At 37.2% G+C, this 40,926-nt stretch carries 40 protein-coding genes, 8 tRNA genes and 1 rRNA gene; 41 read left to right on the plus strand and 8 right to left on the minus strand.

What is annotated here, in order from left to right; genetic code table 11:
* Positions 1 to 52: 52 nt before the first annotated feature.
* The 7 genes from tnpA to ABE34_RS07705 all read left to right on the plus strand — a co-directional run bounded on the left by tnpA (position 53) and on the right by ABE34_RS07705 (position 5,229).
* Positions 53 to 529, plus strand: coding sequence for an IS200/IS605 family transposase (gene tnpA, locus ABE34_RS07675; protein WP_197141399.1), 477 nt, complete (start codon positions 53 to 55; stop codon positions 527 to 529).
* A 235-nt stretch (positions 530 to 764) separates the two neighbouring features.
* Positions 765 to 971: a hypothetical protein gene (locus ABE34_RS07680; RefSeq protein WP_197141501.1), complete on the plus strand. Its 207-nt coding sequence runs from the start codon at positions 765 to 767 to the stop codon at positions 969 to 971.
* Between the two features lie 225 nt (positions 972 to 1,196).
* Positions 1,197 to 1,616 (plus strand): transcriptional regulator MntR, encoded by a 420-nt coding sequence (gene mntR / locus ABE34_RS07685; protein WP_079562516.1) that lies wholly within the window; start codon positions 1,197 to 1,199, stop codon positions 1,614 to 1,616.
* 114 nt (positions 1,617 to 1,730) lie between these two features.
* On the plus strand, positions 1,731 to 2,588 hold the full coding sequence (locus ABE34_RS07690; RefSeq protein WP_197141503.1) for a CvfB family protein: 858 nt from the start codon (positions 1,731 to 1,733) through the stop codon (positions 2,586 to 2,588).
* Positions 2,589 to 2,763: 175 nt separating this feature from the next.
* Complete coding sequence (locus ABE34_RS07695; protein WP_197141505.1) at positions 2,764 to 3,678, plus strand: DUF1002 domain-containing protein; 915 nt, start codon at positions 2,764 to 2,766, stop codon at positions 3,676 to 3,678.
* Between the two features lie 185 nt (positions 3,679 to 3,863).
* On the plus strand, positions 3,864 to 4,145 hold the full coding sequence (locus ABE34_RS07700; RefSeq protein ID WP_197141507.1) for a GNAT family N-acetyltransferase: 282 nt from the start codon (positions 3,864 to 3,866) through the stop codon (positions 4,143 to 4,145).
* Positions 4,146 to 4,920: 775 nt separating this feature from the next.
* The gene (locus tag ABE34_RS07705; protein ID WP_197141509.1) at positions 4,921 to 5,229 is read left to right on the plus strand and encodes a hypothetical protein; all 309 of its coding nucleotides are present in this window, start codon (positions 4,921 to 4,923) and stop codon (positions 5,227 to 5,229) included.
* Between the two features lie 13 nt (positions 5,230 to 5,242).
* Here ABE34_RS07705 and ABE34_RS07710 read toward each other — a convergent pair whose 3' ends face one another.
* From ABE34_RS07710 to ABE34_RS07720, 3 genes are all read right to left on the minus strand, one after another.
* Positions 5,243 to 6,388: an MFS transporter gene (locus ABE34_RS07710; RefSeq protein WP_197141511.1), complete on the minus strand. Its 1,146-nt coding sequence runs from the start codon at positions 6,386 to 6,388 to the stop codon at positions 5,243 to 5,245.
* Positions 6,389 to 6,510: 122 nt separating this feature from the next.
* Positions 6,511 to 8,031 (minus strand): succinate CoA transferase, encoded by a 1,521-nt coding sequence (locus ABE34_RS07715; protein ID WP_197141513.1) that lies wholly within the window; start codon positions 8,029 to 8,031, stop codon positions 6,511 to 6,513.
* Positions 8,032 to 8,402: 371 nt separating this feature from the next.
* Complete coding sequence (locus ABE34_RS07720; protein ID WP_049663393.1) at positions 8,403 to 9,053, minus strand: LytTR family DNA-binding domain-containing protein; 651 nt, start codon at positions 9,051 to 9,053, stop codon at positions 8,403 to 8,405.
* Between the two features lie 497 nt (positions 9,054 to 9,550).
* Between ABE34_RS07720 and ABE34_RS07725 the strand changes: the two genes are divergently transcribed.
* From ABE34_RS07725 to ABE34_RS07740, 4 genes are all read left to right on the plus strand, one after another.
* Positions 9,551 to 10,345, plus strand: coding sequence for a helix-turn-helix transcriptional regulator (locus tag ABE34_RS07725; RefSeq protein WP_079562523.1), 795 nt, complete (start codon positions 9,551 to 9,553; stop codon positions 10,343 to 10,345).
* A gap of 141 nt (positions 10,346 to 10,486) precedes the next feature.
* On the plus strand, positions 10,487 to 11,248 hold the full coding sequence (gene yidC, locus ABE34_RS07730) for a membrane protein insertase YidC (RefSeq protein ID WP_197141515.1): 762 nt from the start codon (positions 10,487 to 10,489) through the stop codon (positions 11,246 to 11,248).
* 53 nt (positions 11,249 to 11,301) lie between these two features.
* Positions 11,302 to 11,550, plus strand: coding sequence for a hypothetical protein (locus ABE34_RS07735; RefSeq protein ID WP_197141517.1), 249 nt, complete (start codon positions 11,302 to 11,304; stop codon positions 11,548 to 11,550).
* A gap of 448 nt (positions 11,551 to 11,998) precedes the next feature.
* On the plus strand, positions 11,999 to 12,775 hold the full coding sequence (locus ABE34_RS07740) for a D-alanyl-D-alanine carboxypeptidase family protein (protein ID WP_197141519.1): 777 nt from the start codon (positions 11,999 to 12,001) through the stop codon (positions 12,773 to 12,775).
* A 55-nt stretch (positions 12,776 to 12,830) separates the two neighbouring features.
* Here the strand turns inward: ABE34_RS07740 and cls are convergent, their stop codons facing one another.
* The 3 genes from cls to ABE34_RS07755 form a co-directional block, all read right to left on the minus strand.
* Positions 12,831 to 14,288: a cardiolipin synthase gene (cls, locus tag ABE34_RS07745; protein WP_197141521.1), complete on the minus strand. Its 1,458-nt coding sequence runs from the start codon at positions 14,286 to 14,288 to the stop codon at positions 12,831 to 12,833.
* Positions 14,289 to 14,574: 286 nt separating this feature from the next.
* Positions 14,575 to 15,366 (minus strand): YwqG family protein, encoded by a 792-nt coding sequence (locus tag ABE34_RS07750; RefSeq protein WP_197141524.1) that lies wholly within the window; start codon positions 15,364 to 15,366, stop codon positions 14,575 to 14,577.
* Between the two features lie 89 nt (positions 15,367 to 15,455).
* Positions 15,456 to 16,616: an MFS transporter gene (locus tag ABE34_RS07755; RefSeq protein ID WP_197141525.1), complete on the minus strand. Its 1,161-nt coding sequence runs from the start codon at positions 16,614 to 16,616 to the stop codon at positions 15,456 to 15,458.
* A 611-nt stretch (positions 16,617 to 17,227) separates the two neighbouring features.
* Here ABE34_RS07755 and ABE34_RS07760 point away from each other — a divergent pair.
* Positions 17,228 to 17,365, plus strand: a complete 138-nt coding sequence (locus tag ABE34_RS07760; protein ID WP_004232019.1) for an Lmo0850 family protein — start codon at positions 17,228 to 17,230, stop codon at positions 17,363 to 17,365.
* A 62-nt stretch (positions 17,366 to 17,427) separates the two neighbouring features.
* On the opposite strand, the gene ABE34_RS07765 is transcribed toward ABE34_RS07760, so the two are convergent.
* Positions 17,428 to 18,615 carry an FtsW/RodA/SpoVE family cell cycle protein gene (locus ABE34_RS07765; RefSeq protein ID WP_197141527.1) on the minus strand — a complete coding sequence of 396 codons (1,188 nt, stop codon included), beginning with the start codon at positions 18,613 to 18,615 and terminating at the stop codon, positions 17,428 to 17,430.
* Between the two features lie 368 nt (positions 18,616 to 18,983).
* On the opposite strand from ABE34_RS07765, the gene ABE34_RS07770 reads away from it, so the two are divergent.
* The 8 genes from ABE34_RS07770 to ABE34_RS25410 all read left to right on the plus strand — a co-directional run bounded on the left by ABE34_RS07770 (position 18,984) and on the right by ABE34_RS25410 (position 27,852).
* Entirely contained in the window at positions 18,984 to 19,739 is a 756-nt protein-coding gene (locus ABE34_RS07770) for a hypothetical protein (protein WP_197141555.1), read from the plus strand.
* Between the two features lie 364 nt (positions 19,740 to 20,103).
* Positions 20,104 to 21,183, plus strand: coding sequence for a D-alanine--D-alanine ligase (locus ABE34_RS07775; RefSeq protein WP_197141529.1), 1,080 nt, complete (start codon positions 20,104 to 20,106; stop codon positions 21,181 to 21,183).
* Positions 21,184 to 21,194: 11 nt separating this feature from the next.
* Positions 21,195 to 22,562, plus strand: a complete 1,368-nt coding sequence (locus ABE34_RS07780) for a UDP-N-acetylmuramoyl-tripeptide--D-alanyl-D-alanine ligase (RefSeq protein WP_197141531.1) — start codon at positions 21,195 to 21,197, stop codon at positions 22,560 to 22,562.
* An 87-nt stretch (positions 22,563 to 22,649) separates the two neighbouring features.
* Positions 22,650 to 23,342: an alpha/beta hydrolase gene (locus ABE34_RS07785; protein WP_197141533.1), complete on the plus strand. Its 693-nt coding sequence runs from the start codon at positions 22,650 to 22,652 to the stop codon at positions 23,340 to 23,342.
* 351 nt (positions 23,343 to 23,693) lie between these two features.
* Complete coding sequence (locus tag ABE34_RS07790; protein ID WP_197141535.1) at positions 23,694 to 25,217, plus strand: DEAD/DEAH box helicase; 1,524 nt, start codon at positions 23,694 to 23,696, stop codon at positions 25,215 to 25,217.
* A 189-nt stretch (positions 25,218 to 25,406) separates the two neighbouring features.
* On the plus strand, positions 25,407 to 25,886 hold the full coding sequence (locus ABE34_RS07795; RefSeq protein WP_197141537.1) for a PH domain-containing protein: 480 nt from the start codon (positions 25,407 to 25,409) through the stop codon (positions 25,884 to 25,886).
* Entirely contained in the window at positions 25,879 to 27,360 is a 1,482-nt protein-coding gene (locus ABE34_RS07800) for a PH domain-containing protein (RefSeq protein ID WP_197141557.1), read from the plus strand. Before ABE34_RS07795 ends, ABE34_RS07800 begins: the two co-directional genes overlap by 8 nt.
* Positions 27,361 to 27,729: 369 nt before the next feature.
* Complete coding sequence (locus ABE34_RS25410) at positions 27,730 to 27,852, plus strand: hypothetical protein (protein ID WP_276569485.1); 123 nt, start codon at positions 27,730 to 27,732, stop codon at positions 27,850 to 27,852.
* A 123-nt stretch (positions 27,853 to 27,975) separates the two neighbouring features.
* Here the strand turns inward: ABE34_RS25410 and ABE34_RS07805 are convergent, their stop codons facing one another.
* Positions 27,976 to 28,596, minus strand: coding sequence for a rhomboid family intramembrane serine protease (locus tag ABE34_RS07805; protein ID WP_197141539.1), 621 nt, complete (start codon positions 28,594 to 28,596; stop codon positions 27,976 to 27,978).
* Positions 28,597 to 28,660: 64 nt separating this feature from the next.
* Between ABE34_RS07805 and acpS the strand changes: the two genes are divergently transcribed.
* The 21 genes from acpS to ABE34_RS07910 form a co-directional block, all read left to right on the plus strand.
* A complete protein-coding gene (acpS, locus tag ABE34_RS07810) occupies positions 28,661 to 29,014 on the plus strand; it encodes a holo-ACP synthase (protein ID WP_079562539.1) in 354 nt (117 codons plus the stop codon).
* A gap of 692 nt (positions 29,015 to 29,706) precedes the next feature.
* Complete coding sequence (locus ABE34_RS07815; protein WP_079562540.1) at positions 29,707 to 30,813, plus strand: LolA family protein; 1,107 nt, start codon at positions 29,707 to 29,709, stop codon at positions 30,811 to 30,813.
* Positions 30,814 to 31,032: 219 nt separating this feature from the next.
* Positions 31,033 to 32,154 (plus strand): alanine racemase, encoded by a 1,122-nt coding sequence (alr, locus tag ABE34_RS07820; protein ID WP_197141541.1) that lies wholly within the window; start codon positions 31,033 to 31,035, stop codon positions 32,152 to 32,154.
* A gap of 320 nt (positions 32,155 to 32,474) precedes the next feature.
* Positions 32,475 to 32,738: a hypothetical protein gene (locus tag ABE34_RS07825; RefSeq protein ID WP_049663444.1), complete on the plus strand. Its 264-nt coding sequence runs from the start codon at positions 32,475 to 32,477 to the stop codon at positions 32,736 to 32,738.
* Between the two features lie 4 nt (positions 32,739 to 32,742).
* Positions 32,743 to 33,093, plus strand: coding sequence for a type II toxin-antitoxin system PemK/MazF family toxin (locus tag ABE34_RS07830; RefSeq protein ID WP_049663446.1), 351 nt, complete (start codon positions 32,743 to 32,745; stop codon positions 33,091 to 33,093).
* Positions 33,094 to 33,486: 393 nt separating this feature from the next.
* Positions 33,487 to 33,888, plus strand: coding sequence for an anti-sigma regulatory factor (locus tag ABE34_RS07835; RefSeq protein WP_197141543.1), 402 nt, complete (start codon positions 33,487 to 33,489; stop codon positions 33,886 to 33,888).
* 12 nt (positions 33,889 to 33,900) lie between these two features.
* A complete protein-coding gene (locus ABE34_RS07840) occupies positions 33,901 to 34,896 on the plus strand; it encodes a PP2C family protein-serine/threonine phosphatase (protein WP_197141545.1) in 996 nt (331 codons plus the stop codon).
* A gap of 71 nt (positions 34,897 to 34,967) precedes the next feature.
* Positions 34,968 to 35,303 carry an STAS domain-containing protein gene (locus ABE34_RS07845; RefSeq protein ID WP_197141547.1) on the plus strand — a complete coding sequence of 112 codons (336 nt, stop codon included), beginning with the start codon at positions 34,968 to 34,970 and terminating at the stop codon, positions 35,301 to 35,303.
* The gene (gene rsbW / locus ABE34_RS07850; RefSeq protein ID WP_197141549.1) at positions 35,300 to 35,770 is read left to right on the plus strand and encodes an anti-sigma B factor RsbW; all 471 of its coding nucleotides are present in this window, start codon (positions 35,300 to 35,302) and stop codon (positions 35,768 to 35,770) included. The genes ABE34_RS07845 and rsbW overlap by 4 nt, the downstream gene beginning before the upstream one ends.
* Positions 35,748 to 36,533 (plus strand): RNA polymerase sigma factor SigB, encoded by a 786-nt coding sequence (gene sigB, locus ABE34_RS07855; RefSeq protein WP_197141551.1) that lies wholly within the window; start codon positions 35,748 to 35,750, stop codon positions 36,531 to 36,533. Before rsbW ends, sigB begins: the two co-directional genes overlap by 23 nt.
* Positions 36,534 to 36,725: 192 nt before the next feature.
* Entirely contained in the window at positions 36,726 to 38,900 is a 2,175-nt protein-coding gene (locus tag ABE34_RS07860) for a Tex family protein (RefSeq protein ID WP_346655536.1), read from the plus strand.
* A 214-nt stretch (positions 38,901 to 39,114) separates the two neighbouring features.
* A complete protein-coding gene (locus ABE34_RS07865) occupies positions 39,115 to 39,576 on the plus strand; it encodes a SprT family protein (protein ID WP_197141553.1) in 462 nt (153 codons plus the stop codon).
* A 90-nt stretch (positions 39,577 to 39,666) separates the two neighbouring features.
* Positions 39,667 to 39,743: transfer RNA gene (locus ABE34_RS07870), tRNA-Asn, on the plus strand.
* A gap of 1 nt (position 39,744) precedes the next feature.
* Positions 39,745 to 39,816 (plus strand) — tRNA-Glu (locus ABE34_RS07875).
* A gap of 36 nt (positions 39,817 to 39,852) precedes the next feature.
* Positions 39,853 to 39,928: transfer RNA gene (locus ABE34_RS07880), tRNA-Asp, on the plus strand.
* A 5-nt stretch (positions 39,929 to 39,933) separates the two neighbouring features.
* Positions 39,934 to 40,008 (plus strand) — tRNA-Gln (locus ABE34_RS07885).
* A gap of 15 nt (positions 40,009 to 40,023) precedes the next feature.
* A tRNA-Lys gene (locus tag ABE34_RS07890) sits at positions 40,024 to 40,096 on the plus strand.
* A 65-nt stretch (positions 40,097 to 40,161) separates the two neighbouring features.
* Positions 40,162 to 40,247, plus strand: a tRNA-Leu gene (locus tag ABE34_RS07895).
* Between the two features lie 20 nt (positions 40,248 to 40,267).
* A tRNA-Arg gene (locus tag ABE34_RS07900) sits at positions 40,268 to 40,344 on the plus strand.
* A gap of 24 nt (positions 40,345 to 40,368) precedes the next feature.
* Positions 40,369 to 40,442 (plus strand) — tRNA-Gly (locus ABE34_RS07905).
* A gap of 201 nt (positions 40,443 to 40,643) precedes the next feature.
* Positions 40,644 to 40,926, plus strand: a 16S ribosomal RNA gene (locus tag ABE34_RS07910); the annotation flags it as partial.

The following is a 40,926-nucleotide window of genomic DNA, read 5'->3' on the forward strand; positions in this document are numbered from 1 at the left end:
CGTACAATGAATTCAGGTCTGGTCAACCGACTTCGTACGAAAGGGGATCCAAATGGATAATAAAAGTTTAGCACACACAACATGGAATTGTAAGTATCACATCGTCTTTGCGCCAAAATATAGAAGGCAGATAATTTATGGGCAAATCAAAGTAGATGTAGGTAGAATTCTTCGCCAGTTATGTGAAAGAAAAGGCGTAGAAATTATTGAAGCAACAGCATGTCCTGATCATATTCATATGTTGGTAAGTATTCCACCAAAATTAAGTGTTTCATCGTTTGTGGGTTATTTGAAAGGGAAAAGTAGTTTAATGATATTTGATCGACATGCGAACCTGAAATACAAATATGGAAACAGGAAGTTTTGGTGTCGTGGATATTATGTAGATACAGTAGGAAGAAACAGAAAAATCATTCAGGAATATATAAAAAATCAATTACAAGAGGATATTCTTGAGGATCAAATGACCATGAAAGAATTCATTGATCCATTTACAGGAGAAGAAATAAAAGCAAAAAAGCGAAGATAATAAAACCACTTTAGTGGTAGCGTGAAAACGGAGTGCGGTTGGCGGACCTTTCAGTATGTCTTTAGACGTGGGTCAGTACCCCAGCGTTTCACGCGTAGAGCAAACCACCAGTTAGACTGGTGGTTCTGATTGGAAAACAAATGGTCAATGAAATTAAGGAGTCTTAAAGTGTGTCTTTTTTGCAAAGCGAGGGGTCGATTTCCGTTCCGACTGGGCGCTTTCCTGGGGGCGTCCGATGAGCCGCTTGGGGCAACAGGATGTTAGTCACGAAGGCGTTATCACAGGACGTGATGCTTTTAGCCTTCGTTCCTTTAGCGGAGGAAGCTTTGCTCTGCGCGAAAGCGAAGCGTCAGCGACAAATGTTTTAACTGTGCGAAAGCGAAGCGTCAGCAACAAATGTTTTAACTGTGCGAAAGCGAAGCGTCAGCAACAAAGCGAGTAGCCTGGAACGGAAATCACCCCTTGCTTTGGGTAAAGCATACTTTATTTAAAACGATACCTTAATTTCATCGGTACAAATTTCTAACTAAAGAGGAGCCAACATATGAAGTTGGTTCTTTTTATGTTATGCATGTATTGTTTTTCAGGCATATGTATTTTCAGTTAACTTTTAAGGCAAGCTTGTAGTAAACTAGAGAGTAAGAAAAGGAAAGAGAGGGAATAGGATATGCCAACACCTAGTATGGAGGACCATATCGAACAAATATATTTATTAATTACTAATAAAGGGTATGCTCGTGTGTCTGACATTGCTGAAGCATTATCTGTTCTTCCTTCTTCTGTTACAAAAATGGTTCAAAAATTAGATAAAGATGGTTATTTAGTTTATGAAAAATACCGTGGCCTTACATTGACGCCTAAAGGAGAAAAGCTTGGAAAACGTCTTGTACAGCGCCATGAGCTTCTAGAGCAATTTTTGCGAATCATTGGTGTAGATGAAGAGCGAATATACAATGATGTAGAAGGAATCGAACATCATTTAAGTTGGAATTCAATCGATCGAATTGCTGATCTTGTGCAGGTAATGGAAGAAAATCCGGACATCGCGAAAAAACTAGAAGCATCTAAAACACATCATAACTTTTAATTTCTATCAGCGAATGTTTTTTGTAGCGAAAGCAAAGCGGCAGCTACAGATGTTAAAGCCTTTGGCGGATAAGTTTTTTTGCGAAAATGATGGTAAGAAGGAAAGGAAGACAATATGAACGAATTAAAATCAGGTGAAGTTGTTACATTAACTGTGTTAGAGCAACAAGCATCGAAATGGATCTTAACAAATGGAGTTGACGAACTGCCCTTAAATGCTTCAGAGGTAACAGAGCCACTTACAGTAGGTGACCGCCTTGAAGTATTTTTATTTGCGGATCGTCGTGGTGATTTAGCAGCTACAACAGCTATCCCATCTTTCGTACAAGGGGAATATGGCTGGGCTCGCGTTTTAAAAGTAGTCGAGCATGAAGGGGCTTTTGTAGATATCGGTACTTCACGCGAGGTGCTAGTGCAAGCTGAAGATTTACCTGCAATAAAAGAACTTTGGCCAGCACCAGGCGACCATTTATTTATGACATTGCGCACTGATCGCAATGGTGATTTATTTGGGCGTTTGGCAACTGAAGAAAAAATTTCGGAATTATTTGAAGGTGCATTTGAAGACATGCACAATAAAAACATTAAGGCACGCCCATATCGTTTATTACCAGTTGGCTCGTTTTTATTAGGTGTAGACATTCCGTACCGTATTTTTGTTCATGAATCAGAGCGTAATGAAGAACCTCGTCTGGGACAAGATGTTGTTGTTCGTATTATTGATGTAAAAGATGAGGGTTCGATGAATGGTTCACTTTTACCACGTAAACATGAGCGTATTTCAGGTGATGCGCAAAGAATTTTAAATTACCTACAAGAGGTAGGAGGAAGAATGCCATTTGGCGATAAATCCTCACCAGAGGAAGTTCAAGATATGTTTAACATGAGTAAAGGTGCATTTAAACGAGCGTTAGGTACACTTATGAAAGCTGGTAAAGTGAAACAGCAGGATGGTTGGACAGAGGAAATTTAGTGTAGAAGACATTCTTCTAACTAAGAATATGAACGATTACTAAATGAAATTAAAGAAAATGACGAGAGCCCTTTGAAACCTTCTCGTCTTTTTTTCGTACTAATAATTGTTTAGTAATTGATTGGCATGCATTTTACAGGCCAAATGAGTTTTTGGACGAAAGGGGTCACACAATTTGAAAAAGACATGGATAAAAATACTAACAGCGACAATGTTAGTATTTGGCGTGATGGCACCCGCAACAGGTTTTGCGGCTGATAATACGCCACCTAAAGCGATTGATGAAAAATTAGGAGTACCGATTGTCGTATATGGTGCAAACTTATCTGAGGCTGAAAAAGAGTCTGTTAAAAAGTCATTAAAAGTGAACGAAGAGCCTGAAGTTGAAGAAATAACAGTATCAGGTCAAGACTTAGCTAAATATATTAAAGATAGTAATTCAAGTTCTCGCATGTATTCTTCTGCCAAAATCACGCGTAAAAATGCAGGAGAAGGATTAGTTATTGAAATTGTTACACCATCAAACATTACACAGGTTACATCTGAAATGTATGCAAATGCCATGCTAACTGCAGGTATTGAAGATGCAACAGTACAGGTGGCTGCACCTAAAGCAGTAACAGGTCATTCAGCGCTTGTCGGAATATACAAAGCTTACGAAGTAACAACAGGTGAAAAGCTTGATACTGAGCGTACAGATGTTGCAAATGACGAGTTATCAGTAGCAACTACTCTAACGCAATCCGCAGGAGTGGAAGATGCCAAGGTTGCAGAGTTACTAACAGAAATCAAAAAAGAAATTGCAGAATCAAAGCCAACGACCAAAGAAGAAGTTGAAAAGATTGTGCAAGAGCAATTAAACAAGCTTGAAATTAATTTAAGTGATAAGGACCGTCAATTGCTAGTTGATTTGATGAACAAGATTAGTAAACTAGATATTGATTTTGGTAAATGGTCTGAACAATTAGATGATATTAGCAGTACGATTAAAGAAAAATTCGGATCACTAATGGAAGATAAAGGATTCTGGGAAAGTGTGAAAAATTTCTTTGCTAATTTAAAGGATACAATCGCATCTTGGTTTAATTAATCCAGACGCAATTACGCCAAGGCAAAATTGATAGAAAAGAATCTGCAACACTTTCTCCTGATTGCTAGAGAAAGTGAGCGGATTCTTTTATTTTTCTATAAGGTTTATATTTTTTTTAAGTCCACCCGCCAGCTTTGTAAAAATATAAAAAGCTATGGTACTATGATAAAAAGGAGTGGTGAGAAATGGAATTTCAATTACAACAGCTAGCGGATAAAAAGCAAGCTTTTGTTTATGAGCAAGAAGGGGAAAGATTAGCGGAAATTACATGGCAGCAAAAGGGTCAAGTAATGGTCATGGATCACACATATGTATCAGATAAGCTCCGTGGCCAAGGGGTGGCCAAAAAATTGTTGGATCATGCCGCAGCCTATGCACGTGAACAAGGCTATAAAATGAAAGCGGTTTGTTCTTATGTAGTTGCAGCATTTGAAAAATCTGATGCTTACAATGATGTAAAACAATAAAGTGAAACTTTAATCAGTGGGGATTTTTTTCATCCCCACTGATTATTAGACTTCACCAATCGGGCGTTTACGGGCAGTTTTAATCCAACCTTACTTCTTTAATTTTGCTAAAATTTTATGGTGAAAACTACTGCCCGTTAACGCGGGATAAAAAATAAGGCAATCTGCTTATTAATAAGCGGATTGCCTTTTAACTTCTTTCAGTAAATGTTTTTGTAAAACATTTACTGAAAGAAGTTAAATCCTCCGGAGGATGTCACAGAATCGGAAAGGAGTTCTTTGTGCTTACACTAAGCCAAAGCCGATTCTGGACGCAATTATGCCAAGGCATAATTGATTTTTTATAGACCATTCATGTAGCTCCTTACAGTAAAATACTATAAATTAGTATTGTTAAGAATCCTGCTCCACCTACTAATGAAGCCATGTCTATCCAATCATATACTGAATCTAAATCTTTCATGATAATCACTCTCCTGTTATTAGTATAAATTCATTAATTCCCTTTACTTGTCCTTCGTAATCATAAAAAGTTACAAAAATATCGTAATTATGAAAAATAAATGTTTACCATAAAATTTTGTAGAAGAATAATTAACTATTTCGAAAAAAATAGATGTACTAAGAAATGTGTTTATATTATGGATGCGAAGGGGAATAGATGATTCTCTCTTTATATATGCTGTAACGTATATAAAAATTATGTTTAGTCCTCAAAAAATAGGGAAAAGATATATTACAGAGCTAGTTTTTATATTTTGGGGAGGGATTTATAATGGCAAAACGTAAAGGGTCAGGTGTTATGCTAGTAGGGTTAACTTTAGCAGCATCTTATTTAAGTAAAAAAGAAAACCGTGATAAAGCATTGAGTATGTTTAATAATGCAAAATCTAAATTAGCATCTTATTTGAATACAACGAATATGGAGATGCATGGAAACGTTACAGAGCGTATATCTACTGAAGTAGCGACAGAAGCCGGAACGTCTCCAACAAAAATAGCTTCAAATGAAATGGTTGCTGAAGGTGGAGGGCATACAGGTATCCATTACTTCAATGGAGAAATTCAGGAACAAGAGAAATAACAACAAAACCTTCTCATTTTACGTGAGAAGGTCTTTTTTGTGTACATATGATGATCGTTGCAAATACTAATAATACAATTCCGGTAAATATAAAGCCGCTGACAGTACCTAGTGAGAGCCATCCTAGTAATGAGGAACCTAGGACAACTCCTAGTGAGAAGAAGGCATAAAAATAACCATAGGCTTTTCCGCGGATTTCTGCAGTCGTAGAGTCGATTAAAAGTGAATTGACTGATGGGAATAAGAAGCCAAATCCGATTCCATAGCAAGCCATTGCAATATAAAGTAACGTACTTGAATCTGACTGACTAATTAATAATTGGCTAATCCCCATTAAACCAATACCAAGTGATAATGTTTTGATAGGAGCAACCTTATCGAAAATACGGTTAGTAGGCAAAATAAATATGAGAACAGCGATAATGCCAAATGTACTCATCAAAGTTCCGCTCAAACGTGAATCAAAGCCTAAAGATTGCACTTTTAGTGGAAGGAGATAGGCAATAACTCCTTGAGAAAACATTAAAAAGAATGCACTGGAGAAGGCTTTTAATGTTCCTGGATTAGTCAGAAGTACACGAATAGGAATGTTTGTAGTTGGCGCAGGTTTTTCTTTTTTTACTTGATTTGATTTTAATAAAAAGAAGGCGAGTATTCCTAACAAGAGCATAAAGCTTGCAGTTATATTAAAAACGAATGGTACGCTAGTTCGACTCGCTAAAATTCCGCTAAATGCAGGGCCAATTATTGCGGCGAGACCAACAAATGCTCCGGAGATAGCACTGCCCTTACCTCTTTTTTCTTGCTCAGTTGCATTTGCTAAAAATGTGAAAGCAGCTGGAACGATAAAGCCTGCAACTAATCCGTGTACAAAGCGGACTATTAATAGAACAATAGGCTCATCTACTAAATTATAAAGGGATAGTGAAAGACCTGTCGTTAAGAGACCTAGGATTAAAATAACGAATGGTCCTTTACGATCTGTTAAAAAACCAGAGATAACATTACCAAATGTATTGGAAAGGGAATACATACCTACTGCTAGGCCGGTAATGAAGGCTGATGCCCCTAAGGATTCTGCATATGTACTCATGACAGGAAGTTGAGTAAATAGGTCGAAAAACGAAAAGAATATAATCAAATAAATAAGTTTCTTCATAGCTCCTCCGATAAAAAATTATATGTTAATGAGAATGAATATCACTCTTATTATACCATTTTCGACAAAAAAGAACGCCTCATAAGTTTTTGACTTAATGAGGCGTTCCTAAATTATGAAAATTAAGCTTTAGCAACTTCTTTTTTCATTGTTTTGTTTTTAGCAAGATTTACGTGCCAAGAAAGTGCTTCCTCTAAAATATGAGGTGTTTGATGGCCACCAGTTGCTTCTAGAGCACGGTTATAGTAATCCCAAAGTTGTTCTTTGTAATCTGGGTGTGCACAGTTTTCGATAATTAAAGGTACACGCTCTTGTGGTGCAAGACCACGTAAGTCAGCAATACCTTGCTCAGTTACGATTACATCAACATCATGTTCAGTGTGGTCTACGTGAGAAACCATTGGCACGATTGAAGAGATAGCGCCGCCTTTTGCGTATGATTTAGTAACAAAAATACCTAGACGTGCGTTACGTGCAAAGTCACCTGAACCACCGATACCATTCATCATGCGAGTACCTGATACGTGAGTTGAGTTTACGTTACCGTAGATATCTAATTCTAGAGCAGTGTTGATTGAAATTAGACCCAAACGACGGATAAGCTCTGGGTGGTTAGAAATTTCTTGTGTACGTAGGCAAATTTTATCAGCGTACTTTTCTAAATTGCCGTATACTTTTTTCTGTAACTCTTCAGTCAGCGTAATTGAAGTAGCTGCAGCAAATTTAACTTTACCAGCATCAATTAAGTTGAATACAGCATCTTGAAGTACTTCAGAAGCAACAACTAAATCTTCAAATTCTGAATCAGCGAAGCCGTCAAGTACAGCGTTTGCAACAGAACCAACACCAGATTGTAATGGCATTAATTGTTTTGTTAAGCGACCAGCTTTAATTTCATCACGGAAGAAGTCTAATAAAATGTTAGCCATTGTTTGTGTTTCTTCATCTGGTGGTACGATTAATGAAGGAGCATCAGGCTCTTCAGAAATAACAATCGCTTTAATTTTAGCTGGATCAACTTTGATACCGATATCACCAATGCGTTGCATAGCATCAGTCATTGGAATCGCTTCACGTTTACCTTGCTCAGCTGGTACATAGATATCGTGGATACCTACTAAAGCTTCTGGATGAGAGATATTTAATTCGATAATAATATTCTCAGCGTATTCAGCAAAGATAGGTGAGTTACCCACTGAGTTTGTTGGGATGATGAAGCCATCTTCTGTAATAGCAACAGCTTCAAGGATTAAATGTTTAATTGGTCCGATAATTCCTTGGCGAACTAATTCAGCATTATGTGAAAGGTGAGCGTCTACATATAGTACATCCCCAGAGTTGATTAAGTTACGAATACCTGCATCTCCTTGGAATGGTCCACGTTTGCGGATAACACCAGCTTCAGCTAAGTATTTATCAACTTCAGGTCCTAAAGAAGCCCCTGTATATACATCAATTTTGAATTTTTCGTTTTTAGCGCGCTCTACTAGAGCCATAGGAACAACTTTTGCGTCCCCCGCACGAGTGAATCCACTCATACCAACTACATCACCGTTAGAGATAAGTGCTGCAGCTTCATCAGCAGTAACAATTTTACTTTCAAGTTCTTTTAAGCCTAGGCGTTTTTGAACAATTGCATCCATTAAAAAGTCCTCCCCTAAAAAGTTTTATGGAAACCGATTACAAAACTAGAAAAAACGTGTAAGAATTTTCTGTTTATTTAGTTGTAGTATGACACCAACCATTTGAATAATACTATCACCAAATTGTCACAATTACTTTAGAAATAGCATTAAATTGAGTAAAAACAGGAAAAATGAGCATAAAAACGAATTTTCGACAGAGAAAACGTTTTAATGTAGAGGTGTGTTGTTTTTAGAGAATTTCACTTTTGAAAATTCAGTAATATAATGTGGGGTTGATTTCCGTTCCGACTGGTTGTTGAAGATCATTTAAATTCAGCAATAAAAAAAGTACAGCGAACAATTAAAATGCTCCCTGTACTTATAAAAAATTAGAAACCTAAAGAACGACGGAAGTAACTTGCGTAGCGTTGGCTAACTGGAATACGAGTACCGTCTTTCATAATTAATAAAAACGTTGAATGAGAATCTGGTTGAATTTCATCAATGTAGTCAATGTTAACGATATAAGAGCGGTGACAACGTATAAATGAGTCAGGTGCTAAAAATAGCTCAAGATCACTTAGGTTTAAGCGGTGGTAGCCTTCACGACTCATCGTCTTAACAAATGTTTTTCGAAGCTGTGTTTCAAGATAAATAACTTGATCATGTTTGATTGGGTACCAGCAGTCATCGATTTTAATAGTAATGTAGTTCGTTAAAAATGCTGATGGCTTTTGCGGGAAGATTGCAGTGATAGCACCCTTAGTTTCGCCTTCCTCCATTAAAGGAATACTCATGCCATAATAGGCTACTCCAAATACATCAGGCTCAATGTAAGAACTAATCTTTTGTCCGTAGTTTAACGCTTTATGAGCTGCTGAACCTTCTTTAATTGGGTCGCCAGGCTTGATCTTTAAATCAACTTTTTTGCTTGCTTGGTAGTACAAGTATTCGTTTGTATCGGAGATTGCGATAGAAGTATTCTCAGGGAAGAACTCTTTAATAATCTCCATAATTTCTTCTATTTGTTTTGGATCCACTATTAACACCTCGTCTAAACTTTTAAAAATAGTATTATCATCTATTTTACTACATATTCATATAAATTATATAGAGAAGATTTCGGAATAAAAAAGAGAAATGTCGATTGATGAAAAATATAGGTGTAAAACGGCATTACATAATTTGTAACAAATTTTAAAAAATTACTAATTCAGTTTAATATATATATGGTAAAATTTAATTGTGCGACATAAGTTTACGAGGTTTCTACTGTGTATATATGATAAATTAGAACTAGAGTGAAGAACAAAATGTGGTTGAAAGGAAATCGCAGAATATGGTAAAATTCACTGTATAGTCTATTTTTTTTTGTGACTGATGGTATAGTTGGGTTATTTTTATTATATAATATATGAAATATGACTCAATTCGTACAATTGATAAGGAAATACTATTTTCTTATTTTGAAATAAGTAGATTGGTGTCAAGAATTGTAATAGCAATTCGTGCAATCTGAGGAAAGATGGGGAAGATTATGCAACTACATCAACATTCTATGTCAGAAACGATATCCAAAAGATACTTTCAGGAAATCGATAGTATTAACCAATACATCGGTGTAGAAGAATTTTTTAATATTGAGTCGAAATTAGTATTTGAAATTTACCATTTAGAATCTGCAAAGGCTAAGAAATCTTTGCATAAATTAATTGATATTCTTTCCATTCGTTTTGGCAAACAAGTCATTAAAATTGTTCGAAGTTATTTTTCTGTTTTGTCGTCAATTGTTGCACGTAAATTGCTAGACAATCAAGTTCCTTCGAAAAAAGCTTTTGCTTTTAACATTGCTTGTAATGATATGATTGAAAATCAAATGAAAGACGCAGAATTTTTACAATTCGCTGATGATTTAATTGATTTTTTTGTCTATTTCATTGCAGATCGCAAGCAGCCGACTTTTCGTCACCAGACCGTTAATAAAGTAATAATGTATATAAATGATGAATTGGAAAATGACTTAACAGTGGAAAGCATCGCAAATAATTTCCATATAAGTACGAGTCACTTATCACGTATATTTAGAGAACATGTTGGTATTACACTTGTTGAATATCTAAATGTTCGTCGAGTAGAAGAGTCACAATACTATCTTAGACACACTAATAAAAGTATAACTTCTATTTCAGATCAATTCCATTTCTGTAATCAAAGCTATTTTACCCGCATCTTTAAAAAATATACTGGGGTAACGCCTAAACATTTCCGAGACGAGCTACACCATGAGTTTTATCGTTTTGAGATGGCAGAATCAGAGCTTCAAAACGTTTAAAGTCATAAAAAGATTAATAAAAAGATGCGGACGTATTAGCGATGCTAAAGCTCGCATCTTTTTTTATGCTTGCTATTTGATAATAATGGACCCGATAATGTATACTTCATTTTAGTTGATAAATAATAGTAGGTGGAAAAAATGAGGAATTTGAAGCTGTTTTCAATGCTTGGACTTGCCGTTTTTGTTCTTAGTGGATGTCAAGCTGTGCAAAACAAAGAAGGTTTTTTCTATAGTATCTTTGTAAAACCTATGGAATTTTTATTGGAATTTTTCGGTAACACTATTTTTTCAGGTAGCTATGGTTTAGCAATTATCGCTATTACGGTTCTTATTCGTTTAGTTTTAATGCCGATTATGTTAAAGAATTATCGTCAGCAACAAAAGATGAAAACGAAAATGGATGCGTTTAAGCCTGAAATGGAAGTTGTTCAGAAAAAGATGAAGGAAGCTAAGACAAAAGAAGAGCAAATGCAGTATCAGCAAGAAATGATGGCATTATATCAAAAACATGGCATCAATCCACTCAACATGGGCTGTTTACCAATGTTAATTCAAATGCCTATTATCATGGGTCTTTATTTCTCTATCTTATATTCTACAGATGTGAAAACACATGAATTTTTATGGTTTAGCTTAGGTTCACCTGATATCGCTATGACAATTGTCGCAGGTGTTGTTTATTTAGTTCAAGCACGTGTATCATTATGGACAGTACCAGAGCAACAAAAAGCACAAATGAAAATGTTTATTTATATTTCACCAATTATGATTGTCTTTATCTCGATGTCATCTATGGCAGCCCTACCACTTTACTGGTCGGTCAGCGGTGCATTATTGATTATTCAAACATATATCGGTCGAAAATTTTATTCGGAACATCCGGAAAAAGTAAACTCATAAAATTATTTGTCGAGGCGCCTATGTAGCCTCGATTTTTTTAGGAGGGCAGTAAGATGAATACAAAGTGGCTATCATCTATTCTAGTCGCGATTTTTAGTATCGCGGCGATCGTATTTATTATCATCGGTAATTTTAACTTTGCGGTATTTGCAATGACAATTATGTTTGCTGTATCGAATGGATTTAGAGCAAAAAGTTTTAAAGAGCAAGGTTATATAAAAGAAGCCAAATGGATGAAGTACATGGCAATCTTTTTCTCAATTGCTTCTATAGTAGTGTTTATTATTATTCTCACAGACTAACAGATTAATTTTGAATTCATGGGTGAAAACCCACACCCTAAATTGTGAACAGTGCTAAAATGAGACTATAGCAATATAGTGGATCATCACCAAAACGTGTGGTTGATTTCCGTTCCGACTGGGCGCTTTGTAACTTTTCGCTACAGAAAACATTTGATGTTGCTGTCGCTACGCTTTCGCACAGAGCAGAGCTTCCTGGGGGCTTCCGATGAGCCGCTTGGGCTAACAGATGTTTTTTGCGCGAAAGCGTAGTGCTAACGTAGCGTCAGTAGCACGATGTTGGTCACGAAGATCAACTTATTTACATAGTAAGTATCCACAACTTTAGGTGATGAACCAATATAGTACAAAATAGTATCGGTACTTACTAGGATTGTTCTTTCTAAATTCTTTGAAAGAGGATACCTACCATGTAGTACTGGATAACTTTAAAAGGGGTAAAAAAATAGTGAAAAAGAAACGTTTTCCACTCATCCTGGGTGCTTTAATCTCTGTGGCGCTTATCGCATCTATTTTCGTAGTTTATAACTATAAAAATAAACAGATAAGTAATGCATCAGATGAAAATGAACAACAAACAGCAGAACCAACTAAAAAAGATTCACCTGTAAAAGAAGAGCCGAAAAATACAGCGGATAATCCGGTGAAGCCTGAGCAGAAGGTAGATGAAAATGGCTATATACCAAATCAAACATTACCAACTGAGCCGACATATATTAAAGGTATTTTATTAGCGAATAAAGTATATCCACTACCATCTACCTTTGCGCCTGAAGAAAGTCCAGAGGCTCGTCAAGCTCTAAATAAAATGCTTGCTGCTGCAAAACAACAAGGTTTTGATTTAGTAGCTTTTAGTGGCTATCGATCTTTTGAATATCAAACAACATTATATAATAACTATGTAAACCGTGATGGGCAAGCTGCCGCTGATCGCTATAGTGCTCGCCCTGGTTATTCAGAACATCAGACCGGTTTGGCCTTTGATATAGGGGAAGTAGGTAACGATAAATTATGGTTAACTGAAGAATTCGGTGAAACACCAGCAGGCCAATGGTTATTTACACATGCTCAAGACTATGGTTTTATTTTACGATTCCCCCAAAATAAAGAAGACATCACAGGTTATATGTATGAGTCATGGCATTATCGTTATGTGGGCGTAGACATAGCAAAAGACATAAAAAAACAAAATATAACGCTAGAAGAATATCTAGGTGTGAAATAAAAAAGGGAAGAGAGTTGTTCGTAATGATACGAACTAGCTCTCTTCCTTTTCTAATCTACAAGATCGGTGTTAATAAGCGTGAAATGGATTCTTTAAATTTAATTAATGCGGAACGATTTTGGTACATTTCCCAAGTTAATTCAGTGCAATCAAAAATATCCTTTTCAAACAGCTCAGCAAGCTGATGTGAAATCGTTGAGTCATAAATGAAGGCATTTACTTCAAAATTTAAACTGAAACTACGTACATCAAGGTTTGCAGTTCCGATTGTAGATGCTTCGTCGTCAATAATAATTGCTTTAGCATGAATAAAGCCCTTTTCATAAATATAAACTTTTGCTCCTGCCCGCAATAATTGTCCTACGTATGAATATGTAGCCCAATAAACAAACATATGATCAGGCTTATTTGGAATCATGATCCTTACATCAATACCTGAAAGTGTCGCAATTTTAATAGCCTCTAAAAAACTAACATCAGGGATGAAATATGGCGTTTGGATATATATATACTTTTTCGCCATATTAATAAGCTTTAAGTAGCCCATTTTAATATGTTCCCAGTCAGAGTCAGGTCCGCTAGACACGATTTGTAAGCCCACATCGCCTTTTTTCGGAATAGCGGGGAAGTAACGATCTGAATAGCCCATCTTCTGTTGTGCGGAAGCTTGGTTCCAATCAAGTAAAAAGCGTGTTTGTAATGGATGGACGGAACTACCTTCAATACGTAAATGTGTATCTCTCCAATAGCCAAACTTTTTTTGTAGACCGAGGTACTCATCTCCAACATTAAAACCACCAATATAACCAATTCGACCATCAATCACAACAATTTTTCGGTGATTTCTAAAATTTAAACGAGGGTTTATAAGTGGAAAAATGGATGGGAAAAATACTTCGACTTCTCCACCTGCAGTAAGCAATTCTTTGAAATGGCGTTTTTTAACATTGCGTGAGCCCATTTCATCATATAAGATTCTTACCTTAACTCCTTGCTTTGCTTTTTTAATAAGTGCATTAACAATGCGAGTACCTAGGTCATCTAAACGGAAAATATAATATTGAATGTGAATATGATCTTTTGCTGCCTCAATATCTGCAAGTAGCTGTTCAAATTTATTTGCACCATCATCAAAAATATCAATGTGGTTATCCTGCGTTAAAACAGCATTATTTGTTTTAAGATGCATGTAAATCATTTCTTTATAATTTTCCGCATTTTCGATCCGAAACTCAAACGTATTATCCCGAATCGCTTCTGTCTGATAGCTAATGAGATTATCGATACCGATATCCTTGCGTCCTTCCCAACGGAATAAATGTTTTTTTCGTAGTTGTCGTCCGAACATCAAGTATAAAATAAACCCACCTAATGGAATGAAAAATAGTACGAGAATCCATGCCCATGTAGAAGTGGCATCTTTACGCTCTAAAAAAATGATGACCATTGCTGCCAAAATATTAACAAACATAATTAAAGGTACTAGATATCCAACATCGGTAAAAATACTCATTCCTACACCTGCCTTTACTATATTTGCGCAATACACTTAGTATAACTTACTTTATAAGTGGAAAGAAGATATGAAATTTGGTTAGTAAGCATGGAAAAGGGATTACCTCCAAACAAGAACGAGGTAATCTAAAATCCATTTTGCCTTGTTGTATTGTAGTTGTATCGTTGCTTTCACACAGAAAAAAATATTGTTGCTCCGCTTCGCTTTCGCACAGAAAAAACATTTGTTGCTGCCGCTTCTCTTTCGCACAGAAAAAACATTGTTGCTGAATAAAGATAAATGATTAGTAATGCTCCCATTGAAATAAAATATCAGAGAAATCCTTTTGGAGGAGCTTTTCTCGGTTAATAAAGAATTTCCCAACACCACTATCTGCCCACATAATACCGAGTTCATCATTAGAGTCGATTTGGAGTAACAATACATCATATCGTTTAAGAAGCTGTGATTCGTGACGGATATCCTCCTCTATAAAATAGGCGTAACCGCCAATTTTAGCTCCAGCCCCTAAGAAGTGTTGTAAATAAATTTCCCGTAAATCAACATCTTCTGATGAAGGAATTAAGTCAGGCAAATAATGTAAGGCTCGATAATCTAAAGCAGAAACAGGTTCTTGAATCGGTTGAAATTGTAATGCTAATTCCTGACGAATAGGGAACTGATCGTCTGCTTTTTGTGCTAAAAACTCCTGGCTAGGGTGTGTTGCTTCAAAATTTACGATAGGATAAAAACGTATTTTATAAAATTGCTGAAAAATATCCTCGTGATAATGATCAGCATTTACGAAAATATTAGATGAAATAAAAAATTGCAGAATACCCTGAGATGGGAAATCCTTTAGAGGTGGCATTTCTGCAAAGTTAATTTGAGCTAATAGCCGCATAGGCTCGCCTGCAATATCTTTTGGATATGTCTGGTAATATGGTAAATAAGGTACTCCAGCAAATTTACTTTCCGTTAACGTAGTTGATCGCTTATAGGGTGTGATAATCATTGCTGAAATCAGTGTTTCTTCAATTTCAAAACGAAACGATTCTAGCTCTTTTGGAAGAAAAAAATTTGTTGTTTTGTTCATGCAGAGCCCTCCGATAGTCCGCTCCAATATTCCTTGATGTGTTTTGCACGCGTTGAATTACTATTAAGTTACGGCTTTTTATCAACAAATTATTCAAGTCGTAAAGATTTATTTGATGCTTTAAAAATAAATATTAAACTTATTGAAACGACGGCTATTGCTGCTGAAGTATAATAGCCTAAACTAGATTGCATAGTAAATAGCCAAGTAAAGAATAGTGGACCTAGAATGCGCCCTAGGTTATCCATCGAATAGGAAAGACCTGCAGCAGTTCCGTATTGACCACCAGATTCTTTAGTTGAAAGAGATACAACGCATGTTCTTGCGAGTGCATTTCCTGCTGTGAAAACACAGAGGGCTAAACCGGCCATAAATAAGTTAGCTGTTAATGTGAATAAAAGCATACCCATTGCTGTGACAATTTGTGCACCTATTAGCCAAGTTGTCTCGCTTCCGTTTCTAATTCGTCTAACCACACCGCCTTGAATAGCTGCATCTACAAAGCCACTAAACATAAACAAATAACCAATTTGTAATGGTGTAATTTGAATTCGATCAATTTGGAACAACTGGAAAGTCGCTTCCACTCCTGCCAGCATAAAAGTCACTAAAAATGAGAACATAAATAAATAGCGCACACGGTACCGCAACATTTTTGTAGCACCCTTTGGCACAATGGCACGTTTATTTGTATCTTTTCGTTTTGTAGGTTCTTTTAAAACGAAACTTGCATAAATAAATAATAGTGCAATTAGTGCTGCTGAAGCGATAAAGGGTAGTTGCAAGCTATAGTGTCCGAGCATACCACCAATTGCTGGACCAAAAATAAAACCGAGCCCGATGGACATGCCCATGAGACCCATATATTTATTGCGATCCTCCTCACTCGACATATCTCCTACAAAGCCTGTTACAGCTGTATATAGTGCTCCCGAGAACAAACCACCCACAACGCGTGAGAGGTATAACATTACTAAATTATTAATAAATAATGAGAAAATAACAAAGCTTAAGCTAAAACCTACAAGACCTATTAATATAAGTTGCTTACGACCTACCTTATCAGACAGCATACCCCAAAGAGGAGCAGTGAAAAAACTGGCGAGTGAATACACTGTAAGTAAGCCACCTACATGTATATTATCCCAATTTTGCTGAACTATAACCTCAGGTAAGACAGGTATAATAATTCCAAATCCAAGGTAGACGAGGAATTGGACAGACATTAATAATAAAATTGCCTTTTTCATACAGTCCCCTGCTTTCATACAATATTTTAGTATGTATATTCTACCTCTCTTATTATTGTTATTACAAGAAGTCGGAAGAATAAAACAGCGTAAATACTTCGTTGCTCATTACTAGTAGGGGAGGACATTTTGTTAACGTGTATATCAAGGTTTTATATAGCGAAGGATGGGCGACTTCTTAAGGGCAGCTGTAAAATGGGGGCGAGTGCAGTAGAGAAAAGAGGGTGAACGGTGTATAAAAAATGACAAACTGTTAACAATGGAATTATATTGACGCCAAAAATGAATGACGAGCTAACGTCAGTAACTAAATGGACTCATTCCATTTTTAATTTTTTGTATCGAATGTCGCATAGAGTATTAAATTATTTCTAGGGTATACTACTAGAGGGTATATCGGTATTTTATTACGTTTGAATTTTGTTATTTAGTGGTAAATAGTTTAGGAAGAGGAAAAATTTACATTGTAACAAAAATGAAAAATTTTTAAGCAAAGTTAAATGGTATGATAGAAAGAGATTAATTCGTCAGACATCATACGCTTTGCAAAAATGAAACTTTTTTGGAAATAAAACGTTATATAAATTCGAGGAAAGATTGAGGTGGAATGTATGACAAAAGAAGTAGATTTGAAAAAGATTGTTTCGAATTTATCTAAGTTGGGTGTAACAGCCACTGTAACAAAGTCTCGACTTGAACTTTTAAAAGTGCTCACACCACCAACGCAAACACCGCAAGTTCAAGCTTAACTCGTTTTACAAATAAAAATGGGTAGTCTCTTAATGAGGCTACCCATTTTTTATATCCACAATTAATCGTCATCATCGTGAGTGGTAAACATGTAAGTACGGTAGTGGAAACGCATACTGAAGACAAGACCGATGGCTAAAGCGTTCCCCATCAATGAACTTCCCCCATAACTGATAAACGGTAGGGGAATTCCGGTAATAGGTAATAGCTGAATAGTCATACCGATATTTTCAAGTACATGGAATGTAATCATTGCGATAATACCAGAACATACATATGTTGAGAATGGATCTTTTAATAATAGGGTAGTTTTTGTTAAATGATAGATTAATAAAAAGAATAAACAAATAACGATACTAGCGCCAATAAAACCCCATTCTTCTCCGATAACTGTAAAAATAAAATCGGTATGATTTTCGGCAACGTAAACTTCACGACCGCGGTAGCCTTTACCGAAAATCTCACCTGAACCAATGGCATTCAAGGAGGTAATTAAATGGTATCCATCACTAGAAGAATATGAATATGGATCTAACCAAGAATAGATTCGAGCAAACTGATATGGTCTTAAGCCGAATGTGTTCTCTAAAAAACTTTGCATATAGAGTGCCATCCATAAAAAAGAACCACCTACCATTGCGCCACCTAAAAAAGTTGGTAAAATAATTTTCCATGATACACCTGCTACAATGACAACAGCAGCCGTAATGGCGAAGAATACTAAGGCTGAACCAAGGTCAGGTTGCTTCAGAATAAGAGCTAAAGGTAATAATAGCGTACCAATAATTTTACCTAGCAATATGAAATCCGTTTTTATGGATTTAAAAGTATAAACTTCGTGGTGCTTACTAATAAGTCGAGCAAGTGCTAAAATGTAGAAGGTTTTCATAAACTCAGAAGGTTGAATATTTCCAAGTGGTGTATGATACCAGCTTTTTGCACCATTAATTTTTGCACCGATTTGTCCTGGACCTTCTGGCATGAAAATAAGCAGTACTAATAAGAAGATGCCCCCACCGTACATATACCAAGACAATTTTTTATATTGGTCAGGTTCAAAAAACATAACTACTCCAATAATTACTGAGCAAATGACGTACCATCGCAATTGTAAAGGAACATAGTTAACGCCGTACTGACCTGATGTTTGCGCCGACGAAATGGCTAACAAACTTATGACTAGAAAGCAAAGAAGTATAAAAGCGAGCGTCCAGTCAAAACGATTCGCGAAATTTCGTTTATTTTCCATACAAGCCACCTATATCAAAATAGTATCTCTTAATGAGTAAATTTGATTTAAATTAATTCAGATTCAATATACTACCAAATATATATGATGAATCCTCAAGAGGCGATTATCAAACCGAAAATAGGGGTTTAATACTTGCTTTTGATTTAGGATCCTCTCAAATATTTGTAAGAAATGAATAGAATTATATTCGTACTAAATGTGCTCATTCCGAGTAGTTAAATAACATATATGCAATTGCATCTTTAACATTCATATTATAACGTAAAAAACACTTTTACGCCTGTGAATATTGTTATGACGATTATTAACATAAAATGTTTCAAAAAATTCAAGTTTAGTTTTATAATATAGTGAAGAATGGGGTGATGGTTGTGGCTAAAAAATTGAAGTCAGCTGACGATTTTATGTATCATATTTATGTTCATATGAATGAGGTCGATAAATTTGTTGTTTTTAGCGGGCTTAAATTCTCGCAATTTGTGGCTGCACTTGAACCGCTGCATCACTTACTGTTATTGAAACATTCCTATGAAGATGGTTCCTTTAATATGCATACACAGTTCGATTATGTATCAGAAGAGGAAGTACCTCAGTTTGTAAAAAAAGCTACAGAATCCAAAGAATTATGTTGGATAGACTTTATGGATGAGAAGAGGCTAGACCAACTAACACCGATGGAACAAGGAGAGCTGCTTTACATAAGTCATAAAAAGGAACCGATTACTTCGCCATTTTTTAATAAATTACAAAATCGATTTGTCTATTATTCTTCAGATTTAGAGAAAATGACTAAAGTTTATTTTCGCCATTTAAGTGATTCCGATTTACTCCTTGCTAATGTTTTGAACAGTTTGATTCGTGAAAAGGAACGTAGCACTGGTTTTTGGCGACGGAAGGTGAAATCGAGTATTCCTGCTATTTCACCGGAATTTTTGCGTGCCTATCGTTCTTTTACTAAAGATGGGGCACTGTTATCATTGTATAGAATTGAAAAGCCTAAAGTAGCTTACGGTATCGAAATTCGCAATCTGTCAGAGTATTCCTATCCGGATGAGGTATGGGATGATTTAAAAAGTACAATCTTGAAAAATGAGCACGATGAATTGATTTATATTATTTAACTTCTTTCAGCGGGTAAAAAGATGTTAGCCTGAAATCATCGCAACCATGCGATAACGGCTAACTGACCTGCGTCACGCAGGCCTAAGCACAAAGCTGATTCCTGACGCAATTATGCCTAGGCATAATTGATCTATTCATTTGTAGTAGAATGAATATACACTAAATCTCACCGTCAAAATAACGGTGAGATTTTTAACGTCATTAAGTAATTGTTTTCATGTTTTGCCTAGCGACAGCTACAGATGTTTTTTGTAGAGAAAGCAGAGCGTCAGCTACAATTACGGCTAGGCGAAATTGATGTCATTTATAAAGACGTTTCATGATAAACTAATAGTACTCAAGAAGTATGTGGAGGGCACAAAAATGAAAAAAAGAATCGGTTTATTATACGGTGGAAAGTCAGCCGAGCATGAGGTGTCATTATCGACAGCACGTGCAGTCACGGGAGCTTTGAATTTCGAGGAGTATGAAGTATATCCGATTTTCATTACCCTTGAAGGGGAATGGCGCCGCGGTGAGCGTCTAAAAAAACCTGCAAGTACAATTGAAGAATTACAATTTGGTGATAATGCCACTATTTTAGAAAATAATATTACAGATTTTTTAATTGATAAAAATGGTAAATCCGTACAATTCGATGTAATTTTCCCATTACTTCACGGTACTAATGGTGAAGATGGAACTGTTCAAGGTTTACTTGAGGTTCTAAATTTACCGTATGTAGGGAATGGTGTATTAGCATCAGCAACTGGCATGGATAAAGTAGTTATGAAACAATTATTTGAAATTGCCGGCTTACCACAAGTTCCATATACGTATTTCATTCGTAGTGAATGGGCTAATGAACAGGAGGCTATACTTGCCCGTTGCGAAGAAAAACTGGAGTGGCCGATGTTTGTGAAACCTGCAAACTTAGGATCTAGTGTTGGAATTAGCAAGGCAACAAATCGTGATGAATTAGTGAAGGCTATCGAAATAGCCTTACAGTATGATCGTAAAATTGTAATTGAGCAAGGTATAATCGCTCGTGAAATTGAACTTGCTGTGCTAGGAAATGATTTCCCGGAAGTTTCTGTACCCGGTGAAATTAAACCAGTCACTGAATTTTATGATTATGACTCTAAATATAAAGATGGCTCAACAGTCCTTATTATTCCAGCAGAGCTTACTGAGGATACAGTATCTAATTTACAGGAGCTAGCTAAACGTGCGTTCAAAGCTATTGATGGAAGCGGTTTAGTTCGTGCGGACTTTTTTGTGACGGCCGATAACAGCATTTATATTAACGAAGTGAATACAATGCCAGGTTTTACACCGGTAAGTATGTATCCACTACTTTGGCAACATACAAATGTAAGCTACCCAGAGCTTATTAATCGTCTGATTACTTTAGCGATTGAGCGTTTTGAAGAAAAACAACAGCTTCACTATAAAAAAGACTGAGTGGGATTATTGTGAAAAAAACATTAAAGCAGTTAGCTACATGGTTAAATGAAGAAGTACCAGCTTTTGGTGACACGGTCGTATCAGGAATTTCCATTGATACTAGAACAATACAACAAGGGGACTTGTTTGTTCCGTTTCGTGGTGAGAAGGCCAATGGTCATAAATTCGTTCTGCAGGCTATTGAGAAAGGAGCAGGAGCTTCTCTTTGGCAGAAAGATGAACCGAATCCACCTCAAGGTGTACCATTACTCTTTGTAGATGATCCAGAAGTGGCGCTTCAGCAAATGGCACGTGCCTATCGCAGTGAGCATAAGGCGAAGTTTATTGGCATTACTGGTTCAAATGGTAAAACATCGACGAAAGATATTTTAGCAGGAACGCTCACACCATTTTTTAAAGTACAAAAGACAATCGGGAATTTTAATAATGAGCTAGGTTTACCTATTACGGTATTACAGCTAGATGAAGATACTGATGTTGCCGTACTAGAAATGGGTATGAGTGGTTTTGGTGAAATTGAGTTTTTAACGGAACTTGCTCGTCCACATATGACAGTGATTACAAACATTGGCGAAGCTCATATGCAAGATTTAGGGTCACGTGCTGGAATCGCTAAAGCCAAATTTGAAATAATCCAAGGAATGCAACCAGATGGAGTGCTGTTTTATGATGGAGATGAACCACTGCTTCAAGAACTAGTTGAGAAAGAGCAGCAGTTAAAGGCCGTGGCATTTGGCTTAGAGCAGGGCAATCTATTGTATGCTGACAATATTGAAGCAACTGCTGATGGTAGTAGCTTCTCTACGCATGGTGTGATTGAAGGAGATTTCTTTATTTCGGTCCTAGGGAAGCACCAAGTGAAAAATACATTAGTTGCCATGTTAATTTCACAACAGCTAGGTTTAAATGATGACCAAATTCGTACATCCTTAAAACAAGTAGCTCTTACGGATATGCGCATGCAGCAAGTGAATGGATCAAATGGGGCGTTATTTATTAATGATGCATACAATGCTGCACCAACTTCTGTAAAGGCAGCTATTCAATTTGTTGCATCGACAACGATTCGCCCAGAAAAATGGCTTGTGCTAGGTGATATGCTTGAACTTGGACCAAATGAAAAGCGTTTCCATGAAGATTTATCGAAGGATATTCGTGCAGAAGAAATCGACTATGTATGTTTATTTGGCCCACGAATGGGTTATTTAAATGAAGTTTTAAAAGAGCGATTTAATGAGGACCATTTGTTATATGTAGAGGATGATTATACGCCAATTATCGAAAAACTACAGCAAGCTAACGAGGAGTCTATCGTTTTACTAAAAGGCTCTCGTGGTATGAAGTTAGAAACGATTTTACGTGCATTTACGAAGTGATGAAACAAGGAGTCGGTGGGACATTCTCTCACCGATTCTTTCTTTCATTCATCGACTTATATGAGTTACACATTAAGAGGTGAAAGAATGTCAGTAGGTGTGTTATGTATACATGGATTTTCAGGCGGACCTTATGAAGTAGAACCTTTTACTACCTATTTACGAACGCATACAAATTGGCTCATTGAAGAACCTACCTTGTCAGGGCATGGAGAAGAATTACAAATGCGTGGTTTCACTGCTAAGCATTGGTTAATGGATGCCGAGATCGCTTTTCGTGCTCTTGCCAAAAAAGTAGATGAAGTAATAGTAGTTGGATTTTCAATGGGGGGCATTATAGCGCTCTATTTAGCCAAGCGGTATAAAGTGAAAAAGCTTGTATTACTAAGCGCTGCTGCCAAATATGTGAGTCCGAAGCAACTGGTCAAAGATTTTAAAATGCTGGCAACTGAGGCATATCATCGTAATTTGTCTAATAATGAGCTGTTTTTACGATACCGGCATAAGTTTAATCATGTGCCACTATCCTCAACGATAGAATTCATGAAGCTTGTTCGAATGGTGGAGCCGTATTATAAAGATATTAAAATTCCGGTGTATATTGTACAAGGGAAATTAGACGGAATTGTGCCTTATCATACTGCGCGCTTTTTATTTGATCAATTAACTTCGAACGAAAAAACCTTGTATTTATCTGATAATGGCAAGCACCATATTTGTTATGGCGAAGATTGCTCTGAATGGTTTTCTAACGTTTTGTCATTTTTAAAGAGTTTGTAAAGTAGTCAGATTATTACGACTCATGCGTTATCGTTGCATACGTTTTAATCCCGTGTTAGACTAGTGTAAGCAATGGATACATTTTGTGCGAAGACTCTTCATATTTGATTGAAGAGTACTTTTTTTTGAACACAACGGTTTTATTCTAAAGTGAATAATTACGACAGAATCAAACCGCTCGGTAAAGACCGGGCTTTCCTTTTCATATAAGAGAGCTCTATGTGACCATCATATAGAGAGAATTTTTAAGTAACGGAAACGTTCCACAACACAGGCTCGAATTTGCCGACAACTTCATCTGAAAATGTAACCATTTGTCAACTTAAAAGCAGAAAAAGGAGATTGAGAAGTTTGACAAATTTTTCAGAATTAAATATTAGCGAATCTACATTACGTTCTGTAAAGCGTATGGGATTTGAAGAAGCAACACCAATCCAAGAAGGTACTATTCGTTTTGCAATTGAAGGCCGTGACGTATTAGGTCAAGCGCAAACAGGTACAGGTAAAACTGCCGCTTTCGGGATTCCACTTATCGAAAAAATTGACCCAAAAAACCCTAACATCCAAGCATTAGTAATTGCTCCAACTCGTGAATTAGCAATTCAAGTTTCGGAAGAGCTTTATAAAATTGGTTATGACAAACGTGTGAAATTATTATCAGTTTATGGTGGTCAGGAAATTGGCCGTCAAATTCGTGCGCTAAAAAATAAACCACAAATTATCGTTGGTACACCTGGCCGAATTATAGATCATATCAATCGTCGTACTTTAAAATTAGAAGATGTTCAAACATTAGTGCTTGATGAAGCAGATGAAATGTTAAACATGGGCTTTATTGATGATATTAATTCAATCTTAGAAAACGTCCCATCTGAACGTCAAACATTACTGTTCTCAGCAACAATGCCACCAGCAATTCGTAAAATTGCTGAAACATTTATGCATGATCCAGAAATCGTAAAAATTAAAGCAAAAGAATTAACAGTTGATAACATCGATCAATATTTTGTGAAGTCTGCTGAGCGTGAAAAGTTCGACATTTTATCTCGTTTATTAAACGTTCACCAACCAGAACTTGCAATTATCTTTGGACGTACAAAACGCCGCGTGGATGAGCTTGCACAAGCGTTATCAATTCGTGGTTACCTTGCTGAAGGGATTCACGGTGATTTAAGCCAAGCAAAACGTATTTCAGTATTACGTCAATTTAAAGAAAATAAAATTGATATTCTTGTGGCAACAGATGTAGCTGCTCGTGGGCTTGATATTTCTGGTGTAACACATGTTTATAACTTCGATATTCCTCAAGATCCTGAGTCCTATGTTCACCGTATTGGTCGTACAGGCCGTGCAGGTAAATCAGGTCTTGCGGTAACGTTTGTAACGCCACGCGAAATGGGTTACTTACGTATCGTAGAAGAAACAACGAAAAAACGTATGACACCACTTCGTCCACCTACAACTGACGAAGCTTTAGTAGGTCAACAACGCTTAGCTTTAGAGACACTTGAAGGTCTTATTGCGAACAACGACTTAGGTGATTATCGTACACTTGCTACAGAATTACTTGAAAACCATGATGCAATCGATGTCGTAGCTGCAGCAATTCGTTCATTAACAAAAGAGCCAGATGACTCGCCAGTAACAATTACTGAAGAACGTCCATTACCAATGCGTCGTGAGCGTTCTGGCAATCGTGGCGGAGATCGTGGACGCGGCGGCAACCGTAGCTCTAACGGACGTCGTGATGGCGGACGTGGCGGAGATCGTCGTGGCGGACGTGGCGGAGATCGTCGAGAAGGCGGACGCCGTGATGGAGGTCGCCGTGAAGGTGGACAAGGTCGTTCACGTGCCCCACGTCGTCACGAAGATTAATTTTATCTTCATCAAAATGATAAAACCTTACAGTCAAAGTGGCTGTAAGGTTTTTTTAACTTCTTTTAGCGGATTCCATATTAAAGTACGAAACGACAGCACAATAACGCCAAGGCAAAGTTGATAAAACTTTGAAACAAAAAGATAATTAGTTACGTATACATATATTAGGAAAGAGAGGGATCGATTTTGAGATCAGAACCAATTCATAAGATTTCTAGGAAAGGGTTAACAGTGTGGCGTTTATATGGTGTATTGCAAACGATAATTCTTTTGATTATAGCGGCTTTAGTATGCTATGGCACTTATTATTTTGAGTGGCCATCATTTATTTATTTCATTGCAGTTGTTGTAGTTATACTTAGCGCCATCCTATCTGCTTATCTATTTCCGAAAGTAAGATGGGAACGCTGGCGCTATGAGGTGCGTGAAAGTGAGATTGAAGTGCAACATGGTTTATTCGTTGTTAAACGTACACTTATTCCAATGGTGCGTGTACAACATGTTGATACGACGCAAGGACCGATATTAAAAAAATATGGTTTAGGTAATATTTCAATATCAACGGCGGCAACTGTACATACAATTCCTGCCCTTGTAATGGAAGAGGCGGATGGACTTCGTGCACGTATTTCGGAATTAGCAAGGGTGGCAGAAGATGATGTCTAAGGAAGTTAACCGATTACACCCAGTATCGGCGGTTATTTCAAGTGCAAAAGCATTAAAAAGTATGATTTTCCCGTTAATTGTTATTATTATAACAAATGGTTTTCACTTCTCGTTTAATTTCCATAGCGATAATTTTTGGCGAACTGTTTTCTTATTCGGTATATGGGGAGTAGGGGCTATACTTGCGCTTGTTAGTGGCATTGTTAAATGGCGTACCTTTGTATATTGGTTTGAAGATGGAGAATTGCGTGTAAAATATGGCTTGTTCGTTAAAAAGAAACGTTACATCCCATTTGAACGTATTCAAAGCTTAAATTACAATGAGGGTATTTTTCATCGACTATTTGGCTTAGTAAAGGTTCAAGTTGAAACCGCGGGAAGCAAGGATAGAAAGCCAGAGGTAGAGTTAACGGCAATAAGAAAGGATGCGGCAGATGCAATAGAGCTGGAAATGCGTCGCACGAAGAACAAAGCCAATGGACAGATGAATGATGAACAGATGAGTAATGAACAGTCGCTAACCGAGGAAGTATTAGCACCGATGATTTATCATATGTCGATACGTGATTTACTTATATTGGCTACAACTTCAGGTGGAATTGGGGTCGTTCTGTCCGGGGTAGCAGCAATTATCTCTCAGCTTTCGGATATTATCCCGTACGAGGAAATTTTCCACGAGTTAGCTGACTTTGCGAAATTTGGTGCGTTTTTAGTTGCACTGGCAGTGATATTCAGCCTAATTGTGGCGTGGTTTGTGTCATTTGTTATTACACTGATCAATTATTACGAATATACAGTCCGAATTGAAGAAGAAAAGCTTATTATTACAAAAGGGCTAATTGAGAAAAAACGAATTACTATACCGTTAAATAGAATTCAGGCAATTCGTATTGTAGAAAATCCATTGCGTCAATTATTTGGCTTTGCAACAGTTGTTGTTGAGAGTGCTGGGGGAAATGGTGAAGAGGGAAATGATAAAAAAATTGCGCTGTTCCCACTTATTCAGAAGCAGGATTGTTTAGAAACGTTAGAGCAGATTTTCCCGGATGTAAATTGGCGACCAGAGTTTATTCATTCGCCAAATCGAGCTCGTCCATTTTTTTACCGAATTGATTTCATTTGGCTTGTACCTATAATTGGTGCATGTAGTTATTTCTTTTATCCGTACGGGTTGCTTTCGCTATTGTTAATTCCTTTAACGATATTAATTGGTATTTGGCAACATAAAACAGCTGCTTATATGATAGATGGAAAACAACTAACTATGCAATATCGTGTGTTCAGTCGTATTACATTTTTTATGGAGAAAAAACGCATTCAATCTATTGGGACTACTCAAACGTATTTCCAAAAAAGAAAGAATGTTATGTCTGTAAAAGCGACGGTAATGTCAGGCATGACTGGTATGACAGGGAATGTGCGAAACTTAGAGCAGCAGGATGCCGAAACTATAGTATCTTGGTACGAACATTGAATGCGAGAATTTGGCTAGTCCTCACAATTAAAGAGGGATTAGCCTTTTTTTATGAATCAATTGTTAAAACGGATGTCCTTATCGGTAGAAGATTCCTACCTCTGAAGGTGATGAGATGAATGAGGAGTGGTGGTGTCCAAATACCTACTAGTGCAACAATATGCAGATGAGTGACAAACATCGTGATGCTACATTTACACTAAGCTTTCGCATAAAAAACATTGTGTTGATCCAAGCGGCTAATCGGAGGAACTTAGAAAAGTACATAGTTGAGATGGGAATTAATAACAATTTAAGATGATGATCCTTTTTTACCTATAAATACCCAAATATTCTGTTTATAATAAAATTAATCAAACAAAAGGGGGCGTGATAGAAAAAGTAGAGGATGTAGCTACGATGCAACAAAACGTGAATAATAATGGCCTACAAACGGGAGGCTATTGGGGAAGCTTGCGGGAGTGGCTATCATCAAGTGAATTAGCGGCATAAATGGACAAGAGTTAAAACGGTTGGGAAATGAAATGAAAAAATGAATATAACGCTAGCGTAAAAATAAAAGGAGCAATCCTCGATGAAAGCTTATCATCAGAGAATGGCTCCACTTTGTAACTATTACTTACCCGCCATCTTTTGTTTACGCCAGCTTATAATTCTTTTTGGATGTAAGTAGATGAGTCCAAGAAGGAACCCTGCTACTAAACCGCCCAAGTGAGCATAGACATTCACATTCGGCTGTAAAAAAGTCATAATAACACTTATCACAATGATCGGTAATATAAGTTTTCGAAGCATCGGCATTGTACGGCGTGTGTAGTAGACAAGTGCTCCGAAGGCACCAAATATTCCAAAAACAGCTCCACTTGCACCGAGACTTGCATAGCTACTATCATATAGTAGATAGGTTGCCATGTCGCCTACAATACCGGACAATAAATAGATTGTAATAAAACGCGCCTTACCTGCAATTTTTTCAAGCTCTGGTCCGAATAAATACAGTGAAAACATATTAAAGAAAACGTGCAAAAAATTAGCATGTAAAAACATTGCAGAAAAAACACGCCACCATTCACCTGTTTGAACAAGGAAGTTCACTTGGATTCCGTAATTCAATACGTAGTCACCTATTTCAGGTAAAATAGTTATTACATAAATAATTAAATTAACCGCTATTAATGTTGAAACAATAGGATAATACTTTGTATATTGCTTGAAATTTTCTGTTCTACTAAACATAACTCCACCTCAATTTACAATCATTATACATGGCTTTTTAGAAATAGGAAAAGGAGAAGTTCAAATGATTAAAGGAATTGGTCTCGATATTGTAGAAATTGACCGTATTATTAAAGCAATGGGGAGAACAAATAAATTTAAAGACCGCATTTTATCTGAAAGGGAAAGAGTTTTGTTTGATGCACATACAGAAACTCGTAGAATAGAATTTTTGGCTGGACGATTTGCTGTAAAAGAAGCATTTTCGAAGGCGTTAGGAACTGGTATTGGTGAAGAATGTAAGCTTCATGATGTTGAAGTTTTAAGAGGGGAAGCTGGTAATCCTGTTTTATATTTTAAAGGAGAGCTTGTAAATGGCTTTGTAAGCATAACACACTCTAAGCAATACGCAGCAGCACAAGTAATATTATTACAATAAAAAATGGTTCATCACCAAAAATTGTGGATGACCTTTGTTAAACTCTACTATGTAAATAAGTTGATTGTAGTGGAGACTGGGTGACTCCTTGGAAATCAGCAATAGAGGAACGAAGGCTATGCGCATCACATCCTGTGATAACGCCTTCGTGACCAACATCGGTGCTGTCGCTGCGCTTTCACACAAACAAAACTCTCTGCTGCCGCTTCGTTAGCACTTCGCTTACGCGCAAAAAACATCTGTTGACCCGAGACCCTAGAGCGAGCATATAGAGGAACGAAGGCTAAGAACATCACGTCCTGTGATAACGCCTTTCGTGACCAACATCCTGTCGCTGCCGCTACGTTGCACTGCGCTTTCGCACAAAAAACATCTGTTGCTGCCGCTACGTTGCACTGCGCTTTCGCACAAAAAACATCTGTTGCTGCCGCTACGTTGCACTGCGCTTTCGCACAAAAAACATCTGTTGCCCCAAGCGGCTCATCGGACGCCCCCAGGAAGCTCTGCTCTGTGCGAAAGCGAAGCGTCAGCAACAACAACAACAACAAAGCGCCTAGTCGGAACGGAAATCAACCACATGTTAATTAATTTCTGAGTGAAGATAAATATATTGCCCATGTTCAAATGACATAACTGACAAATACCGTTCATATATTGTCGTAGTGGATTTGAAAGAAGGAAAGGGTGAAAGCGTGGGCAACCGAATAGTTAAATGGCTCGTCTTACTTTGTACGATATTACTTCTATCGGCATGTGGGACAGACTCACAGGAAAAAGTGTTGAAGAAAGTTAATGGGAAATGGGCAGAGACCAATGGTTATGAGTTAAATGCTACGATGGAGATTAAATCTGGTGGGGATCCAAAAAAATATGATGTAACGGTTTGGCATACGAAACCTGATTTCTATCGAGTGGAAGTTGTAGAAAGTGGGAAAGATGTTTCACAAATGATAGTACGAAATGCAGATGGCGTTTTTGTTGTTACACCTACATTAAACAAAATGTATAAATTCCAAAGTGATTGGCCAAAGAAAAATAGTCAAGCCTATTTAATAGGTGCACTAGCAGAAGATTTAGCTCAAGATAAAAATTTAGTCATGAAAGAAGAGGACAAAGCATATATATTTGAAGCGGCTACTAGAAATAGCTATAAAAATAGTATGCCTCATCAAGTTATAACAGTTGATAAGAAAACAATGCTTCCAACTTCTGTAGTAATTATGAATGATGTAAAAGAAGAGCAAATTCGTATCACATTTAAAAATATTAAATTAGGTGTTCAACATGCGGCTAAAGAGTATGCAGTTGAGCAATTTACAGAAAAAGATGAACCAAAAGGGGAAAACGCTACATCGCCAGAAAAAGATAACAAGGAAGAAAAGGATAAAGGCGATAAAGAGAGCAATAATAATCCGGATGGAAATGATGGGGAACAAGCTGTAAGTGCAGAAGCCGAAAATACAAAGTTCCAAACACATTACCCTGTTGTAAGTTTAGGAAATACGAAGATGGTGGATGAGAAAGTCATGCAAGAGGGTGGCATGGAACGTGTTATCTTAACATTCGACGGTGACAAGCCATTTACAGTTATGCAACAACCAGTTACGAAACAGACTGCAATGTTGCCAGTATCATCGCCTGGTGATCCTGTAGATTTAGGCTTTACAATTGGAGCTATTACAGATACATCTATTAGCTGGGAAAAGGATGGCGTCGAATTCTTTGTAGCATCTAGTAAATTGACTCGTGAAGAAATGGTGCAAGTTGCCACTTCTATGACGATAGGTAGTATGAAATAATTACTCTAGCTACAGCTTTCTAAATGGAAAGCTGTAGCTTATTAAGAAAAATAGTGCAGTTTTGATGAATATTAACACTGTTTAGAAAGTGTTAAGTCATATATGATAAAAGTTATGTAGAAAATTAGTCTAAAATAGAATAACTTATGGTAAAACTGTAGAGCGAAAGTGATTTAATCAATACATATTGTTTTAATAAAATATAAAGAGGGTATTCTAATGGAGATACAGCAGTATTTTAGACCAACCAAAGCAATTGTAGACTTACAAGCAATTCAACAAAACGTGAAAAATTTGAAAAAGCTACTTCAACCTAATGTTCAAATTATAGCTGTCGTAAAAGCAAATGCATACGGTCATGGAGATATAGCCGTTGCAAAAGCGGCACTCGAGGCAGGGGCAACAATACTTGCTGTGGCAACGCCTGATGAAGCATTACATATTCGAGCACATTTTGAAGAACCGGACATACTATTATTAGGTGCCTCTCCAATTTCGTTTGTGCCATACGCTGCCAAGCAGCGCATAATTCTTACGGCGTTTGCTAGTGAATGGGTACAGCAAGCTGCTCCGCTCATAGCTAATGAAGTAAACCCTTTACGACTACATATAAAAGTAGATAGTGGAATGGGCAGAATTGGTGTTCGTTCAGAACAAGAATTATTGGAACTATATCAAACAATAAAGAATACAGTAAATGTAGAGCTTAATGGAATATTCACACATTTTGCGACTGCAGATGAAGAAGATGCCTCTTACTTCGATAGACAAGTGCAATTTTTTGAAAAATGTGTGTCAGTATTGCCTGAAAAGCCTAGACTTGTTCATGCATCAAATACAGCTACATCCTTAGTAAAAGATACACATTTACAATTTGATGCTGTCAGATATGGTATTTCAATGTATGGATTATCACCATCGCCTTATGTAGAAGGTATTTTACCATTCTCGTTACAGCCGGCGTTTTCGCTTGAAAGTGAGCTTGTTCATGTTAAACAGTTACAAGCAGGTGATTCAGTAGGCTATGGTGCTACTTTTACGGCTTCATCGGATATGTGGGTTGGTACGATACCAATAGGCTATGCGGACGGAGTGATTCGTAAATTAGGCGGACAAGAAGTACTAATTGATGGTCAAAGAATGCAGATTGTCGGACGAATTTGTATGGACCAATGTATGGTTGCCTTGCCAAAAGCATATGCTATAGGTGAGAAAGTAACACTCATTGGTCATCAAGGCCAGGATGTTATTTCAATGAATGAATGGGCAGCGAAGCTAGAAACCATTAATTATGAAGTACCATGTATTATTACAGCGAGGGTTCCTAGATTATACATTTAACTCTAAATTAAAATCGAGATCAATTATGCCGAGGCATAATTGATTATAGGACAAATGAATTCTATCAGAGCAACTAAACAACTTGGTGAATAACTACTTACTAATCAATATGTTTAAATTACCGAGTAGATGAGCCATTCATAATTTGTGACATATTGCAAGGTGAATGAGTCGGCATATACCTTCGACAACCTACATATTTTTACAACTTGGACTTTAAATTGTCAGATATTTTGTCATTTCGTGTCTTTTCAACGATATCTTTCAATGGTAGAATGGGTAGTAATGAAAAGTGGATGGTTCCGTTGGAGGTGCTTGCTGTGTACGAGAAAAAGTTAAGAGAAGCTACAATTGCTGTTCAGGATAGACTGTTTCTACAAACAAAGGAAGTAATTGAGAGTGAATCTTTTGCGCGTATTTTGTCGCGCAAAGTTTTAATGCAGGAGCAACCAAATCAAATACGGGAAGCTATGATGAAAGGATATGTTGAAATGTCTCATATAAATCTGAGTATTGCAAGTGAATGCTTGCACGCAGAATATGAAGCACAACATACAGTGGAGCGTCTCGTTAGCGGGGGATGACACTTTGAATGTAAAACGTGGTGACGTTTTTTTTGCAGATTTATCGCCGGTAGTTGGGTCCGAACAAGGGGGCACTAGGCCGGTGCTGATTATTCAAAATGATATTGGAAATCGATTTAGTCCGACTGTCATCATCGCAGCTATTACTGCACAGATTCAGAAAGCAAAATTACCGACGCACGTCGAAATTAATGCTGAAAAGTATGGTTTTGAACGTGACTCGGTTATTCTGCTCGAGCAAGTGCGGACGATTGATAAGTCAAGATTGACAGATCGTATTACACAACTTGACCATGCGTTGATGGAGAAAGTTGATGGTGCATTGATGATTAGTTTAGGGCTTGTTAAATTTTGATATACATATGTGTATAGCGGCATCGAGATGTTTTCATCTCGATGCTTTTTTGTATTGTTCCCCCAAAATACTTATTAAAATGTTATTCAAAAATGGTGCTCATAGACTTGAGGTATATTCAAGATCTAAAATTAGCATCGACTTTTGAAAAAGGATTGAGAGGTTTAAGAAAATATATCGCATAGAATTTCACCTTCATTTTCAGCACAACTGTTTTTCTGTGCGAAAGTAAAACTACAGCAATAAAATTTTTTCTGTGAAATACAAACTTAGCGACAGCAACCGTTTCGCTGAGGTAGAATCTTTAATATAATTAAAATATTTAAAGTATTTAGCTAAGTAGGTCGAAAAAAGTGTAAGTGTATAACTCCGAAAGGAATTGGGGGGACAGCAGTGACAATTAAGTCTTCGGTTGAGATTATTACTGAGTGGGATATTGTAGCAGCAAGACAACTGGGGCGTGACGAAGCAAAGGCGCTTGGATTTGACACTGTTGATCAGGCTCGAATTACCACAGCTATAAGCGAACTAGCTAGAAATATATATTTATATGCAAGGATAGGTGTCATTGAAATTGAAAAATTTGAGTCAGACACAGAGAAAAAAATAATTGTTATTGCAACTGATCAAGGACCAGGAATAGAGGATGTTCGTAAAGTGATGGAGGATGGTTACTCTACTTCAGGGGGGCTAGGTGCAGGTTTACCAGGCGTTAATCGATTGATGGACAGTATGAATATTCAATCGGTTATTGGTGAAGGAACAACGATAAGAGCTGAAAAATGGCTGCGTTAGGATGTGGAGTTGTTGGATCGATTAGAATCTCAATATAAAAAGATCTTGTCAGATTATATGACTGATCAAACTGAAAAGAATTTGTATATTGCTCAAAATTTCACTCGTCAGTTAATCCAAAATAATATATCTCCAGAGGATGTTGTAAGTATTCATAAAAACGCAGTTGAAAAGCTATTTCCACGTAGAATGAGTGAAGAACAGCTTGCATATGATTTTCTTATCGAAGTGATGGTGCATTATGGAATGGCTCATAGGGAGCACCAAAGCTTATTACAAAAACAAGCTGAGTATGAGATAGAAATGAAAATTGCTACAAGTATCCAGAGTACATTACTTAAAACAGAGGTACCACAACTTTTAAATATCGATATAGGAATGATATCTATTCCAATCCGGAAAATGAATGGGGATTATGTCCATTTTTTATATAATCGAGATGATTATTTGAGTGTAGCTGTGACAGATGTGGTAGGTAAAGGTGTTCCAGCAGCATTATGTATGTCTATGGTAAAATATGGTTTGGAGGCATTGGATTATGCATATAGAGATCCCTCATATGTATTAGAGGTCATTAATCGAGTAATTGAAAAGAGTGTAGACGACAGTATGTTTGTGTCTATGTTCTACGGTTGTTTGGATATGCGAAAAAGCACTTTTTCTTATGCTTCTGCAGGTCACGAACCAGCTCTTCATTACAGTGCTGAACGCGATCAATTTATCCCTTTGGAATCAACGGGATTATTATTAGGGGTGTTGCCAGAAACAAAATATTCTTATAACGAAATTACTTTGGAAGAAAACGACATCGTAATCATGATGACCGATGGTGTTACGGAATTTAGATTGCAGGATGAATTGAATGAACGAGAGATCATTACAACATTAATATTTGAAAATAAATACTTGTCAGCCCAAGAATTATGTAATCTTCTTTATAAGCAAATTGAAAAAATACAGGATTTTAAACTATCAGATGATTTTACAATTGCAATTATAAAAAAATAGTTATTTAGGTTTGACTTTTAATAATTACGGGAATAGAAAATTAGTCTAACAAATTGGTGGAGGTGTGCTGTATGGACATGGCGATACACTTTAAAGAACTTGATAATAAACTATACGGATTTGTAGAGGGTGAAATAGATACTTTTACTGCTTCAGGACTAAGGGAAGAATTAGAGGCAGTGAAAATTACTGAAGGATTAGAAATAGTACTTAATTTATCAAAAGTTAATTATATGGATAGTACAGGGCTAGGTATCTTTGTAGCCTTTTATAAAAGAACGCTACGCGAAAATGGTAAAGTTAAATTAGTTGGTTTATCGAATAGATTAAAAAGATTGTTTGAAATTACTGGTTTAAGCGATTTAATGGATATTGAAACTGATAAAAAGGTGGAATTACGAAAATGAAGGAATTTGATTATATTGAGATAAGGGTTCCTGCAAAACCGCAATTTGTCAGTGTGATTCGATTGACGGTTTCTGGCTTAGCTAGTCGAGTTGGATTTAATTACGATGATATTGAAGATTTAAAAATTGCTGCAAGTGAAGCGGTAACAAATGTTGTACATCATGCATATAAGGACGAAGAAGAGGGAGAAATCGTCATTGGGTGCGCTCTGTATGAAAATAAACTAGAAATGATGATTGCAGATTACGGTAATAGTTTTAATTTTGATGAGATAAAATCGAAAATTGGTCCGTATCATCCTGAAGAGAGTATTGCAGGTCTTCGCGAAGGTGGTTTAGGGCTTTATTTAATGGAAACTTTGATGGATGAGGTGATGATAAATAACGATGGTGGCGTAACTGTTTTCATGACTAAGTATGTCGCTAGAGAGCAGGTGGAGAAAAATGTCGAAAGAATCACTACCTAAATCTTCGTCTAAGGAAGATATACTAAGGTGGATTGCACTGTACCAATCAACGGAAGATGATGACGCTCAAACAAATTTAGTGATTCATTATCGATATTTAGTAGAGTCCATTGCACGTAAATATTCGAATGGTAAATCTAGTTATGATGATATTACTCAAGTGGGTATGCTGGGGTTGCTAGGTGCAATAAGACGTTTTAATCCTGATGTTGGTCGAAGTTTTGAAGCATTTGCTGTCCCAACGATTGTTGGAGAAATTAAGCGCTTTTTACGCGATAAGACTTGGGATGTTCATGTGCCAAGACGGATAAAAGAATTAGGACCACGAATTAAAACAACAGTTGAAGCGTTGACAGTTGAGTTGCAACGTTCTCCGTCTATTAAGGAAATTGCAGATCAATTAGAAGTAGCAGAAGGAGAAGTGTTAGAGGCTATGGAGATGAGCCGTAGTTACCATGCTCTTTCTATGGATCATTCAATAGAATCGGATTCTGACGGTAGTACAGTAACGTTATTTGATATTATGGGTAAAGAAGATGACGGCTATGAAATGACTAATAAAAGAATGATTGTTTCTGAAGCAATGAGTATTTTAGATGAGAGAGAAAGACAAATCATTCAGCTTACATATTTAGAGCAACTCACTCAAAAAGAAGTTGGAGAACGATTAGGGGTTTCTCAAATGCATGTATCTAGAATACAAAGGAAGGCAATAAAAAAATTACAAGAAGCTATCTTAGAAAGAGATGGTGTCTCGCTTTAAAGATTTTAGCGAGAGGGGCTTTCCTGTTGTTGTTGCAAATACAAGCAATAGCATGAGCTTTGCAGGAAGTGCTAGCGAAAATAGTTTCTTCGTATTGAATAAAATAGTTTACTCTTCCGTTAGAGTAGACTATTTTTTTGCATTTTTAGTAAAGTGTAATGGTAAAATGAAAAGAAAAAAGGTAGTGATGATGTGGAACAAAAGCAAATGTTACAGCTCATTGCAAAGGATGTAGCTGTTAAGCCGGGTCAAGCTGAGGCTGTTATTAAATTATTAGAAGAAGGAAATACCGTGCCATTCATTGCACGTTATCGAAAAGAAGCTACTGGTTCCCTTGATGAAGTGCAAATTAAAGCTGTGGAGGATCGTTATCATTACATACAGCAGCTTGAGCAACGCAAAGAAGAGGTTATACGATTAATTCAGGAACAAGATAAACTAACACCTGAATTAGAACAAGCGATACAAGTAGCAACAGTTTTACAACGTGTAGAGGATTTATATCGACCGTATAAACAAAAACGTCGAACAAAGGCGACAATAGCGAAAGAGAAAGGGTTAGAACCTCTTGCGGATCTTCTATTAGAGTATCGTAATGATGCTTTAGAGAAATTAGCAGTGGCCTTCGTAGATGAGGAGAAAGTTGCTAATGTAGAGGATGCGTTAGCTGGGGCGCGAGATATTTTGGCAGAGCGCTTTGCTGATGACGCGGCAATCCGTGAAAAAATTCGTACGTATTCCTGGAAAGATGGAGTACTTGCTACAAGCGTGAAGGATGCAGATGCAGACGAAAAAAACGTGTTTGAAATGTATTATGAATATGAAGAACCTGTAAACCGTATTGTCCCACACCGTATTTTAGCTGTAAATCGTGGTGAGAAAGAAGAAATCTTAAAAGTAGCAATTCAAGTGCCGATAGATCGAGTATTGATGATTATGTGGAAGGAGTGGATTCCGGCTACAGGTTCCTCTCCAGCAATTGCTGAAGTAAAGCTAGCGATCGAGGATTCGTACAAGCGTCTAATTCAGCCTTCTATAGAACGAGAGTTACGAAATGAATTAACAGGAAAAGCAGAGATGCAGGCTATTCATATTTTCTCTGAGAACTTACGTAATCTTTTATTACAGCCTCCAATGAAAGGGAAGTATGTATTAGGAGTTGATCCAGCGTACCGTACAGGCTGTAAGCTAGCTGTTGTAGATGAGACTGGGAAAATGCTTGAGGTTACAGCCGTTTATCCACATCCGCCAAAACCAGATGTAGCAAAATCGAAAGCAATTGTGAAAGAGATTTTAGCAAAATACCCAATTACTATAATCGCTATTGGTAATGGTACTGCCTCACGCGAAACAGAACAATTTATAGCGGATGTATTGAATGAACTTGAAACAGATATTGCCTATGTGATCGTCAATGAAGCAGGAGCTTCTGTTTATTCAGCATCCGAAGTTGCCCGTACAGAGTTTCCGGATTTACAGGTAGAACAGCGTAGTGCAGTTTCTATTGCACGCCGCTTGCAAGATCCGCTGTCGGAGTTAGTGAAAATTGAGCCAAAAGCAGTTGGGGTAGGTCAATATCAGCATGATGTTACTCAAAAGAAATTGAATGAGTCCTTAACATTTATAGTGGAGACGGCTGTAAACCAAGTTGGTGTTGATGTTAATACAGCCTCAGCTTCTCTACTACAATACGTTTCTGGATTATCTAAAACGGTTGCGGAGAATATCGTGAAGGTGCGAGAGGAAAATGGACAATTTACTACTCGTGCTCAACTAAAGAAAATTCCGCGACTTGGTGCCAAAACGTATGAACAAGCAATAGGTTTCTTACGTGTGCCAGGAGCCAAAAATGCATTCGATGCTACGGGCATTCACCCTGAAAGCTATAGTGTAGCAGAGCAGATTTTAGAGGTTGTACAAATTGATAAAAAAGAGCTAGGGACGCAAAAGGCCGAGGAAGCCATTGCAAAACTAGATCAAGAAAAATTAAGTGGCATTTTAGATGTTGGAGTAATCACAATAAAGGATATTGTGGATACATTAATGAAACCAAGTCGCGATCCACGTGATGCATTCCCTCAGCCTTTACTGAAAACAGATGTATTGAAAATGGAAGATTTACAAGTTGGGATGGAGTTACAAGGTACAGTGAGAAATGTAGTTGATTTCGGAGCATTTGTAGACATTGGAGTGAAGCAGGACGGGCTTGTGCATATTTCTAAATTACAAAAAAGACGTATTAAACATCCATTAGAGGTTGTTGCACTCGGTGATATTGTGACGGTTTGGGTAGAACAAATAGATGTCAATAAAGGGCGCATATCATTAACGATGCTGCCTCCTAAAGATCAAACTATCGAAGCGTAATTAAGTGAAACTTTAATCAGCGGGGATTCTTTTGAACCCTGTTGATTATTAGTCTTCACCAATCAGACTATTGCGGGAAGTTAATCTCCCACTTAACTTCTTGCCTTTACTACTTATTGATCAGATAAATTACTGCCTGTTAAAGCGGGATAAAATTTACCACACTGTCTATACTATACAGTGTGGTATTCTTGTTGTTAGAGGTGATATAGATATGAACAATGAGGAACTTCAACATCTTGTTAGTCGAATATCATTAGATAGTTTCCAGAAGCCGTTTATGCATCGAGCCTATTTTAATTCAAGGTTACGTTCAACTGGTGGACGTTATCTTTTACAATCGCATAATATTGAAGTTAACCCAAAAGCCTATGAATTGTATGGTATTAGTGAAGTAGAAGGGATACTTCGACACGAATTATGTCATTATCATTTACATTTGGAAGGCAAAGGTTATCAGCATCGAGACAAAGATTTTCGAGAGCTATTAGTAAAAGTGAATGCTCCTCGTTTTTGTGCAGTTTTACAAATCCCGAAGACGGCTTCCAAAAAACAACGTCGACTGTATACATATACATGTGTAAAATGCCAACAATCATATGTAAGAAGAATCAGAATGAATGTGGAGAAATACTGCTGTAGCAAGTGTTTAGGGCGTTTGAAACTAATTGAATAAAAAAATAATAAAAAAGGGTTGACGTTTACTGCAGATGTCCCTATAATAGTAAAAGTCGACAAGATAACGACGACAAAACATGTGAATTATTCCGAAGTAGCTCAGTTGGTAGTAGCACCTGACTGTTAATCAGGTTGTCGCAGGTTCGAGTCCTGCCTTCGGAGCCATGGCCCCTTGGTCAAGTGGTTAAGACACCGCCCTTTCACGGCGGTAACACGGGTTCGAATCCCGTAGGGGTCATTTCATTATTTCAATTTATGGAAATATAGTAATTTTGGTCCCGTGGTGTAGCGGTTAACATGCCTGCCTGTCACGCAGGAGATCGCCGGTTCGATCCCGGTCGGGACCGCCACTTATTGGGGTATAGCCAAGCGGTAAGGCAACGGATTTTGATTCCGTCATGCCTAGGTTCGAATCCTAGTACCCCAGCCATTCATTTCTTAATACGAGCCATTAGCTCAGTTGGTAGAGCATCTGACTTTTAATCAGAGGGTCGAAGGTTCGAGTCCTTCATGGCTCATCTCTTTAAGAAAAAAGTTGACTTTTCAGATTAACGTAGTACAATGAGAAAGTTACTAATCGAATGCGGTCGTGGCGGAACGGCAGACGCGCTAGGTTGAGGGCCTAGTGGGGGCAACCCCGTGGAGGTTCAAGTCCTCTCGGCCGCACCAAGTCGATTTATCAAATATATGCGCCCGTAGCTCAATTGGATAGAGCGTCTGACTACGGATCAGAAGGTTATGGGTTCGACTCCTGTCGGGCGCGCCATTTTAAATAAATATTATTCATATCGCGGGTGTAGTTTAATGGTAAAACCTCAGCCTTCCAAGCTGATGTCGTGAGTTCGATTCTCATCACCCGCTCCAAAAAAACTTATTGACATTCATACTTTTGTATAGTATGATGTAGAAGTTGTCGCTTAGAAGCGACAATATGAACCTTGAAAACTGAACAAGCAAAACGTAATCAATAAAGTTTTTAGTAACTAACCTTGAGTTAGTGAACGAAACAAAATTTTGGACATCAAACATGATGCCAGCAAAACAATTTGAGCTAATCAAATTTCTTTTATGGAGAGTTTGATCCTGGCTCAGGACGAACGCTGGCGGCGTGCCTAATACATGCAAGTCGAGCGAACAGAGAAGGAGCTTGCTCCTTTGACGTTAGCGGCGGACGGGTGAGTAACACGTGGGCAACCTACCTTATAGTTTGGGATAACTCCGGGAAACCGGGGCTAATACCGAATAATCTATTTTACTTCATGGTGAAATACTGAAAGACGGTCTCGGCTGTCGCTATAAGATGGGCCCGCGGCGCATTAGCTAGTTGGTGAGGTAACGGCTCACCAAG

This window comes from Lysinibacillus sphaericus (genome assembly GCF_015844675.1).
Taxonomy (GTDB): Bacteria; Bacillota; Bacilli; order Bacillales_A; family Planococcaceae; genus Lysinibacillus; species Lysinibacillus sphaericus_E.

Coding starts and splice junctions, on each gene's coding strand:
- ABE34_RS07705 (WP_197141509.1), top strand. CDS start 4,921: ATGGCAAAACGTAAAGGGTCAGGTGTTATGCTAGTAGGGTTAACTTTA.
- ABE34_RS07700 (WP_197141507.1), top strand. CDS start 3,864: ATGGAATTTCAATTACAACAGCTAGCGGATAAAAAGCAAGCTTTTGTT.
- ABE34_RS07785 (WP_197141533.1), top strand. CDS start 22,650: ATGTCAGTAGGTGTGTTATGTATACATGGATTTTCAGGCGGACCTTAT.
- ABE34_RS07865 (WP_197141553.1), top strand. CDS start 39,115: ATGAACAATGAGGAACTTCAACATCTTGTTAGTCGAATATCATTAGAT.
- alr (WP_197141541.1), top strand. CDS start 31,033: ATGGAGATACAGCAGTATTTTAGACCAACCAAAGCAATTGTAGACTTA.
- ABE34_RS07775 (WP_197141529.1), top strand. CDS start 20,104: ATGAAAAAAAGAATCGGTTTATTATACGGTGGAAAGTCAGCCGAGCAT.
- yidC (WP_197141515.1), top strand. CDS start 10,487: ATGAGGAATTTGAAGCTGTTTTCAATGCTTGGACTTGCCGTTTTTGTT.
- acpS (WP_079562539.1), top strand. CDS start 28,661: ATGATTAAAGGAATTGGTCTCGATATTGTAGAAATTGACCGTATTATT.
- ABE34_RS07770 (WP_197141555.1), top strand. CDS start 18,984: ATGGTTGTGGCTAAAAAATTGAAGTCAGCTGACGATTTTATGTATCAT.
- rsbW (WP_197141549.1), top strand. CDS start 35,300: ATGAAGGAATTTGATTATATTGAGATAAGGGTTCCTGCAAAACCGCAA.
- ABE34_RS07750 (WP_197141524.1), bottom strand. CDS start 15,366: ATGAACAAAACAACAAATTTTTTTCTTCCAAAAGAGCTAGAATCGTTT.
- ABE34_RS07800 (WP_197141557.1), top strand. CDS start 25,879: ATGTCTAAGGAAGTTAACCGATTACACCCAGTATCGGCGGTTATTTCA.
- ABE34_RS07725 (WP_079562523.1), top strand. CDS start 9,551: ATGCAACTACATCAACATTCTATGTCAGAAACGATATCCAAAAGATAC.
- ABE34_RS07690 (WP_197141503.1), top strand. CDS start 1,731: ATGAACGAATTAAAATCAGGTGAAGTTGTTACATTAACTGTGTTAGAG.
- ABE34_RS07805 (WP_197141539.1), bottom strand. CDS start 28,596: ATGTTTAGTAGAACAGAAAATTTCAAGCAATATACAAAGTATTATCCT.
- ABE34_RS07845 (WP_197141547.1), top strand. CDS start 34,968: ATGGACATGGCGATACACTTTAAAGAACTTGATAATAAACTATACGGA.
- ABE34_RS07760 (WP_004232019.1), top strand. CDS start 17,228: ATGACAAAAGAAGTAGATTTGAAAAAGATTGTTTCGAATTTATCTAAG.
- ABE34_RS07710 (WP_197141511.1), bottom strand. CDS start 6,388: ATGAAGAAACTTATTTATTTGATTATATTCTTTTCGTTTTTCGACCTA.
- tnpA (WP_197141399.1), top strand. CDS start 53: ATGGATAATAAAAGTTTAGCACACACAACATGGAATTGTAAGTATCAC.
- ABE34_RS07755 (WP_197141525.1), bottom strand. CDS start 16,616: ATGAAAAAGGCAATTTTATTATTAATGTCTGTCCAATTCCTCGTCTAC.
- ABE34_RS07715 (WP_197141513.1), bottom strand. CDS start 8,031: ATGGATGCAATTGTTCAAAAACGCCTAGGCTTAAAAGAACTTGAAAGT.
- cls (WP_197141521.1), bottom strand. CDS start 14,288: ATGAGTATTTTTACCGATGTTGGATATCTAGTACCTTTAATTATGTTT.
- ABE34_RS07680 (WP_197141501.1), top strand. CDS start 765: ATGAGCCGCTTGGGGCAACAGGATGTTAGTCACGAAGGCGTTATCACA.
- sigB (WP_197141551.1), top strand. CDS start 35,748: ATGTCGAAAGAATCACTACCTAAATCTTCGTCTAAGGAAGATATACTA.
- ABE34_RS07765 (WP_197141527.1), bottom strand. CDS start 18,615: ATGGAAAATAAACGAAATTTCGCGAATCGTTTTGACTGGACGCTCGCT.
- mntR (WP_079562516.1), top strand. CDS start 1,197: ATGCCAACACCTAGTATGGAGGACCATATCGAACAAATATATTTATTA.
- ABE34_RS07735 (WP_197141517.1), top strand. CDS start 11,302: ATGAATACAAAGTGGCTATCATCTATTCTAGTCGCGATTTTTAGTATC.